This window comes from Pseudomonas violetae, assembly GCF_023072615.1.
GTDB lineage: Bacteria > Pseudomonadota > Gammaproteobacteria > Pseudomonadales > Pseudomonadaceae > Aquipseudomonas > Aquipseudomonas violetae.
In genome coordinates this window covers 227,981-283,647 of record NZ_JAKNRW010000004.1, presented here as the reverse complement: position 1 = coordinate 283,647, position 55,667 = coordinate 227,981, and the positions used below count along the sequence as shown (strand labels likewise).

Below are 55,667 nucleotides of genomic sequence, written 5' to 3'. Positions count from 1 at the left end.
ATGCACGTTGGCCGGCAGGCTGTCTTTGAGCAGGTCCGCCAGAAAATCCAGTTCCGGATAGTCGCCGAACACACGCTCGATGAACGGCTTGAGGAAGCGCCGTTGCAAGCCGTCCCCCAACACCGGTCGCCCCAGGCACAACGCGGTGTAGACGGTCAGCTGGCGTTCGGGAAGCTGCGCCACGCGGTGATACAACGCGTTGACGAACTGGTTGGGCTTGCCGAGGCCCAAGGGCAGGCCCATGTGAATGTGCACCGGCAACCGTGCCAGGACATCATCGACCGCTTGCTCAATTGAACATAGCTGAACCATCTGACCCTCCCTTACATTCCGTGAATTGGGGTTGGACCGAGCTTGCCCGCTCTTTGCTGCATTGAACAGTCACGAACGGTGGGAAATTGCCCCAACACTTGTAGGAGCGAGCTTGCTCGCGAAAAACCTGAGAACGTTGCGGGGTGTCAGGTTCGCAGCGGCATCGTTGACGATCATCGCGAGCAAGCTCGCTCCAACAGGCACAAAAAAGCCGCCCGAAAGCGGCTTTTTGCTGAAAACGAGTGCTTATTTCAAGCCGGACATTTTCTGGATGGCGCCTTTGAGCTCTTCATCAGAGCAATCAGCACAAGTGCCTTTTGGCGGCATTGCGTTGATCCCGGTGATCGCTTTGGCCAGGATGCCGTCGAGGCCGCCCTGGTGATCCGCACGTTCTTTCCAGGCGGCAGTGTCACCAATTTTTGGCGCACCCAGCAGGCCGGTACCGTGGCAAGCGTTGCAATGTTTTGCAATGATCGAGTCAGGGGTCTTGGCATCACCGCCGCCGGCAGAAGCAGCGACTTCCATACCCTTGCACTCTTGACCTGTTACACAGACCTTGCCCACAGGTTCAAGTCGTTTGGCAATATCGTCATTCGTCGCAGCTTGAGCGCTGACAGCCCAAAGGGCCAGTACGGTTGCTGGTACAGCCAGCATTTTCATAATTAGGTTCACGCGTTCACCCTCAATGGTGGCTAGTCACGCCCACGGCCACGGTTCGCAGGCGGGCGCAAGTATAACGGTAAGCCCGCCACACTGAAACAACCCCAAAGTCGAAGGGGTCTTGCTCCACGGCGTTAAAACGGTTCAGCCGCCTTGGCGGTACTGGCAGGACGCCTCTTCTCTTAGAAATTCGCCGGTGTCGCTGCGCTGATTAGTCGCGCTGGCGTATCGAACGGATTACGGAAACGGTGCGGCTTGGTACTTTCAAAGTAGTAGCTATCGCCAGCTTCGAGCACAAATGTTTCAAGCCCGACCACCAGTTCCAGTCGACCCTCAAGCAGAATCCCGGTCTCTTCCCCTTCATGGGTGAGCATCTCGTCTCCGGTGTCGGCGCCTGGCGGGTAGATTTCATTGAGGAATGCAATGGCGCGGCTCGGGTGAGCCCGGCCGACCAGCTTCATGGTCACTGCACCATCGGAAATATCAATCAGCTCGTTAGCTTTGTAGACGATCTGAGTCGGTTTTTCCTGCAGGATTTCTTCGGAAAAGAACTCGACCATGGACATGGGAATTCCGCCCAACACCTTGCGCAGCGAACTGATCGAGGGGCTGACGCTGTTCTTCTCGATCATCGAAATAGTGCTGTTAGTAACACCCGCGCGCTTGGCGAGCTCACGCTGGGAAAGCCCCTTGAGCTTACGGATGGATTGCAGTCGTTCACCGACGTCCAATGCAGGAGCCTCCAGGCATTCAGGTTGTTGGAATATTGAGCGTTATCATGGCGACAGCGTTCAGTATTTACAACACTTGACCCTGAATCCTGTTGGACGGGGCGACTTTTCGCACACCGGGCCTTGCTTCAAACCCCGGAATAGAGCTTTGGCACCCGACGCAGGTTGCAGAATATCTGGTAAGGAATCGTGTCGGCGGCGGCCGCCACGTCGCTGGCGAGCACGTTCTTGCCCCACAGCTCGACGGTTGAACCGAGGCCCGCTTGGGGCACGTCGGTCAGGTCGATGCACAACATGTCCATCGATACCCGGCCGATCAACTGGCTGCGCTGCCCGGCGACCATGACCGGCGTGCCGGTAGGTGCCTGGCGCGGATAACCATCGGCATAACCCATGGCCACCACGCCAACGCGCATCGGCCTCGGGGTAACAAAACGGGCGCCATAGCCAATCGGCTCGCCGGCCGGAAGCTCCCGCACACAAATCACTTTCGATTCGAGGGTCATCACCGGCTGCAGGCGCGAGGCCACGGTGTTGGCTTCTTCGAACGGCGTCGCTCCGTACAACATAATGCCGGGACGAACCCAGTCGCTGGGAATCTGAGGCCAGCCCATCACTGCCGGCGAGTTGCGCAGGCTGATTTCAGCCGACAAACCCTGGCGTGCCGCTTCGAACACTGCGACCTGCTCGGCACTCGATTGATCCTGCAGTTCATCGGCGCGGGCAAAGTGGCTCATCAGTACAATCTTTGCGACCTTGCCGCTGGCCAGCAGCCGCTGATAAGCCGCCTGGTAATCCGCCGGATGGAGGCCGACCCGGTGCATGCCCGAGTCAAGCTTGAGCCATACCGTAATCGGCTTACTCACTGCGGCTTTTTCGATCGCTTCGAGTTGCCACAGCGAATGCACCACACACCAGAAATCATGCTCGACGATCAGCGACAACTCATCTGCCTCGAAAAAACCCTCCAGTAACAACACCGGCGCGCGAATGCCTGCAGCGCGCAGTTCCAGGGCTTCTTCGATGCAAGCCACGGCAAAACCGTCCGCCTCGGCTTCAAGGGCCTGGGCACAAGGTACCGCGCCGTGACCGTAGGCATCGGCCTTGATCACCGCGAGGGCCTTGGCTCCCGTGATTTCACGGGCAAGTTGGTAGTTGTGGCGCAGGGCTTGAAGGTCGATCAGGGCACGGGCAGGACGCATGGCGGCAGACTTCTGGTCGGTCATTGGAAGAAAAACCAGCACTGCTGGCGGCGTGGACCGCCAGTAGCACCGGGAGAGAGATCGTGCTTAAGGCAGAGCGGCTACTACCGACAGCTCAACCAGAATTTCCGGTTCGCACAGCTTCGACTCGACCGCTGCGCGGGCTGGGGCGACGCCTTTGGGTAGCCACTTGTCCCAGACCGAATTCATGCCGGCAAAGTGCGCGTCGATGTCTTTCAGGTAAACCGTGACAGACAACAGGCGAGTCTTGTCGGTCCCGGCCAGGTCCAGCAAACGCTCGATATTGGCCAATGTTTCGCGGGTCTGCTGTTCAATCCCGGCGCTCAAATCATCGCCGACTTGCCCTGCCAGGTACACGGTATTGCTATGGACGACGATCTGGCTCATGCGCTCATTGGTGAGCTGGCGCTGGATTGACATGTTTTGCAGACTCCTGAATTTTGTGGCCGTAACGGGAAATATCGAGGCCTTCGGCACTGATCTGCGGCGTTTTCTTCGCCATCAGGTCAGCCAGCAAGCGACCGGAACCGCACGCCATGGTCCAACCCAGCGTGCCGTGACCGGTGTTCAAAAACAGATTGCTGAACGGGGTCGCGCCAACGATCGGCGTACCGTCCGGGGTCGTTGGACGCAGGCCGGTCCAGAAACTCGCCTGGGCCAGGTCGCCGCCTTGAGGATAGAGGTCGTTGACGATCATCTCCAGGGTTTCACGCCGACGCGGGTTCAGCGACAGGTCAAAACCGGCGATCTCCGCCATGCCGCCGACGCGGATGCGGTTGTCGAAACGGGTAATCGCGACCTTGTAGGTCTCGTCGAGGATGGTCGAAGTAGGCGCCATCGCCGGATTGGTGATCGGCACGGTCAGGGAGTAACCCTTGAGCGGATACACCGGGGCCTTGATGCCCAGCGGCTTGAGCAACTGCGGCGAGTAGCTGCCGAGTGCGAGTACGTAGCGGTCAGCGGTTTCCAGCTTGCCGTCGATCCACACGCCATTAACCCGGTCGCCGGCGTAGTCGAGCTTCTGGATGTCCTGGCCAAAGCGGAATTCAACACCCAGTTTCACCGCCATTTCGGCAAGACGGGTGGTGAAAATCTGGCAGTCACCGGTCTGGTCATTCGGCAGGCGCAGGGCGCCGGCGAGGATGTCGGTCACGCTGGCCAGGGCCGGTTCGACCCGGGCAATGCCGGCACGATCGAGCAGTTCGAACGGCACACCGGACTCTTTCAGGACGGCGATATCTTTCGCCGCGCCATCCAGTTGCGCCTGGGTGCGAAACAACTGGGTGGTACCGAGGCTACGGCCTTCGTAGGCAATGCCGGTTTCGGCGCGCAATTCATCGAGGCAGTCACGGCTGTACTCGGACAGGCGGACCATGCGCTCCTTGTTCACCGCATAACGGCTGGCGGTGCAGTTGCGCAGCATTTGCGCCATCCACAGGTACTGGTCGATGTCGGCCGTCGCCTTGATTGCCAGCGGGGCGTGGCGCTGCAGCAGCCACTTGATGGCCTTGAGCGGTACGCCCGGCGCTGCCCACGGCGAGGCATAGCCCGGCGACACCTGGCCGGCGTTGGCGAAACTGGTCTCCATGGCAGCGGCCGGCTGACGATCCACGACCACCACTTCAAACCCGGCTCGAGCCAGATAATAAGCACTGACGGTACCGATGACGCCGCTACCCAAGACCATGACGCGCATTTTCATATCCCTCATCGCGGCGTGCCGCTGACGTTTGTTGTGTTCGAGCAATGATGTACGCAGTGTAAAAAAGATTAGGCAGTGCTTTTCACTATATAAGTGCCTATATTTGGCGACAATTCTCGGCAAAAACCCTTTTCACGGAGGCGCATCCCCTATGCGTACCAACACTCAGACCAAACGTGAGCTGGACAAGATCGACCGCAACATCCTGCGGATCCTGCAAGCGGACGGGCGTATCTCATTTACCGAACTTGGGGAAAAGGTCGGGCTCTCGACCACGCCCTGCACCGAACGTGTGCGACGACTGGAGCGCGAAGGGATCATCATGGGCTACAACGCCCGCCTGAATCCGCAGCACCTCAAGGGTAGCCTGTTGGTCTTTGTCGAGATCAGCCTCGACTACAAATCCGGAGATACTTTCGAAGAGTTCCGACGTGCGGTGCTCAAGCTGCCTCACGTGCTGGAGTGTCACTTGGTGTCAGGGGATTTCGACTACCTGGTGAAAGCGCGGATTTCCGAGATGGCTTCGTACCGCAAATTGCTGGGCGATATCCTGCTCAAGCTGCCCCATGTGCGCGAATCCAAGAGCTATATCGTGATGGAAGAGGTGAAGGAGAGTTTGTGTTTGCCGATTCCGGATTGAAACTGGAAGATCCTTTGCTGACGGCGCTTAAACGAGTACTTGCCGGGTCGACGCCATGTACTCATGAATCTGCTTCTCCACCCGTGGATGAATCAGCTCTACCGGCCCGCGCCCATTGGGACACGGCAAGGTCTTGGTGGTGCCAAACAGCCGGCAGATCAGCGGCCTCTCGCCATACACCGTGCAACCATTGGGGCCCAGATGCACACAGTTGAGCTCATCCATTGCCGCATCCTGTTCGGCGCGGGTCTTGCGCGGCAGGCGGGACATTTCTTCCGGCGAGGTGGTCACCGGCCCACAGCAGTCATGGCAGCCCGGCACGCACTCGAAAGAGGGTATCTGCTGGCGCAGCGCGCGAATTTTCTGACTGTTGCAACTCATCGGAACACTGACCAAAGCAGCTGAATAGAGCGCAATTGTGCAGCATAAGCGCCAATCCAGACAGCGCCAGCCGACCAGTGTTGCCCGGCCTTGAAGGTCCGGCTTATGCTCGGTCAAATTTTCCAGACACCCGAATCAGGAACACGCACATGAATGCCCGTGCTCAGCAACCGCTCGCGAGCCACCAGCACACGCGCTCTTACTACGCCGCCAGCAGCCTGCCGCAACCTGATTATCCGCTGCTGCAGGGCGAAGTGGTGGCCGACATCTGCGTGGTGGGCGGAGGTTTCTCCGGACTGAACACGGCACTGGAATTGGCCGAGCGCGGCTTCAACGTGGCGTTGCTCGAAGCCCATAAGATTGGCTGGGGTGCCAGCGGCCGCAACGGCGGGCAGCTGATTCGCGGAGTTGGCCATGGGCTCGACCAGTTCGCCAATGTGATCGGCGCCGACGGCGTGCGCCAGATGAAGCTCATGGGCCTGGAAGCGGTCGAGATCGTCCGCCAGCGGGTCGAGCGTTTCCAGATCCCGTGCGACCTGACCTGGGGTTATTGCGACCTCGCTAACAAGCCGGGCGATCTGCAAGGTTTCGCCGAAGATGCCGCCGAGTTGCGCACCCTGGGTTATCGCTACCAAACCCGGCTGCTGCAGGCTAATGAAATGCATGAGGTGGTCGGGTCGGATCGGTATGTCGGCGGCCTGATCGACATGGGCTCCGGACACCTGCACCCGCTCAACCTGGCACTTGGCGAAGCCGGTGCCGCGCAGCATTTGGGTGCCCGGTTGTTTGAACAGTCGGCGGTGACCCGCATCGATTATGGCCCGCAAGTCAAAGTCCACACCGCCCATGGCTTGGTCCGCGCCAAGACGCTGGTGCTGGGATGCAACGCCTACCTCAACCAACTCAACCCTGAACTCAGCGGCAAAGTGCTGCCAGCGGGCAGCTACATCATCGCCACCGAGCCCCTGAGCGAAGCGCAGGCTCATTCGCTGCTGCCGCAGAACATGGCGGTGTGTGATCAACGGGTGGCGCTGGACTACTACCGACTCTCAGCGGACCGGCGCCTGCTGTTTGGCGGTGCCTGCCATTACTCGGGGCGAGATCCAAGCGACATCGCGGCTTACATGCGGCCGAAGATGCTCGAGGTTTTCCCGCAACTGGGGAACGTGAAGATCGACTATCAATGGGGCGGGATGATTGGAATCGGTGCCAACCGCCTGCCGCAGATCGGCCGGCTCAAGGATCAGCCGAACGTGTATTACGCCCAGGCCTATTCGGGGCATGGGGTGAACGCTACCCATCTGGCGGGCAAACTGCTCGCGGAGGCCATCAGCGGCCAACAAGGGGGTGGGTTCGATCTGTTTGCCAAGGTGCCGCACATCACTTTCCCTGGCGGCAAGCACTTGCGCTCGCCGCTGCTGGCGTTGGGGATGTTGTGGCATCGGCTGAAAGAGTTGGTCTGATCATTTTTCTGTGTTGTTAATGCCCTCATCGCGAGCAGGCTCGCGATGAGGGCAGTGAGAACACTGCACAACTCAGATCCGCCAAAACGGCTTAAGCCCCTCCTCCCGCGCCTGCTCCCGGCTCAACCCAATATCCTGCAGTTGCTCAGGCGAGAGCACCAGCAACGCCTTGCGCGTGTGCAGACGATGCCAGAACAGACCCCAGCGACCCAGGCCGGACGGCGCGTTGCGCATGTTCGCCGCGCGCGTGCCGTTGTCCTGCCCTTTCGCCAGTTCCTGACTGTGTAACGTCAGCCGCACATCGCTCAAGCCGTTCATCTTGGTGACTCCTGTTTACTTGGGTAGCAAGAGGTTTCATGATGCGCGGACGAGCAAAACCGTGACAGATTCAACCATTTGGTATTAAATCCATACAGATGCATTGTTATGGGCTCTGAATTGCCGAAATTCAGCTAATCTGTACTGGTCGCCTGCCCCCCCACCGAGACTGCGCCATGACCCTCTACGTCAACCTTGCCGAATTACTCGGCACGCGCATTGAACAGGGCTTCTATCGCCCCGGCGATCGGCTGCCGTCGGTGCGGGCGCTAAGTGTCGAACACGGGGTCAGCTTGAGTACGGTTCAGCAGGCTTATCGAGTGCTGGAAGACAACGGCCTGGCGATGCCCAAGCCCAAGTCCGGCTACTTCGTGCCCGCCAGCCGCGAGCTTCCGGATCTGCCTGCGGTAGGCCGGCCGGCGCAACGGCCGGTGGACATTTCCCAATGGGACCAAGTGCTGGAGTTGATTCGTGCAGTGCCGCGCAAGGATGTGGTGCAACTGGGACGTGGTATGCCCGACATCACCACGCCGACCATGAAACCCTTGCTGCGCAACCTCGCGCGGATCAGCCGGCGCCAGGACATGCCCGGCCTGTATTACGACAACATCCACGGCACACTCGAACTGCGCGAACAGATCGCGCGCCTGATGCTCGACTCCGGCTGTCAGTTGAGCGCCAGCGATCTGGTAGTCACCACCGGCTGCCATGAAGCGTTGTCCACCAGCATCCGGTCGATTTGCCAGCCGGGCGATATTGTGGCGGTGGATTCGCCGAGTTTTCACGGCGCCATGCAGACCCTCAAGGGCCTGGGCATGAAGGCCCTGGAAATCCCCACTGATCCGATCACTGGCATCAGCCTGGATGCACTGGAGCTGGCATTGGAGCAGTGGCCGATCAAGGTCATACAGTTGACCCCCAACTGCAATAACCCGCTGGGCTATATCATGCCGGAGTCGCGCAAACGCTCATTGTTGACACTTGCTCAGCGTTTCGACGTGGCGATCGTCGAGGACGATGTGTATGGCGAATTGTCCTACACCTACCCACGACCGCGCACGATCAAGTCTTTCGATGAAGACGGCCGTGTCCTGCTGTGCAGTTCATTTTCCAAGACCCTGGCGCCGGGTCTGCGCATTGGCTGGGTTGCGCCCGGGCGATATCTGGAAAGGGTGCTGCACATGAAATACATCAGCACCGGCTCCACGGCGCCGCAGCCGCAGATCGCAATTGCCGAATTCCTCAAGTCCGGGCACTTCGAACCGCACCTGCGACGTATGCGCACCCAATACCAACGCAACCGCGACCTGATGATCGACTGGGTTACGCGTTATTTCCCCGCAGGCACCCGCGCCAGTCGGCCCCAAGGCAGTTTCATGTTATGGGTCGAGTTACCGGACGGATTCGATACCCTAAAACTGAATCGGGCCTTGCACGATCAGGGCGTACAGATTGCCGTGGGTAGCATTTTTTCCGCCTCCGGCAAGTACCGCAATTGCCTGCGGATGAACTACGCTGCCAAACCAACACCGCTAATCGAAGAAGCGGTGCGCAAGGTGGGCGCGGCAGCTATCAAGCTGCTGGCGGAAACTGATCACATTCACGACTGACCTTTCTACGCAAAACAGCGTCCATATGTCGACCCCAGCCGCCAATCGGAACGATCCTACGTGAGAGTCAGACATCCCCTGCCCGCACTTCTGCTCTTCACGCTCCTTGGTGGCTGCGCCAACCTTGATGTGACACGCGAACCCAGCCAGGCCCTACCCGCCGGTGATTCTGCATTTGGCCGGTCGATCCAGGCCCAGGCCGCGCCTCACGAAGGCAAGTCCGGTTTTCGGCTGCTCTCCAACAGCAGTGAAGCCTTCATGGCGCGCGCCGAACTGATCCGCAATGCCCAGAGCAGCCTCGACCTGCAGTACTACATCGTCCACGACGGTATCAGCACCCGAATGCTGGTCGAAGAGCTGCTCAAGGCGGCCGACCGTGGTGTGCGGGTTAGAATCCTCCTTGATGACACCACCAGTGACGGCTTGGACTGGATCATCGCGACCCTGGCGGCGCACCCGCACATTCAGATCCGCCTGTTCAACCCGCTGCACCTGGGCCGCTCCACGGGCGTTACGCGCAACATGGGCCGCCTGTTCAACCTGTCGCAACAACACCGACGTATGCACAACAAGCTGTGGCTGGCGGACAACAGCGTGGCTATCGTCGGCGGACGCAACTTGGGCGATGAATACTTCGACGTCGAGCCCAACCTGAATTTCACCGACATCGACATGCTCAGCGTCGGCCCGGTTGCCGAACAGCTGGGGCATAGCTTCGATCAGTACTGGAACAGCGCGCTGAGCAAACCGATCGACCAGTTTCTGTCGAGCAGGCCGACACAGAAAGACCTGCAAGACACCCGGACCCAGCTTGAACGATCCCTTGAAGAAACCCGCAAGCAGAATCACGCGCTCTATCAGCAATTAATGACCTACAAAACCAACCCGCGCATGGACCTGTGGCGTCGAGAGCTGATCTGGGCCTGGAACCAGGCACTGTGGGATGCGCCTAGCAAAGTACTGGCAAAGGGCGAGCCCGATCCGCAGCTGCTGCTGACCACCCAGTTGGCGCCTGAATTGAACGGGGTGAGCAAAGAACTGATTTTAATCTCGGCTTACTTCGTGCCGGGCAAGCCGGGCTTGGTGTATCTGACCGGCCGGGCAGACGCAGGCGTCTCGGTAACCTTGCTGACCAACTCACTGGAAGCCACCGATGTGCCCGCAGTGCACGGCGGCTACGCGCCTTATCGCAGGGCATTGCTTGAACACGGCGTGAAGTTGTTCGAGTTGCGCCGGCAACCGGGCGAAGGCGGCGGCAGTGGCCCGCACATTTTCTCCAGCAAGTCCTACCGAGGCTCCGACTCCAGCCTGCACAGCAAGGCGATCATTTTCGATCAGCAGAAGTCGTTCATCGGTTCCTTCAACTTCGACCCACGCTCGGTCCTGTGGAATACCGAAGTCGGGGTGCTGGTCGACAGCCCCGAACTCGCTGCGCATGTGCGCAAATCGGCATTGGAGGGCATGGCGCCGCCCTTGAGTTACCAGGTGAAGCTGCAGGACGAGCAGATCGTCTGGGTCACCGAAGATGACGGCAAGATGCACGTGCTGACCGATGAACCTGGCAGCTGGTGGCGCCGGTTCAACGCATGGTTCAGCACGGCGGTAGGCCTGGAACGGATGTTGTAATTCACAGGTGTTGTGTGTGCTCAGGCCGGTTCGGCGACGCTGCCGAACGCCCCCTGCCGCGACAACAGGATCACCAATCCCAACGCCCCCGCTGCCATCAACAGCGGCAACGCATGGCCACTGACCCACTGGCTGCCCGCACCCGCCACCAGAGGCCCGATCAGGCAGCCGATTCCCCACAGCTGAGCAATATGCGCATTCGCGCGCACCAGCGCGTCGTCCCGATAGCGCTCGCCAATGAGGATCAGCGACAAGGTGAACAAGCCGCCCGCGCTCGCGCCAAACAGCACCCACAATGGCCAGATCAGTAGCGTGTCGATCAGCAACGGAATCGCCAGGCTCGACACCAGCAGAATCACCGCACAACCGGTAAATAGCGTGCGCCTGGATAAGCGATCAGCCAGTGCACCAATCGGCAACTGCAGTAACGCATCCCCCACCACCACCGTACTGACCATCGCCAAGGCGATTTCCGTGGTGAAGCCCTGGCGCAGGCAGTAGACCGGCAGCAACGTCAGAATCATTGCTTCGAACGCCGCGAACAGCGAAACCGCCCAGGCGATCGCCGGCAACCCCCGGCAAAAACCCCACAAATCCCTGAAGGTCACGCTGCACGCTTCGCTGCTGGGTGCTCCGCTACGGCCCAGCAACAGCAACGGTGCGATCATCAGCAGGGCGGCGCCGACCCAGAATCCGTAATCATGGTCGGTGCCTACGGCGCCCAGCAGCAACGGGCCAGCCAGTTGGCTCAATGCATAAGCGCTGCCATACAGCGCCACCAAGCGTCCGCGCCATTGTTCGATGACCAACTGATTGATCCAGCTTTCACCGAGGATAAAGACCAGGGTCAGGATCACCCCGATCATCAGCCGCAACGCCAGCCACACCGGATAGCTCGGCAACAACGCCAGCAAGCCAATGGACAGCGCCCCCGCCCACAGGCAAAGGCGCATCAGATAGGCCGTGCCCAGGCGCGCCGCCAGGTGACTGGAAATTTTCGCCCCCAGCAACACGCCGATGGCCGGCATCGCCGCCATCACACCGATTGCAAAGGAGCCGTATCCCCAGCCTTCCAGGCGAAACGACACCAGCGGCATGCTGACGCCCAGGGCCAGGCCAACACTCAACACAGACGCCAACACGGCGAAATACGTCGCCCAACGCATGCGCCACGCTCCTGTGGATATTATTTTCACCACCACACAAAACACTGTGGGAGCGGGCTTGCTCGCGAAGAGGCCAGCACATTCAACATCAATGTTGACTGTTACACCGACTTCGCGAGCAAGCCCGCTCCCACAGGACTCTTGTTGTTTCGAGCGCCTGGTTTTAGTCAGGCCCCCTTAACGGATTACAACTTGATCCAGGTCGCCTTCAGCTCGGTGTACTTGTCGAACGCATGCAGGGATTTGTCGCGACCATTACCCGACTGCTTGAAGCCGCCGAATGGCGCGGTCATGTCGCCGCCGTCATATTGGTTGACCCAGACGCTACCGGCGCGCAACGCTTTGGCGGTCAGGTGGGCCTTGGAGATGTCCGCAGTCCATACCGCTGCCGCCAGACCGTAAGGCGTGTCATTGGCGATCTGCACCGCTTCCTCGGCGCTGTCGAAGGTGATGACCGACAACACCGGGCCGAAGATCTCTTCCTGGGCGATTTTCATCGCATTGCTCACGCCGTCGAAAATCGTCGGCTCAACGTAGGTACCACCGGTTTCCTGGAGGATCCGTTTGCCGCCCGCCACCAGTTTCGCGCCGTCAGCATGACCGGATTCGATGTAGGACAGCACGGTGTTCATTTGCTGGGTATCCACCAGTGCGCCGACGTTGGTCGCAGGGTCCAGCGGGTTGCCGGGCTTCCAGGTCTTCAGCGCTTCGATCACCAGCGGCAGGAACTTGTCCTTGATCGAACGCTCGACCAGCAGGCGCGAACCCGCGGTGCAGACTTCTCCCTGGTTGAAAGCGATGGCGCCAGCAGCCGATTCGGCAGCGGCCTGCAGGTCCGGAGCATCGGCGAACACGATATTCGGGCTCTTGCCGCCAGCCTCCAGCCACACGCGCTTCATGTTCGATTCGCCGGAGTAGATCAGCAATTGCTTGGCAATTTTGGTCGAACCGGTGAACACCAGTGTGTCGACATCGTTGTGCAGGGCCAGCGCCTTGCCGACGGTATGACCGTAGCCCGGGAGGACGTTCAGCACGCCTTTGGGAATACCGGCTTCAACGGCCAGCGCCGCGATTCGGATGGCGGTCAGCGGCGATTTTTCGGACGGCTTGAGAATCACCGAGTTACCGGTGGACAACGCCGGGCCGAGTTTCCAGCAGGCCATCATCAGGGGGAAGTTCCAAGGTACGATGGCACCGACAACGCCCACCGGTTCGCGAGTCACCAGACCCAGCTGATCGTGCGGGGTGGCAGCGACTTCGTCGTAGATCTTGTCGATGGCTTCACCGCTCCAGCTCAGGGCTTGCGCCGCGCCTGGCACGTCGATGTACAGGGAATCGCTGATCGGTTTGCCCATGTCCAGGGTTTCAAGCAGGGCCAACTCTTCGGCGTGCTGTTTCAGCAGGCCGGCGAAACGAATCATGGTGGCTTTGCGTTTAGTCGGCGCCAGGCGCGACCACGCACCGGAATTGAAGGTGGCGCGGGCGTTTTCAACAGCGCGCTGGGCATCGGCGGCGTCACAGCTGGCGATCTTGCCCAGCAGGCGGCCATCTACCGGGCTGATGCACTCGAAGGTCTCGGCAGAGACAGCATCGGTGTATTCACCATTGATGTAGGCACGGCCTTCGATCTGCAGATCGCGAGCCCGTTGTTCCCAATCGGCACGAGTCAGGGTGGTCATACGAGTGTCCTCCTCTTGTTGAATACGAGCGCCCTGCGTTCTTCGCGGACGTTCTCAGGAATTCCGCCCGGCCATCCCGCATGTGTTCGGCCAAAGGCAACCGCCACCCTAAACCAGCGGCAGGTGAAGTTTCAATATATTTGACATAAGGCCGGCAAACGGCCTTGCGATGTTCATTTTAATAAACATAGACTTCGGGCTTTCCAACGCAATCACTGGGGATTACAACAATGAACATCCAGGACATCGCCGATTTCAACCAGGCCGACATCCAGCCCGATCGCTATCGGCCAGACGACGCAAAAATCCTCAAGGGCGATCCAGAGCAAGCAGTATACAACCACTACAACAGCCCTTGCGGCCAGCTGAGTGCAGGTGTCTGGGAAGGCGCTGTTGGCCAGTGGATGGTGAACTTCACCGAGCACGAATACTGCGAAATCGTTCAAGGTGTTTCAGTACTGCGCGACAATGACGGCAACAGCAAAACTGTGCGCGCGGCAGATCGTTTTGTCATTCCAGCGGGCTTCAAAGGCACCTGGGAGGTGCTGGAGCCGTGCCGCAAGATCTACGTAGCGTTCGAACAGAAGGCCTGAGGATTGTGTTTGGCTCGGCCGGCCTCTTCGCGAGCAAGCCCGCTTCCACAGTGAATCATCGTCGGACACAAATTGTGTGCTCACTGAAAATCAAATGTGGGAGCGGGCCTGCTCGCGAAGGGGTCATGGCAGGCAACACATAATCGCAGGCAACAAAAAAGGCCCGTATCTCGCGATAGGGGCCTTTTTCGTAAGAGAGAAAAAATCAATTACTTGATTTTGCCTTCTTTGTAGATCACGTGCTTGCGAACAACCGGATCAAATTTCTTGATCTCGATTTTGTCCGGAGTAGTGCGCTTGTTCTTGTCGGTAGTGTAAAAGTGACCAGTACCGGCGCTCGAAATCAAACGAATCAATTCACGCATGATTAGCTCCCTTAGATCTTGCCAGCGGCGCGGATTTCGGCCAGCACGACAGTGATGCCACGCTTGTCGATGATGCGCATGCCTTTGGCAGATACGCGCAGACGCACGAAACGTTTCTCTTCTTCAACCCAGAAGCGGTGATGCTGCAGGTTCGGCAGGAAACGACGACGGGTTTTGTTATTTGCGTGGGAAATGTTATTCCCAGTCACCGGACCCTTACCGGTAACTTGACAGACTCTCGACATGCCTCAGCCCTCTAAAACCACATGCCCAACCCGGCATGGGTTGGCCGCTTAATCTCTCAGTCATTTGGCGCCAGGCGCCGCGTTTCTTTAAGGGTCTTACCGGCTACACCTACAAGTGAAGGAACCGGGCCCCTAGAAAAGAGCGCTGCTTTATACCAGAAAGACCGCAGAGCAACAACATTCCGTGTGCGTTGAGTCGATAAAAACCGCGTTTTTCAGGCTTTGAGCGCCTTGTACAAAGGCTGTGGCCGATATTTACCGCTCGTCGCAGAGAATCAGCCGACAGACCATTTCGGGGTTCTTGAGATCACCGCACGCGAAAATCGATCGCACATAGTCCCCCTAAAATGAAAATGGGGATAGTCATTTGCAAAGGAGCCATCTAGGGTAACCCTTTTCCAGACTGCACTTGCAGATGGGCCTTCGATCTGTAAAGGAATCCGACCATGCGCCTCGCTGCCCTACCGCTGTTGCTCGCCCCTTTCCTGCTGAGCCCGCAAGCCATGGCTGCGGCCCTGAGCGTCTGCACCGAGGCCAGCCCTGAAGGGTTCGACGTGGTGCAATACAACTCGCTGACCACCACCAACGCGTCAGCCGATGTGCTGATGAATCGCCTGGTGGACTTCGATACGGCCAGCGGCAAAGTGGTCGCAGGCCTTGCCGACAGCTGGGAAGTCTCTGCGGACGGCCTGACCTATGTCTTCAAATTGCATCCACAGGTGAAATTCCATCGCACCGGCTATTTCACGCCAACCCGTGAGCTGACAGCTGAAGATGTGAAGTTCAGTTTCGACCGCATGCTGGATCCAGCAAACCCTTGGCACAAAGTGGCGCAGAGCGGCTTCCCGCACGCACAGTCGATGCAACTCCCCGCGCTGATCAAGAAAATCGATGCGCTGGACCCGCTGACCGTGCGCTTCACCCTCGATCACCCCGACTCGACCTTCCTGCCCACCTTGAGCATGGGGTTCGCTTCGATCTATTCCGCCGAATACGCGGACAAGCTGATGAAAGCCGGCACCCCGGAGAAGCTCAATAGCCAGCCTATTGGCAGCGGCCCGTTCATCTTCACGCGCTTCCAGAAAGACGCCTCGATTCGCTACAAGGCCAACCCGGATTACTTCCGCGGCAAGCCTTCGGTTGATCCTCTGATATTTGCCATCACCCCCGACGCCAACGTGCGCCTGCAGAAACTGCGCCGCAATGAGTGCCAGATCGCCCTGTCGCCCAAACCTCTGGACGTAGAGGCAGCGCTGAAAGAGCCGACCCTGAAAGTGGAAAAGACCGACGCTTTCATGACTGCGTTTGTCGCCATCAATACTCAGCATCCACCGCTGGACAAGCCGGAAGTGCGCCAGGCGATCAATCTCGCCTTCGACAAAGCCAACTACGTCAAGGCGGTATTCGAGGACACGGCCGAGCCTGCCGCCGGACCGTACCCGCCTAATACCTGGAGTTACGCCAAAGGCTTGCCGGGCTACGCCCATGACATTGCAAAGGCCAAGGCGCTGATGGCCAAGGCCGGGCTCAAGGACGGCTTCCAAACCACCATCTGGACGCGCCCGTCCGGTAGCCTGCTGAACCCCAACCCAAGTCTCGGCGCGCAGATGCTGCAGTCGGACCTGGCGGAAATTGGCATCCAGGCAGAAATTCGCGTAATCGAATGGGGCGAGGTGATCCGCCGCGCCAAGGCTGGCGAGCACGACCTGCTGTTCATGGGTTGGGCGGGTGACAACGGCGATCCGGACAATTTCCTGACGCCGCAATTTTCCTGTGCTGCGGTGAAGTCCGGCACCAATTTCGCCCGTTACTGCAACCAGGATCTGGACAAGCTGATCAGCGCCGGCAAGACCACGTCCGAGCAAGGTGTACGCACCAAGCTTTATGAGCAGGCCCAGGCGCAAATCCAGCAGCAGGCGCTGTGGCTGCCACTGGCGCACCCGACCGCCTTTGCCTTGCTACGCAAGGACGTCGAGGGATATTCGGTGAGCCCGTTTGGTCGCCAGGATTATTCGAACGTCAGCTTCAAATAACCGCGCGTGGGAAAATCTGTGGGAGCGAGCTGGCTCGCTCCCACCAGATTTCACTCATCTGCGAACCCCATCACTTACATCCACCCATACTCGGCCATCGACAACGGGTCTCCATCGCCCACGATGAAATGATCGAGTACTCGCACATCAATCAGCTGCAGAGCCTCTTTCAGCCGCCTGGTCAACATGCGGTCCGCCTGGCTGGGGGTGGCGTTGCCCGAGGGATGGTTGTGACACAGGATCAGCGCAGCGGCGTTGTTGACCAGTGCGCGCTTCACCACCTCACGGGGATGAACGCTAGTACTGTCGATGGAGCCGCGAAACATGGCTTCGAAGGTCAGCACCTGGTGCCGCGAATCCAGAAACAGGCAGCCGAACACTTCCTGCTGCTCGTGGCGCAGCATCGATTTCAGATAATCGCGAACCGCCTGGGGATTTTCCAGCGCCGATCGCACGCGCAGACGCTCCGCCAGATGGCGCCGGTTCATTTCCTGCACCGCCTGCAGTTGCGCAAATTTCGCTGGACCAAGCCCCAGCTCCGCACTGAACGTCGACTGATCGGCTTCCAGTAACGCCCGCAGGCTGCCGAATTTGCTCAACAAGTGACGCGCCAGGTCCACCGCACTTTTGCCGGCTGAGCCTGTTCGTAGAAATATTGCCAGAAGCTCTGCATCCGACAGGCTCGCAGAGCCTTGCACAAGCAGCTTTTCCCGGGGTCGCTCGGCCGTCGGCCAATTGCGAATACTCATAGCACCTCCCTGTCTGTGGGCGCCGCTGTTCCATAGCGGTCGCTGTGATATCTTAGCCCATCTTTTTTGCGGACGAATTCATCCCTGGGGAGGGGGTTTCGTCATGCAGTCACCAACGAATTGAAAGGCTGACCTATGCAGCGGCTGTATCGGAAACGCATTGTTCTGGGCGTCGGCGGCGGCATCGCTGCCTACAAGAGCGCCGAGCTGGTTCGCCGACTGATCGACCAGGGTGCCGAAGTGCGCGTGGTCATGACCCGTGGTGGCAGTGAGTTCATCACGCCGTTGACCATGCAGGCCTTGTCCGGCCATCCAGTGCACCTGGATCTACTGGACCCTGCAGCCGAAGCGGCGATGGGCCACATCGAGCTGGCCAAATGGGCCGACCTGGTACTGATCGCTCCTGCCACCGCAGACCTGATCGCGCGCCTGTCCCAGGGAATTGCTGATGACCTGTTGACCACACTGGTGCTGGCCACCGACGCCGTGGTGGCCGTTGCCCCGGCAATGAACCAGGCCATGTGGCGCGACGCAGCGACCCAGAGCAACCTGCAACTCCTTCAAAGTCGCGACCTGAAAGTCTTCGGCCCGGCTTCCGGCAGCCAGGCCTGCGGCGACGTCGGCATGGGGCGGATGCTCGAAGCCAACGACCTGGTACAGTGCGCCGCAGACTGCTTCCAGCGCCAGGCACTGACCGGCAAGCACGTGCTGATTACCGCTGGCCCAACTCAGGAAAACATCGACCCGGTGCGCTACATCACCAACCATAGCTCGGGCAAAATGGGCTTCGCACTGGCTGAAGCCGCCGTCGAAGCAGGCGCTCGAGTGACCCTGATCACCGGCCCGGTGCACCTGCCAACCCCCGATCGCGTCACCCGGATCGATGTAGTCAGCGCCCGCGACATGCTCGCTGCCTGTGAAGCGGCGATCCCCTGCGACCTGTTCATTGCCTCTGCGGCCGTTGCCGACTACCGGCCCGAGGTAGTCGCACCACAAAAACTCAAGAAAGATCCTACGAGCGGCGACGGCTTATTGCTCCAAATGGTGCGCAATCCAGACATTCTGGCCTCGATCGCCACCCGCCCCGACCGGCCTTTCAGTGTCGGTTTCGCCGCCGAGACCGAACACCTGCTTGATTACGCTGCGCGCAAGCTGAAAGACAAGAACCTCGATTTGATCGTCGCCAACGACGTTGCCAACCCGAGCATCGGCTTCAACAGCGAAGAAAACGCCTGCAGCGTGATCGATCGCGAGCTCCACGCCACACTTTTCGCCCAGACCAGCAAGAGCAAGATTGCCCGCCAGCTGATCACTTTTATCGCCGAACGTCTGAACCAGGTTTAATCTACATGCACGCTTTGCAAGCCAAGATCCTCGACCCCCGCATCGGTACCGAATTCCCGCTGCCGCAGTACGCCACGCCAGGCTCCGCCGGCCTGGACCTGCGCGCCATGCTGGAACAGGACACCGTCATCAAGCCGGGCGAAACCCTGCTGATCCCTACTGGCCTTTCCGTATACATCGGCGATCCGGGCCTTGCGGCACTGATTCTGCCGCGCTCCGGCCTGGGCCATAAGCACGGCATCGTGCTGGGCAACCTGGTCGGCCTGATAGACTCCGACTACCAGGGCCCGCTGATGGTGTCCTGCTGGAACCGCAGCCAGACCGATTTTAATATGGTGGTAGGCGAACGCCTGGCCCAGTTGGTGCTGGTACCAGTGGTGCAGGCGCACTTCGAGATGGTCCAGGAGTTCGTGGAAACCGAACGTGGCGCTGGTGGATTCGGCCATACCGGCACCCGTTGATCGAAAGACGCCCACCCTTGCAGGAGCTGCCAAGGGCTGCGATCGCTTGATCTTAAAGACCAAAATCAAAAGATCGCAGCCTGCGGCAGCTCCCGCAGCACAGCGGTCTTGCGACAAGAGTTGCGCCAGTATCGGCGCAAGAGCTAGCCCAGAAAACCAAGGCAATGGACGGCCAAATGCTCACTGAAACCGGTGGCATGGCCTTTTCGCACCACGAACTCTCTGTGGAAAACGCCGTCATACCCTTCAGTTTGAACCGGCCAACGAATATTTCGCAGGCCAGTCCAGCCACTTTCGAGATGGAGCATTCCTACAGATGAGCACCCCAGCCCAAGTCGCACCGAAATTTCCCGACAGTATTTTCCGCGCCTACGACATTCGCGGCACCGTCCCGGAATTTCTCAATGCGGAGACCGCTTATTGGCTCGGGCGCGCCATCGGCGCCCAAAGCCTGGCGCAAAACGAACCCAACGTTTCGGTAGGCCGCGACGGGCGCCTGTCGGGCCCGGAGCTGGTCGAACAGTTGATCAAGGGCCTGGCCGAAAGCGGCTGCCACGTTAGCGACGTAGGCCTGGTACCAACGCCTGCGCTGTACTACGCAGCCAACGTACTGGCCGGCAAATCGGGAGTAATGTTGACCGGTAGCCATAACCCGTCGAACTACAACGGCTTCAAGATCGTCATTGCCGGCGATACCCTGGCCAACGAGCAGATCCAGGCCCTGCATGACCGCCTCAAGACCAACAACCTGAGCAGCGGCAACGGCAGCATCACCCAGGTCGAGATTCTCGAGCGCTACAACACCGAAATCGTCCAGGACATCAAGCTGGCCAGACGCCTGAAAGTTGTAGTCGACTGCGGTAACGGTGCCGCTGGCGTGATCGCCCCGCAACTGATCGAAGCATTGAACTGCGAAGTCATCCCGCTGTTCTGCGAAGTAGACGGCCATTTCCCGAACCATCACCCGGATCCAGGCAAACCTGAAAACCTCGTCGACTTGATTGCCAAGGTCAAGGAAACCAACGCCGACCTGGGCCTGGCTTTCGATGGCGACGGTGACCGCGTTGGCGTAGTGACCAACACCGGCAGCATCGTCTATCCGGACCGCCTACTGATGCTTTTTGCCCGTGACGTGCTGGAGCGGAATCCGGACGCCGAGATCATTTTCGACGTCAAATGCACCCGCCGCCTGACGCCACTGATCAAGGAATACGGCGGTCGTCCGCTAATGTGGAAGACCGGTCACTCGCTGATCAAAAAGAAAATGAAACAAACCGGCGCCCTCTTGGCCGGCGAAATGAGCGGGCACATCTTTTTCAAGGAGCGCTGGTTCGGTTTTGACGACGGCATTTACAGCGCTGCGCGTCTGCTGGAGATCCTCAGCAAGGAAAAATCCACGGCAGAAGAGCTGTTCGCGACCTTCCCGAACGATATTTCTACGCCAGAAATCAATATCCATGTGACCGAAGAGAGCAAATTCAGCATCATTGATGCATTGCACGACGCGAAATGGGGTGAAGGTGCCGACCTGACCACCATCGATGGCGTGCGAGTCGACTACGCCAAAGGCTGGGGCCTGGTGCGCGCATCCAACACCACACCGGTGCTGGTGCTGCGTTTCGAGGCCGATGACGAGGCTGAACTGCAGCGCATCAAGGACGTGTTCAAAGTCCAGTTGAAGCGTGTTGCACCTGATCTCCAACTACCGTTTTGATCTATTGAAGCGCCATTTATCGAAGTGCCGGAGCCCTGAATGACCCTCGAACGCGAAGCCGCCGCCAACACCGCCAAGGTCCTGTCCGAAGCGCTGCCTTACATCCGCCGCTATGTCGGCAAGACGCTGGTGATCAAATACGGCGGCAACGCGATGGAAAGCGAGGAGCTGAAAACCGGCTTCGCTCGCGACATCGTGCTGATGAAAGCTGTGGGTATCAACCCGGTAGTCGTTCATGGCGGCGGCCCGCAAATCGGCGACCTGCTCAAGCGCCTGTCGATCGAGAGCCACTTTATCGACGGCATGCGCGTGACCGATGCACAAACCATGGACGTAGTGGAGATGGTCCTCGGTGGCCAGGTCAACAAGGACATCGTCAACCTGATCAACCGTCATGGCGGCAGCGCCATCGGCCTGACCGGTAAAGACGCCGAGCTGATTCGTGCGAAGAAACTCACCGTGACCCGCCAAACGCCGGAGATGACCCAACCGGAAATCATCGACATCGGCCAGGTAGGCGAAGTAGTCGGGATCAACACCGACTTGCTGAACCTGCTGGTCAAAGGCGATTTCATTCCGGTGATCGCCCCCATCGGCGTCGGTGCCAACGGCGAGTCATACAACATCAACGCCGACCTGGTGGCCGGCAAGGTTGCCGAAGCGCTGAAAGCTGAGAAGCTGATGCTGCTGACCAACATCGCTGGCCTGATGGACAAATCGGGCACGGTCCTCACCGGCCTGACCACCCAACAGGTCGACGAGCTGATCGCAGATGGAACGATCTACGGCGGCATGCTGCCGAAGATTCGGTGCGCGCTGGAAGCGGTCCAGGGCGGGGTCGGCAGCTCGCTGATCATCGACGGCCGGGTGCCAAATGCCATCCTGCTGGAAATCTTCACCGATACGGGCGTGGGTACGCTGATCAGCAATCGCAAGCGTCCGTAAGCGATAGCCCACACACAAAGACCCCGCTCGGCCTGGCTGAGCGGGGTCTTTTTTTGCTCACCCCCTGTAGGAGCGAGCTCGCTCGCGATGGTCGTTAACGATGACGCTGGATATCTGGCACCCAACGGCGCTCTCTCGTCCATCACGAGCAAGCTCGCTCCTACAGGGGTTTGGCGTTACACGCCGAATTGGGCGCGGTAGGCTTCCACGGCCGGCAAATACTGCTTGAGCTGCGGGTCGTCGGCCAAAAATTCCAGCACCTGGTTCAGCGAAACGATGCTGATTACCGCAATACCGAAGTCACGCTCTACTTCCTGAATCGCTGACAACTCGCCATTGCCACGCTCCTGACGGTTCAACGCAATCAATACACCGGCCGCCTTGGCGCCGTCCTGGGAAGCGATGATCTGCATCACTTCGCGGATCGCGGTGCCGGCGGTGATCACGTCGTCGATGATCAGCACTTCGCCGGTCAATGGCGCGCCGACCAGGCTGCCGCCTTCGCCGTGGGCCTTGGCTTCCTTGCGGTTGAAGCACCATGGCAAGTCACGATCATGGTGCTCGGCCAGGGCCACGGCAGTGGTGGCTGCCAACGGTATGCCCTTGTAGGCCGGACCGAACAGCACGTCGAACGAAATGCCGCTCTCGATAATGGCCGCCGCATAGAAACGACCCAGCTGTGCCAAGGCGGAGCCGGAATTGAAAAGGCCGGCATTAAAGAAGTAAGGGCTGGTGCGCCCGGACTTCAGGGTGAACTCGCCGAAGCGCAAAACGCCGCGATCGATGGCAAAACGAATGAAATCGCGCTGATACGCTTGCATGAAAAAACCCCAGATACCACGGATTTAGCTAATTAGGTTGACGCCGTGTATCATACACGCACGCGATTTTTGGGGCCATTTATGCGGATCATCAGTGTGAACGTCAATGGTATTCAGGCTGCAGTGGAGCGAGGGTTGCTCAGTTGGCTGCAAGCACAGAATGCCGACGTCATCTGCCTGCAGGACACCCGCGCCTCCGCCTTTGAACTGGACGATCCAGCCTTCCAACTGGATGGCTACTTCCTTTATGCCTGCGAAGCTGAAGTTCCCGCCCAGGGTGGCGTGGCTTTGTATTCGCGGTTGCAGCCGAAGGCAGTCATCAGCGGTCTCGGCTTCGAGACGGCCGACCGCTACGGGCGCTACCTGCAAGCCGATTTCGATAAGGTCAGCATCGCGACCTTGCTGCTCCCTTCGGGGCAGAACGGCGATGAAGACTTGAACCAGAAGTTCAAGCTAATGGACGATTTCGCCCGTTACCTGGATAAACAGCGGCGCAAACGTCGCGAGTACATTTACTGTGGCTCGCTGTACGTGGCGCAACAAAAGCTGGATATCAAGAACTGGCGCGACAGCCAGCAATCCCCGGGATTCCTGGCGCCTGAGCGTGCCTGGATGGACGAGATTGTCGGCAACATGGGATACGTCGACGCTCTGCGCGAAGTCAGCCGCGAAGGCGACCAGTACAGCTGGTGGCCGGACAACGAACAGGCTGAAATGCTCAACCTCGGCTGGCGCTTCGACTACCAGCTGCTGACTCCAGGGCTACGCCGCTTTGTACGAAGCGCACGCCTGCCGCGTCAGCCACGGTTCTCGCAGCATGCACCGCTGATCGTGGACTACGACTGGACGCTGACTATCTAGCCTGTAGCGCCAGACGTTAGAGCGCTCGGACAAAAAAATGCCCACATCGCAAGATATGGGCATTTTTATTGGACGCCTCAGTGACGGAAGTTCAACATCCCGTCGATCTGAATTTCAGCCTGGGACAAAAAACGGCAGTCCAAGGTACAACTTGATCACGATGACGTTAATGATGTCGATGAAGAACGCCCCCACCATTGGCACCACCAGAAAAGCTATGTGAGAAGGCCCGAAACGCTGAGTCACCGCCTGCATATTGGCAATGGCCGTTGGCGTAGCACCCAGCCCGAAACCGCAATGCCCTGCCGCCAGGACTGCCGCATCGTAGTTCTTGCCCATAACTCTGAACGTGACGAAAATCGCAAATAGCGCCATTACCAGCGTTTGCACACTCAGGATAAAGAAGAACGGCAAAGCCAATGCGGCCAGATCCCACAATTTGAGCGACATTAGGGCGATCGCCAGAAACAGTGACAAACTGACATTTCCAAGTACCGACACTTCGCGCTCAAACACCTGATACAGGCCCAACGCTGAAAGCCCGTTGCGTAAAATTACTCCCACGAACAACACACAAACGAACGTCGGCAATTCGAATGCTGTTCCATGTAAAAAGCCATTAAGAAGATTACCCGCCAGCAGACTGACGGCAATCAGGGCGAGCGTCTCGATGAATGAGAAGGGAGTAATCGATCGCTCTTTGTTCGGTTGCTCAAAACCCCTAGGCAACCTTGGCTTTTCTTGCTCGAGACCGGGTGTCTGCACCCGCTTGATGAGCAGACGTGCAACCGGGCCACCAATCAAGCCTCCCAGCACCAAGCCAAACGTCGCTGAAGCCATCGCCAGTTCTGAAGCCGAAGCCAGGCCAAATTTCTCACTGAAGGTCGCTCCCCACGCGGCGCCCGTGCCGTGACCACCGGCCAGGGTAATTGAGCCTGCCAGCAGGCCCATCAATGGATCGAGCCCCAACAGTGTGGCGAGACCAATGCCCATGGCATTCTGGACGATCAGAAGCCCGGTGACCGCCAGCAGGAAAATCCCCACTACACGCCCGCCTTTCCTCAGGCTGGCAAAGTCTGCACTCAAGCCGATGGTGGCAAAAAATGCCAACATCAGGGGAGCCTGCAGGGAAGTGTCAAAACGAACTTCAACATCAAGTGCGCGCAATGCCAAAAGCAGCAAGGCAACGACCAAGCCACCGGCTACAGGCTCGGGGATGTTGTAGGCGCGCAAGAAACCGACGCGCCCGACAAGCCCCCGTCCTAGCAACAACACTAGGGAGGCGGCGACAAGTGTTCCATAAAAATCGAGCTGAATCATTGGAAGGGAATCTTGCATGTACATTCAGAGGCGAACTTTTTACCCGGACACGCCTGTTGAACAGGTTGAAACATTTCAACACTGATTTGCTTTGATTCAGGGACCGTCAATGGTGTGAACAGATCGTAATATTTTTTGTAAATATTACTTGTCACAATTTTATCAACCGCCAAGTGCGATTACCAATAGCAGGGTGGAATTGAGCGCCCGCAGTTGTGACAAAAAGTTTAATAACTAAACTGTTTCAAATTATATAATTTGCATGTCGCCTGCCCTGTATTGCCACGAAGACTTTATTCAGATCAAAAAATACCCCGACGAGTCGGGGCATTCAGATTTAATCGGCGCGCATGTAACCGGGCGCACCCGACCATGACATGAGGCTGATCGTTATTTGATCAACCGCCAGGTAAACGGATACCGGTAAGGCACCCCCTCATTGGCTTTAACACCAGCAATGATCGTCAGCACTAGTGCACCAATTGCCACCAGCCCTAGCAGGAAGAACCCCACGATTACCACCATCAACAGGAAACAAATAGCCGAGGCAATGGCGACGGTAATCTGAAAGTTCAGCGCCTCCTTGCCTTGCGCATCGACGAAGGGGTCCATTTCACGCTTCATCTGCCAAAGAATCAGCGGGCCGATCAGCGTGCCAAACGGAATCCATATCCCCAGCAGGGCGGAAAGGTGACAAAACATCGCCCACTGCCGAACTTCCTTGCTCGGGATGGGAAGCAGCTCTTGTTCGTCGCTCATAGCGTCCTCCTTGCTGGGAACGGGGCCGATCAGTCGGCCAATGCAGCTTTCTGCAGTTCGAAGATTTCGGCCATGCCTTTCTTCGCCAGTTCCAGCATAGCGTTCAACTCTTCTGGCTGGAATGGCGCGCCTTCAGCAGTGCCCTGCACCTCGATGAAGCCACCGGTGCTGGTCATCACCACGTTCAGGTCGGTCTCGGCAGCCGAGTCTTCCAGGTAATCGAGGTCGAGCACAGGCTCGCCCTGGTACATGCCAACCGATACGGCAGCGATCATCTGCTTGAGCGGGTCGCCGCCTTTCAGGCCGCCGCGTTTCTTGATCACTTTCAGGGCATCGACCAGCGCGACCATGGCACCGGTAATGGACGCAGTGCGGGTGCCGCCGTCAGCCTGGATTACGTCGCAATCGACGTACAGGGTCACGTCGCCCAGCTTGGACATGTCCAGCGAAGCACGCAGTGAGCGACCGATCAGGCGCTGGATTTCCAGGGTGCGGCCGCCTTGTTTACCGCGGCTCGCTTCACGCTGGTTACGCTCGCCAGTAGCCCGTGGCAGCATGCCGTACTCGGCAGTCAGCCAGCCTTGACCCTGGCCCTTGAGGAAGCGCGGCACGCCGTTTTCGACGCTGACGGTGCAGATGACCTTGGTATCACCAAACTCGACCAGCACAGAACCCTCGGCGTGCTTGGTGTAGTTGCGAGTAATGCGGATCGAGCGGAGCTGATCGGCAGCGCGACCACTTGGACGTTTCATAGGGAATACCTGTACTGGGGACGGAAATCTGCCGAGCATTATAGAGCCGCGCGCCGGGAGTGGGCACTTCTAAAAAATCTGCCCGACGATTGAGGGTCTGGCTGGCGCTTGGAGCAGCGCTTTACCGACGGCCTGCAGCTCTTTGTCACGCCGTGTGTTTGGGCGCATCCGCCCCACTGCGCTACAATCCTGCGCCTTTGCTGCCTGTCGGCTTAAATTCATAGATAGCGGGTCTTGGTTAACGCTGGGATCTGCATTGCGAGGTACCTCCATGGTGCACAGCATGACCGCTTTCGCCCGCGTCGAAAAAGCCGGCACCCAGGGCACCCTGAGCTGGGAGCTGCGCTCGGTCAACAGCCGCTACCTGGAACCGCATCTGCGCCTGCCTGAGTCATTACGCGACCTCGAAGGCGCGGTCCGCGAAGCGCTGCGCCAGGGCCTGTCCCGGGGCAAGCTGGAGTGCACCCTGCGCTTCACCGAAGAGAACACCGATAAACCCCTGCAAGTGGATCGTGAGCGAGCCGCACAACTGGTTGCAGCCGCCGAGACCATCGCCGGCCTGATCAAGAATCCCGCAGCGCTCAACCCGCTGGAAGTCCTGGCCTGGCCCGGCGTGCTGGTGGGCGATGCGACCGACCCGCAAGCTTTGAATGCCGAGGCACTAGCGCTGTTCAACGAAGGCCTCAAAGAACTCAAGGCCGGGCGTGAGCGCGAAGGAGCGGAACTGGCCCGATTGATCAACGATCGCCTGAGCGCGATTGAAGGCGACGTGGTGACCTTGCACGAACTGGTCCCGCAGATGCTCGCCACCCAGCGCCAGAAAGTCCTCGATCGCTTTGCCGACATGAAAGCCGAGATGGACCCGCAGCGCCTGGAGCAGGAAATGGTCATGCTCGCCCAGAAAAGCGACGTCGCCGAAGAACTGGACCGCCTGAGCACCCACATCATCGAAGTTCGCCGGGTACTCAAATCCGGTGGCGCGGCCGGTCGGCGCCTGGACTTCCTGATGCAGGAGCTCAACCGCGAGGCCAACACACTAGGCTCCAAGGCCTTCGACCCGCGCAGCACGCAGGCTGCGGTCAACCTCAAAGTGTTGATCGAGCAGATGCGCGAACAAGTGCAGAATATTGAGTAAGGCTATCCCTGACATGACCCACAGCACCGGCACCCTGTACATCATTTCCGCCCCTTCGGGCGCGGGCAAGAGCAGCCTGGTCAAGGCTCTCACCGACGCCGACCAGGAAATCCGCGTCTCCGTCTCCCACACCACACGCGCCATGCGCCCGGGTGAAGTCGACGGCGTGAACTATCACTTTGTCTCGCGCGAAGCATTCGTGAAGATGGGCGAACATGGTGACTTTCTGGAGCGCGCGGAAGTGTTCGGCAATCTCTACGGCACCTCCCAGAGCCATCTGCAGCAAACCCTGGACGCGGGTCACGACCTGATCCTGGAGATCGACTGGCAAGGCGCCGAGCAGGTGCGCAAGCTGATGCCCCAGGCACGCTCGATATTCATCCTGCCGCCATCCCTGCAGGCCTTGCACCAGCGCCTGACCAATCGCGGCCAGGACAGTGACGAGATCATTGATGGCCGGATGCGTGAAGCCGTCAGCGAGATGAGCCACTACGTCGACTACGACTACCTGATCATTAACGACAATTTCGCCCATGCGCTGGACGATCTGAAAGCGATTTTTCGTGCCAACCAACTGCATCAGAAGCGTCAGCAGCAGCGCAATGGAAAACTTTTGGCCGAATTGCTCGGTTAAACAGCTCTTCCCAAAACCGCTGCGGGGGCTTTACATTGGCACTTGCAGCGCGTTGAAGGGCATGGTCAAAAAATCAGCGCTTCCCTAAACGCTGGTGATTTTTTAAACTGTTGAGTCCGCTCGCCCAACCGGGCAGCGCGCATATTGCATTCGCTCCGAGGAATACCATGGCCCGCGTAACCGTTGAAGACTGCCTGAACCACGTGGAAAACCGCTTTGAGCTGGTCATGCTGTCCACCAAGCGTGCCCGTCAACTGGCCACCGGCGGCAAAGAGCCACTGGTCCAGTGGGAAAACGACAAGCCTACCGTTGTAGCCCTGCGCGAAATCGCAGAAGGCCTGATGAGCTACGAGTTCATCGCCAATGCTGAAATCGTCGAAGACGAACCGCTGTTCGCAGCGTTCGAGGACGAGTCCAACGAGGCCGTCTAAGCCTATGCCTGGTCGACGTAGCACGGCGCGGGGTCACAGCGAGCGGCAGGAGTCATCATGCCGAGCATAGACGCCCTCGCCGATCGCTTATCGACCTACCTCGGCAAGGACCAGGTTAACCTGGTCCGCCGAGCGTACTTCTACGCCGAACAAGCCCACGACGGCCAGCGCCGCCGCAGTGGCGAGGCGTACGTCACGCATCCCCTCGCGGTGGCGAATATTCTTGCCGACATGCATATGGACCATCAGAGCCTGATGGCGGCCATGCTGCATGACGTGATCGAAGACACCGGTATTGCCAAAGAAGCCCTGCAAGCGCAGTTCGGCGAAACCGTGGCCGAACTGGTCGACGGGGTCAGCAAACTGACCCAGATGAACTTCGAGACCAAAGCTGAAGCCCAAGCGGAAAACTTCCAGAAAATGGCCATGGCCATGGCCCGGGACATCCGTGTGATCCTGGTCAAGCTGGCCGACCGCTTGCACAACATGCGCACGCTGGAAGTGCTGTCCGGCGAAAAACGCCGGCGCATCGCCAAGGAAACCCTGGAAATCTATGCACCCATTGCCAATCGGCTGGGCATGCACGCCATTCGCATAGAATTCGAAGACCTCGGCTTCAAGGCAATGCACCCGATGCGTTCTGCGCGGATCTACCAGGCGGTCAAGCGCGCCCGGGGCAACCGCAAGGAAATCGTCAACAAGATCGAAGAGTCGCTTAGCCATTGCCTGGCGATCGACGAGATTCAGGGCGAAGTCAGCGGCCGTCAGAAACACCTCTACGGCATCTACAAGAAAATGCGCGGCAAGCGTCGGGCCTTCAACGAGATCATGGACGTCTATGCGTTCCGGATCATCGTCGACAAGGTCGATACCTGCTACCGCGTGCTGGGCGCTGTTCACAATTTGTACAAACCGCTGCCTGGACGCTTCAAGGACTACATCGCGATCCCCAAGGCCAACGGCTATCAGTCGCTGCACACCACGCTGTTCGGCATGCACGGTGTTCCGATCGAGATCCAGATTCGCACCCGCGAAATGGAAGAGATGGCCAACAACGGCATCGCTGCCCATTGGCTGTACAAATCCAGTGGCGACGAACAGCCCAAAGGCACGCACGCTCGCGCCCGCCAGTGGGTCAAAGGCGTGCTGGAGATGCAGCAACGTGCTGGCAACTCGCTGGAATTCATCGAAAGCGTGAAGATCGACCTGTTCCCGGACGAGGTTTACGTGTTTACGCCCAAAGGCCGGATCATGGAGCTGCCCAAAGGCTCCACGGCGGTCGACTTCGCTTACGCGGTGCACACCGACGTGGGTAACAGCTGCATTGCCTGCCGGATCAATCGCCGACTCGCGCCGCTGTCTGAACCGCTGCAAAGCGGCTCCACGGTCGAGATCGTCAGCGCCCCCGGCGCACGACCGAACCCGGCGTGGCTCAACTTCGTGGTCACCGGCAAGGCGCGAACCCACATCCGCCATGCACTGAAACTGCAACGCCGCTCCGAATCCATCAGCCTCGGCGAACGCCTGCTGAACAAGGTCCTCAACGGTTTCGACAGCTCCCTGGAAAAAGTCCCGGCCGAGCGCGTCAAGGCGATGCTCGCCGAGTACCGCCTCGAACTGATCGAAGACCTGCTCGAAGACATTGGCCTGGGTAATCGCATGGCGTATGTGGTCGCCCGCCGCTTGCTGGGCGAGGGCGAACAACTGCCGAGCGCTGAAGGTCCACTGGCGATTCGCGGCACTGAAGGCCTGGTGCTCAGCTACGCCAAGTGCTGCACACCGATCCCGGGCGACCCGATTGTTGGCCACCTGTCCGCAGGCAAGGGCATGGTCGTGCACCTGGACAACTGTCGCAACATCAGCGAAATCCGCCACAACCCGGAAAAATGCATCCAGCTCTCTTGGGCCAAGGATGTCACCGGCGAATTCAACGTCGAACTTCGCGTCGAACTGGAACACCAGCGTGGCTTGATCGCCCTGCTGGCCAGCAGTGTCAACGCGGCCGACGGCAATATCGAAAAAATCAGCATGGACGAACGCGATGGTCGCATCAGCGTTGTCCAACTGGTGGTCAGCGTGCACGACCGCGTACACCTGGCCCGCGTGATCAAGAAACTGCGCGCACTGACTGGGGTGATTCGCATCACCCGCATGCGCGCCTAAGTCCACCATTACAAGGAGTCATTCATGACCAAGACTGTTATCACCAGCGACAAGGCCCCGGCCGCCATCGGTACTTACTCCCAGGCGATCAAGGCTGGCAACACCGTTTACATGTCGGGTCAAATTCCTCTGGACCCAAAAACCATGGAACTGGTTGAAGGCTTCGAAGCCCAGACCGTCCAGGTGTTCGAGAACCTCAAAGCGGTGGCCGAAGCAGCCGGTGGTTCGTTCAAGGACATCGTCAAATTGAACATCTTCCTCACCGACTTGAGCCACTTCGCCAAGGTCAACGAGATCATGGGCAAGTACTTTGACCAGCCTTACCCTGCCCGCGCCGCCATCGGCGTAGCAGCCCTGCCAAAGGGTTCGCAGGTTGAAATGGATGCCATTCTGGTCATCGAGTAATGCATCTGGCGCAGCCCCTCAAGGCTGCGCCGCTGATGTCGTAAAGATAGCGTTCTGAAAGGATTCCACCATGCGCCATGCGCTAGCCCTCTCGCTGGTCGCCCTGTTCTTGGGCGGATGTGCCAGCAACCCTGCCGATCGCGACATCAGCGGCACCTGGATCAATCAGGTGGCAATCGATGCAGCCGCCAAAGGCACCCCATTGCGTGAAGCGCTTCAGGCTTATGGCCCGAATCTGGAATGGGACGTCAATACCAAGGCCGCACAGGCTCGCTACACCAACGGTTTCGAAAACGTCGACGGCAAGTTGCTAGGGGAAGAGTCCGGCGCCTGGAAAGTCGACTTTTATGGCAGTTCCGCCAGCGAACTCAAGCGCGACGGCAAGCAACTGAGCCAAGCCGCCAGCGACAATGAACCCGAGCAGGTCTTTGATCGCGCGGTGATCCCCGTGCCGGAAGGCGCACCGCTGGGCGCCAGTTTCGAGCGTGCGTTGTATACGGCCTACATGGGTGGCAGCTGGCAAGTCGTCACTGGCCCCGGTGAAGGTAATACCGTGCAGTTCCAGGCTGATGGCCAGGTTGCCGGCCTGCCCGGCGCCGACCGCTACGCCCTTTGCCTGGCGGGCGATTGTGCGTCGATGAGTGGCGGCAACGACAATATGTGGTTGCAACAGAATGGCCAGGGCAACACCTGGATTTTTGCGCGCAAGGGCAAAGAAATGGAGATCTTCCAGGCCACCAACACCGCCCGGGAGGACGAAATGCCTCAGTTCACCCCCGGCGAGCGCAGGTGGTTGCTGGAGAAGCAGTAACCCAACGCGGTTCCTGTAGGAGACGGCTTGCTGGCGATAGCGTCCGTCCAGCCAATGAATCTATTGCCTGGTTCACCGCATTCGCCAGCAAGCCGGCTCCCACAAAGTCAGCAGTGGCCCTCAAGAATCGCTGCATACCCTTCCCGATAACTGGGGTACTTCGGCTCCCAGCCCAAGGCCTTCGCTCGCGCATTACTGCACTGCTTGCTCCCCGCCCGACGCACGCTCGCATCGTCAGCCCATTCGGTCACGCCCAGATATTCGCGCAACCAGCCCACCACCTCAGCCAGTGGCGCAGGCGCATCATCGACACCGATATAGATGTCATCGAGCACCGCCCCCTGCTGATCCTTCTCCAGCAGAAAAGCCAGCAACCCCGCCGCATCGTCCGCGTGGATGCGGTTGCCGTACAACGGTGGGTCGATCGCCACACGATAGCCGCGACGAACCTGAGTCAGCAGCCACTCACGCCCCGGCCCATAGATACCGGTCAGGCGCACGATGCTGGCGGGGATGCCGCTCTGGAGCGCCACTTGCTCGGCCTCCAGCATCAGCCGGCCGGAATAACCGCCAGCCACGGTCGGCGACGTTTCGTCGACCCACTCACCGCCCTGCTGACCATAAACGCTGCTACTGGAAACAAACAGCAGTCGATCAGGCACCTGCCCGTAGTCGCCCAACCAACTCAGTACATTCTGTAAACCCTGCACATAAGCGGCGCGGTAACCCGCTTCATCGTGATCAGTAGCTGCGGCGCAATACACCAGGTAATCCACCGCTCCGATCGGCCAGGTCGCCGGGCAGTCTTCATTAAACAAGTCGCCGGCCACGCCAATCACACCCTCCGGCAATCGCGAAATATCCCGACGCAGGCCATGAACTTCCCAGCCGCGAGCCAGTAACTGCGTGGCCAGACGGCTACCTACATCGCCGCAACCGGCAATCAAAACAGAAGGCGCGGACATCAGAAAACTCCTCTGGCAAAGGCACAGACTATCGTCGGCAGAGGACGAGCGGCTAGTCATGCCGGAAAAAAGATACTCTATTACTTCTGCTAACAAGAATTATTTGCAATAATGCATGCCACTTTTGTTCTCGGCCTTGCGAGGTCTGGAAGAACATTTACCGTCTTTTTCTCTCAGGTCCGGCCAGCATGACACGCAATCAATTCCCCGCTTCGCCAACCAAACGACCTCGCGCATGGAGCGCAATGGCCGCCCTCCTGCTCAGCATAATACTGGCACCGAATGCCGCTTTCGCCGACGCCCAAGCACCTGCAAGCCCAGCCGCCGCCGAGGCACCTGCAGCCGCGCCGGCCCCCGCTACCCCAGCCACCACGCCCGCCGCCACTGACCCGGCCCAGGCAGTAGACGCCACAGCCGCAGACGCTCCTGAAGTGCTCGAAGCCGACAATACCCTGGGCATGGCCCACGACCTGTCGCCATGGGGCATGTACCAGAACGCCGACATCATCGTGAAAATCGTGATGATCGGCCTGGCCATCGCTTCGATAATCACCTGGACCATCTGGATCGCCAAGGGTTTCGAGCTGATGGGCGCCAAGCGTCGTCTGCGCAGCGAAATCATCCACCTGAAAAAGGCCACCACCCTCAGGGAAGCCAGCGCCACGGCGACCAAGCCAGGCACCCTCGCCAATGTACTGGTGCATGACGCACTGGAAGAGATGCGCCTCTCGGTCAACAGCCGCGAAAAAGAAGGCATCAAGGAGCGCGTCGCATTTCGCCTTGAGCGCCTGGTCGCGGCCTGCGGCCGCAACATGAGCAGCGGTACCGGCGTGCTCGCTACTATCGGTTCCACCGCGCCATTCGTCGGCCTGTTCGGCACCGTATGGGGCATCATGAACAGCTTCATCGGTATCGCTAAAACCCAGACCACCAACCTTGCGGTAGTGGCACCCGGCATCGCCGAAGCCCTGCTGGCCACGGCACTGGGCCTGGTGGCAGCGATTCCGGCAGTCGTTATCTACAACGTCTTCGCCCGCTCCATCGCCGGTTACAAGGCACAAGTCTCCGATGCCTCGGCTGAAGTCCTGCTGCTGGTCAGCCGCGACCTCGATCACCTGCCGACCACCGAGCGCACCGCTCAACCCCACGTGGTCAAAGTAGGGTAATCAGCATGGGCTTGCATTTGAAAGAAGGCGCGGACGACGATCTGGCCGAGAACCACGAAATCAACGTCACGCCGTTTATCGACGTAATGCTGGTGTTGCTGATCATCTTCATGGTGGCCGCTCCATTGGCTACCGTCGACATCAAGGTCGACCTGCCTGCCTCCAGCGCCAAACCGGCGCCGCGGCCGGAAAAACCAGTGTTCCTCAGCGTGAAGGCTGATCAACGTCTGTTCCTTGGCGAAGACGAAGTGAAGGCCGAAACACTGGGCGCCACTCTGGATGCCAGGACCCTGGGTAAAAAAGACACGACAATCTTCTTCCAGGCCGACAAGGGCGTGGACTACGGCGACTTGATGAGCGTGATGGATGCCCTGCGCGCTGCCGGTTACCTGAAGGTGGGTCTGGTCGGACTTGAGACGGCAGCCAAAAAATGATCACGACGCGCCATAAGCTGACGCGTTACAGCGGGAGCCTGGCCGTAGTGCTGGGCGTGCACGCGCTGGCCATCGCGCTGGCTCTGAACTGGACCTCCCGCCCCCCGATCGAATTGCCGCCGCAGGCAATGGTGGTCGAGCTGGCGCCAGCCCCTGCCCCGCCGCCACCGGCCCCGCCGAAGGTGATAACGCCGCCACAACCACCGGCACCGGTTGAAGAACTGCCGATCCCGAAACTGGCTGAAGCGCCAAAGGCCGAGATAGCCGTACCCAAGCCGGTAAAGCCCAGGCCCAAGCCGCAACCGCCCAAGCCTGTGGAGAAAAAACCGGAGCCGCCGAAGGAGAAGCCTTCCGAGGAAAAACCGGCCGACACTCAACCGACCCAGGCACCCACGGAGAAATCCGCCCAACCAGCACCTGGCCCATCGCCGGCACAGCAAGCGGCCAAGGCCAGTTGGCAAAACACCCTGCTCGCTCACCTGGCCAAGTACAAAAAGTACCCGGCCAGCGCTCAGGCCAGGGGCAAGACCGGCGTTAACCGCCTGCGGTTCGTGGTAGATGCTGAAGGCAATGTGTTGTCGTTCGAACTGGTGGGTGCTTCAGGCAATGCCGACCTGGATCGCGCCACCCTGGAAATGATCCGCCGCGCCCAACCGCTACCCAAGCCACCCGCCGACATGGTGAAAAACGGCCCGATCGAACTCTACGCACCTTTTGTCTACTCCCTGGAAAAACGCCGCCGTTAAACACCGCCGAACCTTTGTAGGAGCGAGCTGGCTCGCGATGGAATCGAACGATAACGCTTGAAGACTGACACCCCACAGCGGTCTCAGGTTTTTCGCGAGCAAGCTCGCTCCTACATAACGTGCGTCTATCGATTGCAGCCGGTATGCTTGGCGCGCAACTTCATGGACGCCCGCTATGACCCTCACAGAATTACGCTACATCGTTACCCTCGCCCAAGAGCAGCACTTCGGCCATGCGGCCGAGCGTTGCCACGTCAGTCAACCGACCCTGTCGGTGGGCGTGAAAAAGCTTGAAGACGAACTCGGTGTGCTGATTTTCGAGCGCAGCAAAAGCGCCGTGCGCCTGACGCCCGTCGGCGAAGGCATTGTCGCCCAGGCGCAGAAAGTGCTGGAGCAGGCACAAGGCATCCGTGAACTGGCCCAGGCTGGCAAGAACCAGCTGACTGCACCACTAAAAGTTGGCGCCATCTACACCGTCGGCCCGTACCTGTTCCCACACCTGATTCCACAACTGCACCGGGTCGCCCCGCAGATGCCGTTGTATATCGAAGAAAACTTTACCCATATCCTGCGGGACAAGCTGCGCAATGGTGAGCTCGACGCGATCATCATCGCTCTGCCGTTCAACGAAGCCGACGTGCTGACCCTGCAACTCTACGACGAGCCGTTCTACGTCCTGATGCCGGCCCAGCACCCGTGGACGCAAAAAGAATCCATCGACGCCGACCTGCTTAACGACAAGAGCCTGCTACTGCTTGGCGAAGGTCACTGCTTCCGCGACCAGGTGCTGGAAGCCTGCCCGACCCTGGGCAACGGCAAGGACGGCGCCAAGCACACCACCGTGGAGTCCAGCTCCCTGGAAACCATCCGCCATATGGTCGCCTCCGGCCTGGGTATTTCAATCCTGCCGCTCTCGGCCGTGGACAGTCATCACTACGCTCCCGGCGTACTTGAAGTGCGCCCACTGACGCCACCCGTGCCTTTCCGCACGGTGGCCATCGCCTGGCGCGCCAGCTTCCCGCGCCCCAAAGCAATTGAAATCCTCGCTGACTCGATTCGCCTGTGCTCGGTAGCCAAGCCGCCAGCGCCGGTCGTTGCCGGCTAAGCCGCTGCCATGACCGAGTTGTCGCAAGTGTCGGTGACAGCACTCAAGGGTGTCGGCGAAGCCATGGCCGAGAAGCTGGCCAAGGTTGGCCTGGAGAACCTCCAGGACGTGCTGTTTCACCTGCCGCTGCGTTATCAGGACCGTACTCGCGTCGTCCCGATCGGCCACTTGCGACCGGGTCAGGACGCAGTAATCGAAGGCACCGTCAGCGGTGCCGATGTGGTCATGGGCCGCCGCCGCAGCCTGGTCGTGCGCCTGCAGGATGGAACGGGCGGGCTCAGCCTGCGCTTCTACCATTTCAGCAACGCCCAGAAAGAAGGTCTCAAGCGCGGCACGCGGATCCGCTGCTACGGCGAAGCGCGGCCCGGGGCGTCGGGGCTGGAGATCTACCACCCGGAATATCGCGCCATCACTGGTGATGAACCGCCGCCGGTGGATGAAACCCTGACCCCGGTCTACCCGCTCACCGAAGGCCTGACCCAGCAGCGCCTGCGTCAACTGTGCATGCAGACCCTGACGCTACTGGGGCCCAGCAGCCTGCCCGACTGGCTGCCGACCGAACTGGCCCGGGACTATCAACTCGCCCCGCTGGCCGACGCCATCCGCTACTTGCATCACCCGCCCGCCGATGCCGATGTCGACGAACTCGCCCTCGGTCATCACTGGGCCCAGCACCGGCTGGCCTTCGAAGAACTGCTGACCCATCAACTGTCCCAGCAACGCCTGCGCGAGAGCATGCGCTCACTGCGCGCACCGGCTATGCCCAAGGCTACAAAACTGCCAGCCAAGTACCTGGCCAATCTCGGCTTCGCACCGACCGGCGCCCAGCAACGGGTCGGCAATGAAATCGCCTACGACCTCTGCCAGCACGAGCCCATGCTGCGTCTGATCCAGGGCGATGTGGGCGCGGGTAAAACCGTGGTCGCAGCCCTGGCTGCCTTGCAAGCACTGGAAGCTGGTTATCAGGTCGCACTGATGGCGCCCACCGAGATACTCGCCGAGCAACACTTCATCACCTTCAAACGCTGGCTCGAACCGCTGGGCATCGAGGTGGCGTGGCTGGCCGGCAAGCTCAAGGGCAAAAACCGCGTGGCCGCGCTGGAGCAGATCGCCAGCGGCACCCCCATGGTCGTGGGCACGCACGCGCTGTTTCAGGAAGAAGTGCAGTTCAAGAACCTGGCACTGGTAATCATCGACGAACAGCATCGCTTCGGCGTGCAGCAACGCCTGGCGCTGCGGCAGAAAGGCGTCGGCGGGCGCATGTGCCCGCACCAGCTGATCATGACCGCCACGCCGATCCCGCGCACTTTGGCCATGAGCGCCTACGCCGACCTTGATACCTCGATCCTAGACGAACTGCCGCCCGGGCGCACTCCGGTAAACACTGTGTTGATCACTGACACCCGGCGCGTTGAAGTGATCGAGCGGGTGCGTGGTGCCTGCGCCGAAGGTCGCCAGGCCTATTGGGTCTGCACCCTGATCGAGGAATCGGAAGAGCTGACTTGCCAGGCCGCCGAAACCACTTATGAAGACCTCACCGCCGCCCTCGGCGAGCTCAAGGTCGGGCTGATCCACGGCCGCATGAAGCCTGCGGAAAAAGCGGCGGTCATGGCCGAATTCAAGGCCGGCAACTTGCAGTTGCTCGTGGCGACCACAGTGATTGAAGTGGGCGTCGACGTGCCAAACGCCAGCCTGATGATCATCGAAAACCCCGAACGTCTGGGCCTCGCACAACTCCATCAGTTGCGCGGTCGAGTAGGCCGAGGCAGCGCCGCCAGCCACTGCGTGCTGCTTTATCATCCGCCGCTGTCGCAGATCGGCCGCCAGCGCCTGGGCATCATGCGCGAAACCAACGACGGTTTTGTCATTGCCGAAAAAGATCTGGAGCTGCGCGGCCCCGGTGAAATGCTCGGCACCCGCCAGACCGGCCTGCTGCAGTTCAAGGTCGCTGATTTGATGCGCGATGCCGACCTGCTCCCAGCCGTGCGCGACGCGGCGCAGGCGTTGCTTGAGCGTTGGCCGGATCACGTCAGCCCGCTGCTCGACCGCTGGCTACGGCATGGGCAGCAATACGGCCAAGTGTGAGCACCGTCGCAGTTTCCGGACCACCGTGTTAAACATGATGGTTATACTCTTGCAACTGTTTGAGAACGGATCCAAACCATGACCGACGCTGCCCTCGCTCCCGAAACCCCGCACGCTCCGTCTGCAGTTCGGCTGCTGCTGGGCAAGCTGGACATTGCCTTTGATGAAGTCCTCGACCACCACGGCTTGAATGCTGCGCGCAAAGTGCAGGCAGTGCTGCTGGACGACGCCGTTGGCTCGCTCATGGTGCTGTTCCCGCAAAGCCAGCTGCTGGACCTCAATCGCCTCGCTGAGCTTACCGGCCGCCGCCTCGCCGCGGTTTCGCCTGATCGCCTGGAGCGCATGCTCGGCAAACACAACCTGAGCCTGTTGCCGGGCCTGCCTGCGCTGACCACTGCACCGTGCCTTTACGAAGACAGCCTGCTGCGCGAACCCAAGTTGCTGATCAACTCGGGCGTACCAGGCGTGCTACTGGAAATCGCCTGCGACGATTTCAAGATCTTGCTGAGCAAGGCCAGCGCCGCTCGCTTCGGTGAAGCGCTGACCAGCATCCGCCCGAACCTCGACCGTCCGGACGACGACCGCGAGGAAATCACCCAGGCCGTCCAGGCCTTCACAGCTAGACGCATCCAGCAACGACTGGAAGCCACCATCGAGATCCCGCCACTGGCCTCGACTGCACAAAAAATCATCAAATTGCGGGTCGACCCCAACGCCACCATCGATGACATCACCAGTGTCGTAGAGACCGACCCGGCCCTGGCCGCCCAAGTCGTCAGCTGGGCAGCGTCACCGTACTACGCCTCGCCGGGCAAAATTCGCTCAGTGGAAGACGCAATCGTGCGGGTGCTGGGGTTCGACCTGGTGATCAACCTCGCGCTTGGCCTGGCCCTGGGTAAAACCTTGAGCCTGCCCAAAGACCACCCGCAACACACAACACCCTATTGGCAACAATCTATCTACACCGCTGCCGTCATCGAAGGCCTGACCCGCGCCATGCCCCGCGCCCAGCGCCCGGAAGCCGGCCTGACCTATCTGGCCGGCCTGCTACACAACTTCGGCTATCTGCTGCTGGCGCACGTATTCCCGCCGCACTTCTCGCTGATCTGCCGCCACCTGGAAGTCAACCCGCACCTGTGCCACAGCTACATCGAGCAACACCTGCTGGGCATCAGCCGCGAGCAGATCGGCGCCTGGCTGATGCGCTACTGGGACATGCCCGACGAACTCGCCACCGCCCTGCGCTTCCAGCATGACCCAAGCTACGACGGCGTCTACGCCGAGTACCCGAACTTGGTGTGCCTGGCCGTGCGCCTGCTGCGCAGCCGCGGCATTGGCTCAGGCCCGGTCGAAGACATACCGGACGCCCTGCTGGAGCGCCTGGGTTTGAGCCGCGAGAAGGCCAATGACGTGACCAGCAAAGTGCTGGATGCGGAAGTGTTGTTGCGCGAATTGGCTTCGCAATTCGGTCAGCCCTGAAAGCGATCGCGAGCAAGCTTTGCTCCCACAGGGGATGATTTCAATCCTGTGGGGATTGACCGCGATGAAGCCAATCCACTCTTCTACTCAACGAGCCAGCAAAGACAGGGCGCATGCGCGCTGCTACGATTTGACTGTTAAGAGAGGGCTTTCCGATGACCCAAACAGCCGCTGTCAGTGTCGCAAGTCAGGTGCGCAAGCTTGCGAAGGACCACGATGTCACTGCTGCCCCTGACAACATGAGCCGTATGGCCGCGAACATCACCCGTTTGGCTGGCGATGTCGTCAGGCTCGATAGCGTCGAGCAGTTGCTCGTCAATCTCAAGAAAAAAGGCATCCTAAGCAAGTCTGAGATCTTGGCCCTTCAAGGACGCTACCTTCAGGAAAGGCGCTCAAAGAAACGCAGCGCATGACATTTGATCCATTCGGCGACTTCGAAACTGCAGGATATCTGCAAAATTCGCTGCAATTGAAAGACCCCACTGAAGTAAAAGAATCAGAGCATCTTTCGTTCGAATCGAGTATCGAGGATGCCTTGGTCTATTTGGCTGAAAAGCAGCCAATCGACTACAAGGCCGTCCTCAAAGTCCATGAAATCCTATTCTCCGGCTTTTACCACTGGGCGGGGAAAGATCGAAATGAGCTTGTACCTCATCTGGCAGTGTTCAAGGGCTCTCGCGACGATCCCCGAACCACTGTTTTCGAGCACCCGAACTCCATCAAGATGTCGGTCGACTACGCGCTTAAGTTGGCGGCAGACAAAGCATATTTTCGAGACCGTCCTGGGCGAGTGATGGGCCAGCTAGCTTTTGCACACCCTTTCCTGGACGGCAACAGACGCACGATCCTCATAGTCTTCATGGAGCTCTGCTACAGGGCCAAATTCGCCCTCGACTGGTCAAAGACTAATAAAGACGACTACCTTCGGGCACTCAGTGATGAAATCAGGGAGCCTCGCGGAGCATATCTTGATAATTACCTGAAACCGTTCGTAGTCGAAATATCCAGCCGTAACGAGTGGCCAGCAACCATCGGCGGCATCAAAGGGCTGGATGGTCTGGACAAGGAAGGCATCACGTATGAGAGCCTTGACGACCCAGAAGTCCAGCAGATCTATAATACATACAGGGGGCAGTATCCAGACCCGCCGACTCCTGAGTCAGGTGACTGAAGAGGCTAACGTGCTCGCGATCTCTGCAAACCGCCTAGAAAAACTCAAGACTTAGGCTTCGCTTTCTTCGGTTTCAAATACTTGGTCAACCCCTGGAACCAGATCACCAGCGCCGGGTTGCCCTTGATCTGGATCGACTTGTCCTGAATCCCCGTCATGAACGCCAACTGCTTGTTCTTTGCCTGCATCGTGGCGAAGCCGTACGCGGGGTCTTTAAACGCAATCGCGAATGCCGGCTCGGCGTAAACACCGGACTTGCTGGTAATCCGCTGATCCTTCACCCGAAAGTGCCGTGCCACTTTGCCGTCCAGAGTCTGTAGCTGAAAGACCAGATCCTTGTCACCCAATTGCTGTTGAAACGCAGGATTTTTCCTACTGGCCTTAGCCATCAATAAACCCAGCATCCACAGCAGAAAACGAAATTTCATGCGCACAGCCTCAAGAGAAAAATGAACGGCCGGCGCAGTGTAGCGACTCCGCACAGGAACGCCACCATCACGTAGCGTTAGCGGAAGATGCCATTGTTTTTGACGCCAATGACTACCAAGTCACCAACGACAATCTGAAGTCAGATACCCCTGTAGGAGCTGCCGAAGGCTGCGATCTTTTGATCTTAATCCCCTCAACCCTTTCGGAAATTTCCTGCAATACGCAGTGCCGTCCTTGAACTACCCACTTATTGCATTCGTCGATAACCTTTGGCCGTCACCTAAAAACCGGTGACACGGACGTGCAAGTCCGGTGGAGCGCACAATCGGTTATGGCAATTCATCGAGCATTTTCCTATGCTCGCGGATCGTTATGGCTGCTGTGTATGGGAGAACTTCGGGTCTGCCGGTTTAACTCCACCGGTCTTGCACACCTATACGCAGCCGCCACCTTTTTCGAAGTGCAAGCGAACTGGTGCAGGCTCCTTCATTACGGAGTTAGAACCATGATCAAACCAATACCAAATCCCCCCAGATCCACAATCCGCAACGGCCAACTCTTCACCGTATCCCCCGACATCCACACAGAATCCCTCTTGGCCAACGCCTTCGAAGACCTGCTATCCATCAGCGCCATCGCCGCAGACCTCGCCGATCACGTAGAAGGCCGAAGTCGCTCAGTCTCGCTGGCAATCAGCAGAATGGCCGACGGCGTGCATCTTCTGGTAGAGCGAGCGCTGGATCACATCGACTTACCAACTCCACCCCAGCAACCAGCCACTACATAAAATAGATCGGGCCATAGTAGGAGCCAAGTTGCTTCTACTATTCCAGGTAAAACATCAGCTCGTATCACGGAAGTTATAGTCAGTATTCCCGCACCATGACAAATAACAAATAAAGGAAACTTCCTACTTTACAAAGCGAAACGTCCTACATATCCCCTTTCAATAACTTGCTAGCGTACTTCGGCATTGGACACCGCAAGTAACAGGTCCACCAGCAAGCGAATTGTCAGGGAGACTCTCGAATGTTCTTATGGAACATCGTGCCCACGTGGCACGAGATAGAAGAGCGTATATCGCACCAGATGGGCTACCAAGGGGGAGCCAGCTACCGCACGCACTTCAACCAACAAGTGCCATCCCTCGCGCTCAACATCCGCCGTATCAACAGCGTCCGGACAGCGTTCATCCATGCCGAGTGGGAGGCCGGCCACTTATTGAGGCAACGCTTCTCCGACCTCGACATCTCTAGCATCCTCAATGAGCTGATCGACACTGTCAGCCAAATGGCAATGATCGTTGCCGGCAGCGTACTGACCGGAGGAACAATCGGAGCGGCCGCCGGCGCGTTTCTTGGAGGGGCTGGCGCCATCCCCATGGGAGCCGCTGGCGCCGCGATGGGTCTGCAGGTCAGTACATGGATACTGGGAATCCTCGGCCTGACGTCCATCGCCGAATTTTTCGTCGAAGGCTTGCCACGCATTGGCGAGTACTACCTGACCGGCATCGACATCGCCTGGGAAGGCCCGCGCGGCGAAGATGGCCTAAGCCCGTTCAGCCATGACGACCCGTCCGCCCAAGGCAGAGCCTCGCATCACATCGCTCAAGGGCATGTGGAGGTAGTTGTCCTGCTGCTGGGAGCCATCGTCGCTCACATCACCCGTGGCAGAGGAAACGCCAGCGTCCTCGCTCAGGAAATGCGAGCAAGTCCCAAGGGTGCGAGGCTGGGCGCGTGGATGCTGAAGCATGAGGATGCTCTGAAAAACCGAGCCGACCTGCAAACCTCAGGACCAAGTAAAGGAGCGCTAGGCCACCAAGAGCCCTCGCCACCAGGAAACCGCCCTTCAGGCAAAGAAAAAGATGGCGCACGTGACAAACCGAACGCCATGCCGCTTCATAAAGTCGAGTGTTTCAAGGCAGACAAAATGCCAGCGTCTAAAATCGGAGAGTTCAAGCGACAATTGCAGGGACAGGAAGATGGCCTCAATCTGCTCACGGTTGGGGAATACTTGGAAAATATTGCCAATCCTGTCAAACGAAGTCCTGCGGCTGCAGTTGATGCTCGCAAATTTTTAAAAGCGACTTTGGAAAACCGATTTAGCCAAGAATTTTCACGGACCATGGATATACTCGATGCTGATGCGGCCGCGATAAAAAAAGCGAAGGAAATCATGGCAAGTCTCGCAGGGCTGCATAATCCAGATTTGATCGCTGGCGGCAGAGATGCCATCGCTGATTTTGGTGACAGACAGGTTAACTCAAGTATCGGACCACAATGGAAAAACAAGATAGCCAATTTGAAAGTCGCTGCTGAGAACGTTCCAAAATCAGAACGGGACTCGACCTTCCTCAATGTAAAACTTCATAAATGCTGAGTTAAAGGAAAATTTAATGGACAGAGTTTTTGCCAGATTTATAGAAAAAGTCGGTGAGCCATTCGCCCGCATGGAAGTTCCGCCCTCAAGTATTGAGCGATATAAAGGAAAGTTACCAAGCCAATTATTGGACTACTGGTCTGAGCACGGCTGGAGCGGATATGGCGACGGGGTATTTTGGACAGTTAATCCTCAGGAATATGAGGGAGTAGTAGCATCTTGGCTTGAAGAAACAAACTTGCAACCCGCTGACACTTATCACTTAATTGGCCGTGGTGCTTTTGGCAATTTGTACTTATGGGGGGAAAGAACGGGAGCATCCTTGTATATTACAAGTCAACTTTCCCGATATGCTGTACACGAGTCAATATACACTGGCGATCAGATGAACAAGGGATTTCAATCCTTTCTACTGTCAATCGACGCAGATTTAAACGACTACGGCGACCTATTCAAACCCGCCAAGAAAAAACTCGGCACCCTGTGCCACGACGAAATGTACGGCTTCGTCCCCGCACTAATGCTCGGTGGCCCGGACACCCTCAATCACTTGGAGAAAGTAAAAGCGGTAGAACATCTGACGATATTATCGCAAATCGCCGAGCTTCAGCCTTACAGTTTCTCGGACGACTGAGGTCGTCCAACCGGTTTATCCAATACTGAATCATGTAACAATCGCATGGACAAAGTATTCGCTAGATTCATAGAAAAATTTGGCGGACCTATTGGTCGGGAGGAAGTGCCCCCATCAAGTATCGACCGCTACAGAGGTAAGCTGCCCGATCAGCTTTTGGAGTATTGGGATGAACACGGCTGGAGCGGTTACGGAGACGGCATTTTTTGGATAGTGAATCCTCAGGAGTACGAGGGTGTTGTAGCCTCTTGGCTTGAATGCACAGAATTTGAAACGCTCGACAGTTATCACTTGATTGCACGCAGCGCCTTTGGCGACTTATACCTATGGGGCGAACAGTCTGGAGCGTCTCTCAAAATCACCAGCATTCTATCCCGCTATACAACGCATAAATCCATCTTTATTGGTGAACAGATGGACAAGGGATTGCGAAATTTTATGTTGACGCGGGAAATTAGTACAAACAACTACGGTGACATGTTCAAACCCGCAAAGAAAAAACTCGGCACCCTACGCCACGACGAAATGTACGGCTTCGTCCCAGCACTAATATTCGGTGGCCCCGACACTTTAGATCATCTGGATAAAGTAAAAGCTGTAGAGCATCTGACAATATTATCGCAAATCGCTGAACTTCGGCCCTACAATTTTCCCGACCTCTAAGGAAACGACAAAATGCCTAATGCCGTTTCACAAATGCTCAAAACCTAGCCGATAAGGAAACATCGCATGGATGAAGTTTTTGCTGAATTTTCAAAAACATTTGGCGCCCCGATCGACCGAAGGGAAGTACCTCTTTCCAGTATCGAGCGCTACAAAGGAAAGGTGCCGAATTTGTTGCTGCAATACTGGGCTGAACACGGCTGGTGCGGATACGGCGAGGGGATCTTCTGGATTGTTAATCCGCAAGAGTACGAAGGGGTGGTAGCGTCTTGGTTGGAGGGGACGGAATTTGAGGAACGTGACACCTACCACCTGATTGCTCGAAGTGCCTTCGGCGACTTGTACTTATGGGGAGAAAAAACAGGTTTCTCACTTAAAATTGACACCTGCATTGCTCGTTGTGTTGTCGAAGACTATGCGATCACGGCGGACGACATGGACCAGGAACTAAAAAATTTCCTTTTATCGGCAGAAATTGAGTACAACGATTTTGACGATCTGTTTCAACCTGCCAAGAAGAAGCTCGGTGTTCTCCGCCACGACGAGATGTACGGCTTTGTCCCCGCACTGATGCTCGGCGGCCCGGAAACCCTCGATCATCTGGAAAAATTAGACGCAGTGGTGCACCTTACAATTCTGTCCCAAATCGCCGAACTTCAACCCTACAGTTTTCCCGACCTCTGAGACCGCTGCGGTTCTCGCTACTCCGCCAATTCAAATCGGCGGTTCGCGTTTCGGCCAAATCGCTTGCCCAAGCAGCACTGAAGACATTTCGAGCGGGACGTCCCTACAACTCATGCGCGACAAGAAAAACCCGAATGGGCACCCAACCAGGTTGGCGTACCCATTCTTTATTCCGCACCCCCGCTATGCGGGATCAGGAAGCGGATTACGGATTAACACTGTCCTTCAACGACTTGCCCGGCTTGAACGCAACAGTGTTACTGGCCTTGATTTTGACGGGCTCACCGGTTTGCGGGTTTTTGCCGGTGCGGGCGCCGCGGTGGCGTTGCAGGAAGGTGCCGAAGCCCACCAGCGTGACGCTGTCCTTGCGGTGCAGGGCCCCGGTGATTTCTTCGAGAACGGCGTTGAGGACGCGGTTGGCCTGCTCTTTGGTGAGATCTGCTTTTTCAGCGATTGCGGCGGCGAGGTCTGGTTTACGCATTAGTGAAGCCCCTTTGACGGTTTTTTGTTGTTATGTCCGTGCTGTTCTCGTTGGAACAGCGCCAAAAGCGCCGCAGGTGCTCTACTCTGCGGCAGACGGGAGTGAGAATGGCACGCAGCGGGGTGCCGCGCCAGTCTCGGCGCGACGTTTGTGGGGGCAAAAGCGGGGTGATTCCGACAGAACGACCAGTATTTACGCCAGCAGTGCGGGAAGCTCTTTGTTCAGTGCCAGTTTTTCCATGACTGCCGCACCGGTGAGGGCGTAACCGAGCAGTTTGCCGCTGGCATCGCGGCACAGTGCCTTGATGTCTGCGCCCTGCCCTTCCACGGTCCAGACGCCTTCCACACCACGCGGTGGCGGGGAAACGACCAGTGGGCAGACGGGTGTTTTGACGGTGATCGGCATCGCGCCGTAGTTCACCGTTGTCGGGTTGCCGGCGAGGGTCTGCGCCAGCGCCCTCGCACAGTTCATGAGGGGCATTACATACAGCAGATTCAGCCCATCGACCTCGGCACAGTCGCCCAGGGCGTAGATATTGGCGTGCGAGGTCTGCAGATGACGGTTGACCACGACGCCCCGATTGACCTGCACGCCGGCAGCGGCGGCCAGGTCGATGCGCGGGCGCAAGCCGATGGCCGAGACCACCAGGTCGCAGGGAATCACCTGGCCATCGGACAGGTGCGCTTCCAGCCCATCCGCCACGCGTTGCAAGCGGTTGAGCACAGGACCGAGGTGAAAGCGTGCGCCGAGGCTTTCCAGGCCGGCCTGAACCGCCGCGGCGGCGGCCGGATGCAGCAAGGCAGGCATGACCTGTTCACAGGGGGCGACCAGTTGCACCTCGTAGCCACCGAGCATCAAGTCGTTGGCAAATTCGCAGCCAATCAACCCGGCGCCCAGCAGCAATACCCGGCGCTTACCGGCAGCTGCCGCACGAAAGCGCGCGTATTCTTCCAGGTCGTTGATCGGGAACACACAGTCCGCCGCATCGCCTTCGATGGGCACGCGCACCGTTTCTGCGCCCCAGGCCAGCACCAAATCGCGGTAGATCACCGATTCTTCGCCGATCCACAGGCGCTTATGGCCTGGGTCGATGCCGCTGATGCGCGTATGGGTGCGTACTTCTGCCTTTAACTGCTCGGCCATGGCGCCCGGTTCGGACATGCTCAGGCCATCGGCGTCCTTGTTTTTGCCAAAGCCGGTGGAGAGCATTGGCTTGGAGTAGGAACGTCCGTCATCTGCAGTAATCAGCAGCAGCGGGGTTTCGCCATCGAGTTTGCGAAACTCCCGGGCCAGGTTGTAACCAGCCAGCCCGGTGCCTACGATCACGACAGGTGCGTTCATTCTTTACTCCTTTAATGTCTTAGTTGATTTCGATCATTTCGAAATCCATCTTGCCCACACCGCAGTCCGGGCACAGCCAGTCTTCCGGCACATCCTGCCACAGGGTGCCCGGCGCAATGCCGTCGTCCGGCCAGCCGTCGGCTTCGTTATAGATCAGGCCGCAGACCACACATTGCCACTTTTTCATTCAGGTATTTCCTCAGGTTTCAGGCTTTTGCCGGCACGAACGGTCGATAGTTGCCGCACTGCCATCCGGCTCAGGGCGTTTTGTACTGATCGAGCCCGGCAGATGCAAGCCTGTTCGACTCAGCGGCCTACCCGATCAATCAAAATCGTCGACCGACATGGTAAGCTCGCCACCTCATTTGCTGCCAATAATGACTCACTGTGCCGCACTCTATTACCCCTCTCCCGGCCCCGCTCTGGCTCCCTCAAAGCCAGCTCGCTTCCCTCCCCGATGCATTTTCCCTGGACTGGCTGTTCGACGAAGGCTCCTTGACCCGTCGCCTGACCCGCCTGTCGAATGACGGTTTCAGCGTTACGCCGCTGTTCGAAGGCTGGCAAATGCTGCGCGCCGATGAATGCGCCGCGCTGGACCTGGCCGCAGGCAGCGAAGGCTGGGTGCGCGAGGTGTATTTGCGCGGACACGGCGAGGCCTGGGTGTTTGCCCGCAGCGTGGCGTCGCGCAGTGCGTTGCAGGGCGATGGATTGCACATGGACGAACTGGGCAGCCGCTCCCTGGGTGAGTTGCTGTTTTGTGACCAGGCGTTTGAGCGCCGTGCCATCGAAGTTTGTCACTATCCTGAGCAATGGCTGCCTGTGGATTGCCGGGCAGCACATTTATGGGGCCGACGCTCGCGCTTCGACCGAGAGGCCCTGAGCGTGCTGGTGGCCGAGATTTTCCTGCCGACCCTGTGGACCGCCGCCCGCGCCAATCCGGAGAACTGCTGATGTACCAGAGCCTGCTCAAGTCCCTGAACCGCCTGAATCCGAGGGCCTGGGATTTCATTCAGCTGACCCGCATGGACAAGCCCATTGGCATATATCTGCTGCTGTGGCCGACCCTGTGGGCGTTGTGGATAGCCGGCAAGGGCTCGCCGTCGCTGGCCAACATCGTGATTTTTGTCCTCGGGGTGGTGCTGACGCGGGCGGGTGGTTGCGTGATCAACGACTGGGCGGATCGCAAGGTCGATGGCCACGTCAAACGCACCGCACAACGCCCGTTGGCCGCCGGCAGGATCAGCTCCAAAGAGGCGCTGGTGTTCTTTGCGCTGCTGATGGGCCTGAGTTTTCTACTGGTGCTGTGCACCAATGCACCGACTATCTGGCTATCGTTGGGCGGCTTGGCGCTGGCCTTTACCTATCCGTTCATGAAGCGTTACACCTATTACCCGCAAGTGGTGCTGGGTGCGGCGTTTTCCTGGGGGATGCCGATGGCGTTCACCGCCGAAACCGGCGATTTGCCGGCAGCGGCCTGGCTGCTGTGGATCGCCAATCTGCTGTGGACCGTGGGTTATGACACCTACTACGCCATGACTGATCGTGATGACGACCTGAAGATCGGCGTGAAATCCACTGCTATTCTGTTTGGCGAGGCGGACCGGGCAATCATCCTGACGCTGCAGTGCCTGGCGTTGGGCTGCCTGCTACTGGCCGGGTCGAAATTCGAGTTGGGCGGCTGGTTCCACCTGGGATTGCTGGCGGCGGCGGGCTGTTTTGCCTGGGAGTTCTGGTACACCCGAGATAAGGACCGGATGCGTTGCTTCGAGGCGTTCCTGCACAACCACTGGGCCGGTTTGGCAATTTTTGTGGGGATCGTGCTGGATTACGCGTTGCGCTGATGGCGAGTGATTGTTTGACGCTACTGAGAACTGTGGCGAGAGAGTTTACTCCCGCGGGGCTGCGAAGCAGCCCCCATTTTACGAGCGCTACGCACTCGAGCGCGAGCAAGCTCACTCGCCACAGGATCGCGGCACCAGGTTACATTTTCGGGCCTTGAAGGACGTGCCACTTGTCCATTTTCTTGTCGCCAGTCATGTCTCCTGGCTTCTTGTCTTGCACAAAGTAGTACAGCGGCTTGCCATCGAACGCCCATTGCATCGTGCCATCGTCACGCTGAATGATGGTCCATTTGCCTTCAGCCTTCTCATCGGCAGGGGCTTTCAGCGGCGGCCAGTTTTCTGCGCACTGGCCGGTACAGGCCGATTTGCCGCCCGTGTCGTTATCGAAGGTGTACAACGTCATGCCTTTGTGATCGGTCAACATGCCATCTTTAACCATGCCCGGGCCTGCGGCGAAGGCCATTGTCGGCAGCGTTAGCGCCACAGTAACTATTAGAGCCTTCCAGGATTGCGCGATGTGCTTCATGGAAACCTTCCTTTTGTGGTTGTCAGGATTCGGACCTAGAGCTTAGTTCAGTATCCCCGCAATCGCCGGGCGACTAAAATACTGTCACACGACTGCAATAATTCCGTTATCTAATGCGGCGCAAGACAGTTAAATGACAAGAGGATTTAGGCATGGTTGGCAGGAGCATTCTGATCGTCGACGACGAAGCGCCCATTCGCGAAATGATCGCCGTGGCGTTGGAAATGGCCGGCTACGACTGCCTGGAGGCTGAGAACTCCCAGCAGGCCCATGCCATCATCGTCGACCGTAAGCCGGACCTGATCCTGCTCGACTGGATGCTGCCAGGCACATCCGGCATTGAATTGGCCCGCCGCCTCAAGCGCGACGAGCTGACCGGGGACATCCCGATCATCATGCTTACCGCCAAAGGTGAAGAGGACAACAAGATCCAGGGTCTTGAGGTTGGCGCCGATGACTACATCACTAAACCTTTCTCCCCTCGCGAGCTGGTGGCGCGGCTCAAGGCCGTGCTGCGCCGCGCCGGCCCGACCGATGGCGAGACGCCGATCGAAGTCGGTGGCCTGCTGCTGGACCCGATCAGCCACCGCGTGACCATCGACGGCAAGCCAGCCGAGATGGGGCCCACCGAATATCGCCTGCTGCAATTCTTCATGACCCACCAGGAGCGCGCCTACACCCGCGGCCAGTTGCTGGATCAAGTCTGGGGCGGCAACGTCTATGTCGAAGAGCGCACCGTCGACGTGCACATCCGTCGCCTGCGCAAAGCCCTCGGCGATGCCTACGAAAATCTGGTACAAACCGTGCGTGGCACCGGGTACCGGTTCTCCACCAAGGCATAAAAGCAGCGGCAGGCATTAAGCTACAAGCGGCCAGCAGAAGCACAGCCGATCCCCTACTTGAAGCTTGCGGCTTGAAACTTGAAGCTGCGCTAAGGACGCTCCGTGAATCAAAACTGGCATGGCACCCTGATTCGCCACATGCTTCTGCTGGTCACCGCTTGCCTGGTGATCGGCCTGATTACCGGCTACTACGGCTGGAGCCTGGCCGCAGGCCTGGGCCTGTACCTGGCCTGGACCCTCAAGCAATTGCTGCGCCTGCACGAGTGGCTGCGCCTGCAAAAATCCGATGAGGCTCCACCCGACGGCTATGGCCTGTGGGGTGAAGTGTTCGACAGCATCTACCACCTGCAACGCCGCGACCAACGTGTGCGCGGGCGCCTGCAAGCGGTGATCGACCGGGTCCAGGAGTCCACAGCAGCACTCAAGGATGCGGTGATCATGCTCGACACCGACGGCAACCTGGAGTGGTGGAACCGCGCCGCCGAAACCCTGCTGGGCCTCAAGACTCCACAGGACAGCGGCCAGCCAGTCACCAACCTGGTGCGCCATCCACGCTTCAAGGAATATTTCGAGCAGGACAGTTATGCCGAGCCGCTGGAAATCCCGTCGCCAACTAATGATCGGGTGCGCATCCAGTTGTACATCACCCGCTACGGCAATAACGAACACTTGATGCTGGTGCGCGACGTCACGCGTATTCATCAGCTGGAGCAGATGCGCAAAGACTTCATCGCCAATGTCTCCCACGAACTGCGCACGCCGCTGACAGTGATCTGCGGCTATCTGGAAACGCTGCTGGATAACGTCGAAGAAGTGAACCCGCGCTGGTCCCGTGCCTTGCAGCAGATGCAACAGCAAGGGGGGCGTATGCAGACTTTGCTCAATGACCTGCTGTTGCTGGCAAAGCTGGAGGCCACGGATTACCCCTCGGACAACGCGCCGGTGGCTATCGACGGCTTGCTGCAATCGATCAAAAGTGACGCAAAGCAGCTGTCCGGCCACAAAAACCAGCACATCACGCTCGAAGCCGACCCGCAGATTCTGCTCAAGGGCAGTGAAGCGGAACTACGCAGTGCATTTTCGAACCTGGTGTTCAACGCAGTGAAATACACCCCGGCCGAAGGCAAGATCCGCATTCGCTGGTGGGGCGACGAACAGGGTGCACACTTGAGCGTGCAGGACTCTGGCATCGGTATCGACAGCAAGCACCTGCCGCGCCTGACCGAACGTTTCTATCGAGTCGACTCCAGCCGCAACTCCAATACCGGCGGTACCGGCCTCGGGCTAGCTATCGTCAAACACGTGCTGTTGCGCCACCGCGCACGGATGGAAATCAGTAGCGTGCCCGGCCACGGCAGTACGTTTACCTGCCATTTCGCCCCGGCTCAGGTCAGCAAATCCCTGCTCCTTAACGCCGCTGACTGATACCGGCCGGCACGCGCCACTAGGCAATCGCCCAGTCAGCCGCTACATTGGCTGACTTGTGCCTGCCTTTCAGGTGCACAGTTGTCCTTTCTTTCGAATACACGGAACCCGCAAAACTCCATCATGGACCCATCCCCTGGCTTGACCCTCGCGACACTCTTCGCCGATTTCGGCATGATTCTTTTTGCTCTGATCCTGGTTTTGCTCAACGGCTTTTTCGTTGCTGCGGAGTTCGCCATGGTCAAATTACGCTCGACCCGGGTCGAAGCCATTGCAGAAAAGAACGGCTGGCGCGGACATATCCTGCGCACCGTTCACAATCAGCTCGACGCGTACCTATCGGCCTGCCAATTGGGTATCACCCTGGCCTCCCTCGGCCTCGGCTGGGTCGGTGAGCCGGCGTTCGCGCATATCCTCGAGCCAGTCCTTAGCGCTGTAGGCGTGGAGTCCGCCGAAGTGGTCAAGGGCGTGTCGTTCTTCACCGCGTTCTTCATCATCTCCTACCTGCACATCGTGGTCGGTGAACTGGCGCCGAAATCCTGGGCCATCCGCAAACCCGAGTTGTTGTCGCTGTGGACCGCGGTGCCGCTGTACCTGTTCTATTGGGCCATGTACCCGGCCATCTACCTGCTGAACGCCAGCGCCAACACCATCCTGCGCATCGCCGGCCAGGGTGAGCCCGGCCCTCATCACGAGCACCATTACAGCCGTGAAGAACTGAAGCTGATCCTCCACTCCAGCCGCGGCCAGGACCCGAGCGACCAGGGCATGCGCGTGCTGGCTTCGGCGGTGGAAATGGGCGAGCTGGAAGTGGTCGACTGGGCCAACTCCCGGGAAGACCTGGTGACGCTGGAGTTCAATGCGCCACTCAAGGAAATCCTGGCGATGTTCCGTCGCCACAAGTTCAGCCGTTATCCGGTGTACGACAGTGACAGCCAGGAGTTCGTCGGCCTGCTGCACATCAAGGACCTGCTGCTGGAACTGGCGGCACTGGACCACATACCCGAGTCGTTCAACCTCGCCGAGCTGACCCGCCCGCTGGAACGCGTATCGCGCCACATGCCGCTGTCGCAGTTGCTGGAGCAGTTCCGTAAAGGCGGCTCGCACTTCGCCCTGGTTGAGGAGGCTGACGGCAACATCATCGGCTACCTGACCATGGAAGATGTGCTGGAAGTGCTGGTGGGTGATATCCAGGACGAACACCGCAAGGCTGAACGCGGCATCCTCGCGTATCAACCGGGCAAACTGCTGGTGCGCGGCGATACACCGCTGTTCAAGGTGGAACGACTGCTAGGCATCGACCTGGACCACGTTGAAGCCGAAACTCTAGCCGGGCTGGTGTATGACAGTCTGAAACGGGTGCCGGAGGAGGAAGAAGTCCTGGAAGTCGAAGGCCTGCGGATCATCATCAAGAAGATGAAAGGGCCGAAGATTGTCTTGGCCAAGGTGTTGATGCTCGATTAATTTGCATTGACCCCAAAAGATCGCAGCCTTCGGCAGCTCCTACAAAGGATCGCAATTTCCTGTAGGAGCTGCCGCAGCCTGCGATCTTTTGCTTTCAGAGCCTCACTGTTTACCCAACGCAAAGTTGGGCAACGCGCCTACCGGTTGATTGAACTGGTACGGTATCGACACCAACCCCATTCCGGTATTGCGCTGCACCACAAAGTGCAAATGCGGCCCACTGCTGTTGCCGGTATTGCCCGACAGCGCCAACGCAGTGCCCACGCCGACCCGCTGACCTTCCCGAACGCTGACCGAACCTTGCATCAGGTGCAGGTATACACCCATGGTCCCGTCGTCGTGCAGCACCCGCACGAAGTTGCCTGATGGATCAGTACCGCGGCCGGTCTGGTTATTCTCGGTATTCACCACCATCCCACCCCTGGCCGCAATGATCGGCGTGCCCTCAGGCATGGCAATGTCCATGGCATAGCGGCTTTTGGCGCCGAAGTGGCTGTATTGGCCATTCGCACCCTGGCTCAGACGAAATGGCCCGCCCCGCCAGGGCAATGGGTAACGATAAGCCATGGCAGCGCCTGCAGGGTCGCCCAAGGAGTATTTGAACGCCGGGGTATACACCAGCGGCTTTCCTGCCCGGGTGGTCGTGAGCAGCGCCAGGCGCAGGTTGCTGCGTGCAGGCAGTACACGGCGAATCGGTCGGCTCGGCGCACCGCTGACGTTCTTCAGGCCGGCGAAGCTCAATTCGATCTCCACCGGTGCGTACAAGTCATTTCGCACAAATACGCTGTCTGCACCCTGCTGCTTCTTGATGTCGAGGTACACCTGGCCTTCAAGGCGCTCGACCATGCGATCACGAAAAACAAACACCTTGGCCCCTTTTGAGGGGTGGTCGCTGTAGGAGACCACGCCATTGGCGTCCTTGGACTTGTAGATAGTCATGGCCACGACCGAGGTGGAGGCCAGGAAAAGACCACAGAAAAACAGCAGGCGCGCGAGCATGGGCAAAGGTTCTGTCGAGGGAAGGCCTGGGAGGGAGCCTAGCAGCTGCAATGGACCTGGGTAGGTCGCAGATGTTTCAAAACCGGCGGATCAATGGATGCGTGGTGAATCTGATGACGCCATCGCGAGCCTGCTCGCGATGGCGGCTTTCAGTTCATCAAGGATTTAAGCACCTGGCACAAAATGCTTCTGTACCGTACCACGTGCTATTAACCGCGATATGTAATCGAGCTTCTGAGCGTCCTGATCAACGAAACGGAAGGTCAGCTGCAACCACTCGCTATCAGGCTTGGGTTCGTAGGCGACGATGGCATGCAGGTAGCCGTTGAGACGGGCGATCTCGGCGTTGTCGCCCTGCTCCAGGTCGAGCACGGCGCTATCGAGCACCTGCGGCAACGTGTCAGTACGCTTCACCACCAACAAGGCTTCCTTGAGGCTCAAAGCCTTGATCACGCATTGCTGGTTACCGCTCGACAGGCGCAACTGCCCTTGGCCACGACCTGCAGAAGCAGAAGCAGACGCTGCCGCAACGGCCCTTGGCGGCGGATTATTGAGCAGGCCACGTGATGGCGCGGGGGCCGCAGGCGCAGTTACGACTGTCGCCTGGCCGCCGGTCAAGGCGTTGAGGGAGTCGTTGCCGAATGCTGAGGTCATTTTGGCCGGCGCGCTGTTCAACAATGCGTCGAGCTTGCCGATCTTGTTCAGGGCCTGCTTGACCTTGGTTAGTAACTGCTCGTTGTTGAAGGGCTTGCTGAC

Annotated in this window: 59 protein-coding genes and 1 pseudogene (2 of these 60 running past the window's edge); 35 read left to right on the top strand and 25 right to left on the bottom strand. The window is 58.8% G+C overall.

Features of this window, described 5'->3' with window-relative positions:
* From L9059_RS07970 to dadA, 6 genes are all read right to left on the bottom strand, one after another.
* On the bottom strand, positions 1–312 hold the start of the coding sequence (locus tag L9059_RS07970; protein ID WP_247289821.1) for an acetyl-CoA hydrolase/transferase C-terminal domain-containing protein. Its footprint begins 1,611 nt before the window's first position; the window shows 312 of its 1,923 coding nt (coding positions 1–312); it begins with the start codon at positions 310–312; the stop codon falls past the left edge of the window.
* A gap of 246 nt (positions 313–558) precedes the next feature.
* The gene (locus tag L9059_RS07960; RefSeq protein ID WP_247290033.1) at positions 559–972 is read right to left on the bottom strand and encodes a c-type cytochrome; all 414 of its coding nucleotides are present in this window, start codon (positions 970–972) and stop codon (positions 559–561) included.
* A 182-nt stretch (positions 973–1,154) separates the two neighbouring features.
* Positions 1,155–1,703: a cupin domain-containing protein gene (locus L9059_RS07955; protein WP_247289820.1), complete on the bottom strand. Its 549-nt coding sequence runs from the start codon at positions 1,701–1,703 to the stop codon at positions 1,155–1,157.
* A gap of 128 nt (positions 1,704–1,831) precedes the next feature.
* A complete protein-coding gene (alr, locus tag L9059_RS07950; protein ID WP_247290031.1) occupies positions 1,832–2,905 on the bottom strand; it encodes an alanine racemase in 1,074 nt (357 codons plus the stop codon).
* Between the two features lie 87 nt (positions 2,906–2,992).
* Positions 2,993–3,346, bottom strand: a complete 354-nt coding sequence (locus L9059_RS07945; RefSeq protein WP_247289819.1) for a RidA family protein — start codon at positions 3,344–3,346, stop codon at positions 2,993–2,995.
* The gene (dadA, locus tag L9059_RS07940) at positions 3,318–4,622 is read right to left on the bottom strand and encodes a D-amino acid dehydrogenase (protein WP_247289818.1); all 1,305 of its coding nucleotides are present in this window, start codon (positions 4,620–4,622) and stop codon (positions 3,318–3,320) included. The genes L9059_RS07945 and dadA overlap by 29 nt, the downstream gene beginning before the upstream one ends.
* Positions 4,623–4,779: 157 nt before the next feature.
* On the opposite strand from dadA, the gene L9059_RS07935 reads away from it, so the two are divergent.
* Complete coding sequence (locus L9059_RS07935; RefSeq protein WP_010465173.1) at positions 4,780–5,268, top strand: Lrp/AsnC ligand binding domain-containing protein; 489 nt, start codon at positions 4,780–4,782, stop codon at positions 5,266–5,268.
* Positions 5,269–5,295: 27 nt separating this feature from the next.
* On the opposite strand, the gene L9059_RS07930 is transcribed toward L9059_RS07935, so the two are convergent.
* Positions 5,296–5,649 carry a YkgJ family cysteine cluster protein gene (locus L9059_RS07930; protein ID WP_045059177.1) on the bottom strand — a complete coding sequence of 118 codons (354 nt, stop codon included), beginning with the start codon at positions 5,647–5,649 and terminating at the stop codon, positions 5,296–5,298.
* Between the two features lie 149 nt (positions 5,650–5,798).
* On the opposite strand from L9059_RS07930, the gene L9059_RS07925 reads away from it, so the two are divergent.
* Positions 5,799–7,112 carry an NAD(P)/FAD-dependent oxidoreductase gene (locus L9059_RS07925; RefSeq protein ID WP_247289817.1) on the top strand — a complete coding sequence of 438 codons (1,314 nt, stop codon included), beginning with the start codon at positions 5,799–5,801 and terminating at the stop codon, positions 7,110–7,112.
* Between the two features lie 72 nt (positions 7,113–7,184).
* Here the strand turns inward: L9059_RS07925 and L9059_RS07920 are convergent, their stop codons facing one another.
* Positions 7,185–7,430 (bottom strand): DUF1127 domain-containing protein, encoded by a 246-nt coding sequence (locus L9059_RS07920; RefSeq protein ID WP_247289816.1) that lies wholly within the window; start codon positions 7,428–7,430, stop codon positions 7,185–7,187.
* Positions 7,431–7,606: 176 nt separating this feature from the next.
* Here L9059_RS07920 and L9059_RS07915 point away from each other — a divergent pair, with 176 nt between their 5' ends.
* Positions 7,607–9,040 (top strand): aminotransferase-like domain-containing protein, encoded by a 1,434-nt coding sequence (locus L9059_RS07915; protein ID WP_247289815.1) that lies wholly within the window; start codon positions 7,607–7,609, stop codon positions 9,038–9,040.
* A 60-nt stretch (positions 9,041–9,100) separates the two neighbouring features.
* Positions 9,101–10,666: a phospholipase D family protein gene (locus L9059_RS07910; protein ID WP_247289814.1), complete on the top strand. Its 1,566-nt coding sequence runs from the start codon at positions 9,101–9,103 to the stop codon at positions 10,664–10,666.
* Positions 10,667–10,686: 20 nt separating this feature from the next.
* Here the strand turns inward: L9059_RS07910 and L9059_RS07905 are convergent, their stop codons facing one another.
* The gene (locus L9059_RS07905) at positions 10,687–11,832 is read right to left on the bottom strand and encodes an MFS transporter (RefSeq protein ID WP_247289813.1); all 1,146 of its coding nucleotides are present in this window, start codon (positions 11,830–11,832) and stop codon (positions 10,687–10,689) included.
* A 185-nt stretch (positions 11,833–12,017) separates the two neighbouring features.
* Positions 12,018–13,511, bottom strand: a complete 1,494-nt coding sequence (locus tag L9059_RS07900; RefSeq protein WP_247289812.1) for an aldehyde dehydrogenase — start codon at positions 13,509–13,511, stop codon at positions 12,018–12,020.
* A 230-nt stretch (positions 13,512–13,741) separates the two neighbouring features.
* Here L9059_RS07900 and L9059_RS07895 point away from each other — a divergent pair, with 230 nt between their 5' ends.
* Positions 13,742–14,104, top strand: coding sequence for a cupin domain-containing protein (locus L9059_RS07895; protein ID WP_247289811.1), 363 nt, complete (start codon positions 13,742–13,744; stop codon positions 14,102–14,104).
* Between the two features lie 209 nt (positions 14,105–14,313).
* Here L9059_RS07895 and rpmG read toward each other — a convergent pair whose 3' ends face one another.
* Both rpmG and rpmB read right to left on the bottom strand, forming a co-directional pair.
* Positions 14,314–14,469: a 50S ribosomal protein L33 gene (gene rpmG / locus L9059_RS07890; RefSeq protein ID WP_007894709.1), complete on the bottom strand. Its 156-nt coding sequence runs from the start codon at positions 14,467–14,469 to the stop codon at positions 14,314–14,316.
* 11 nt (positions 14,470–14,480) lie between these two features.
* On the bottom strand, positions 14,481–14,714 hold the full coding sequence (gene rpmB / locus L9059_RS07885; protein WP_003176907.1) for a 50S ribosomal protein L28: 234 nt from the start codon (positions 14,712–14,714) through the stop codon (positions 14,481–14,483).
* Between the two features lie 446 nt (positions 14,715–15,160).
* Between rpmB and L9059_RS07880 the strand changes: the two genes are divergently transcribed.
* Positions 15,161–16,747, top strand: coding sequence for an ABC transporter substrate-binding protein (locus tag L9059_RS07880; protein WP_247289810.1), 1,587 nt, complete (start codon positions 15,161–15,163; stop codon positions 16,745–16,747).
* 74 nt (positions 16,748–16,821) lie between these two features.
* On the opposite strand, the gene radC is transcribed toward L9059_RS07880, so the two are convergent.
* Complete coding sequence (gene radC, locus L9059_RS07875; RefSeq protein ID WP_247289809.1) at positions 16,822–17,496, bottom strand: RadC family protein; 675 nt, start codon at positions 17,494–17,496, stop codon at positions 16,822–16,824.
* 135 nt (positions 17,497–17,631) lie between these two features.
* Between radC and coaBC the strand changes: the two genes are divergently transcribed.
* The 4 genes and pseudogenes from coaBC (at position 17,632) to argB (ending at position 21,960) form a co-directional block, all read left to right on the top strand.
* Positions 17,632–18,840: a bifunctional phosphopantothenoylcysteine decarboxylase/phosphopantothenate--cysteine ligase CoaBC gene (coaBC, locus tag L9059_RS07870; protein ID WP_247289808.1), complete on the top strand. Its 1,209-nt coding sequence runs from the start codon at positions 17,632–17,634 to the stop codon at positions 18,838–18,840.
* 5 nt (positions 18,841–18,845) lie between these two features.
* Positions 18,846–19,301, top strand: a complete 456-nt coding sequence (gene dut / locus L9059_RS07865; protein WP_247289807.1) for a dUTP diphosphatase — start codon at positions 18,846–18,848, stop codon at positions 19,299–19,301.
* A gap of 337 nt (positions 19,302–19,638) precedes the next feature.
* Positions 19,639–21,015, top strand: a pseudogene (locus L9059_RS07860) (phosphomannomutase/phosphoglucomutase); the annotation flags it as partial.
* A 39-nt stretch (positions 21,016–21,054) separates the two neighbouring features.
* A complete protein-coding gene (gene argB, locus L9059_RS07855; RefSeq protein ID WP_045059191.1) occupies positions 21,055–21,960 on the top strand; it encodes an acetylglutamate kinase in 906 nt (301 codons plus the stop codon).
* Between the two features lie 176 nt (positions 21,961–22,136).
* Here the strand turns inward: argB and pyrE are convergent, their stop codons facing one another.
* Entirely contained in the window at positions 22,137–22,781 is a 645-nt protein-coding gene (gene pyrE / locus L9059_RS07850; RefSeq protein WP_247289805.1) for an orotate phosphoribosyltransferase, read from the bottom strand.
* Positions 22,782–22,862: 81 nt separating this feature from the next.
* On the opposite strand from pyrE, the gene L9059_RS07845 reads away from it, so the two are divergent.
* On the top strand, positions 22,863–23,642 hold the full coding sequence (locus L9059_RS07845) for an exodeoxyribonuclease III (RefSeq protein ID WP_007934608.1): 780 nt from the start codon (positions 22,863–22,865) through the stop codon (positions 23,640–23,642).
* Positions 23,643–23,756: 114 nt separating this feature from the next.
* Here L9059_RS07845 and gltS read toward each other — a convergent pair whose 3' ends face one another.
* The 3 genes from gltS to rph all read right to left on the bottom strand — a co-directional run bounded on the left by gltS (position 23,757) and on the right by rph (position 26,473).
* Positions 23,757–24,962: a sodium/glutamate symporter gene (gene gltS, locus L9059_RS07840; RefSeq protein WP_247289803.1), complete on the bottom strand. Its 1,206-nt coding sequence runs from the start codon at positions 24,960–24,962 to the stop codon at positions 23,757–23,759.
* Positions 24,963–25,352: 390 nt separating this feature from the next.
* Positions 25,353–25,721: a DUF4870 domain-containing protein gene (locus tag L9059_RS07835; RefSeq protein ID WP_247289801.1), complete on the bottom strand. Its 369-nt coding sequence runs from the start codon at positions 25,719–25,721 to the stop codon at positions 25,353–25,355.
* Between the two features lie 29 nt (positions 25,722–25,750).
* Entirely contained in the window at positions 25,751–26,473 is a 723-nt protein-coding gene (rph, locus tag L9059_RS07830) for a ribonuclease PH (RefSeq protein ID WP_008150147.1), read from the bottom strand.
* A gap of 271 nt (positions 26,474–26,744) precedes the next feature.
* Between rph and L9059_RS07825 the strand changes: the two genes are divergently transcribed.
* The 6 genes from L9059_RS07825 (at position 26,745) to L9059_RS07800 (ending at position 32,052) form a co-directional block, all read left to right on the top strand.
* Positions 26,745–27,608 carry a YicC/YloC family endoribonuclease gene (locus tag L9059_RS07825; protein WP_247289799.1) on the top strand — a complete coding sequence of 288 codons (864 nt, stop codon included), beginning with the start codon at positions 26,745–26,747 and terminating at the stop codon, positions 27,606–27,608.
* 13 nt (positions 27,609–27,621) lie between these two features.
* On the top strand, positions 27,622–28,242 hold the full coding sequence (gmk, locus tag L9059_RS07820; protein WP_247289798.1) for a guanylate kinase: 621 nt from the start codon (positions 27,622–27,624) through the stop codon (positions 28,240–28,242).
* Between the two features lie 167 nt (positions 28,243–28,409).
* Positions 28,410–28,673, top strand: coding sequence for a DNA-directed RNA polymerase subunit omega (rpoZ, locus tag L9059_RS07815; protein WP_007894670.1), 264 nt, complete (start codon positions 28,410–28,412; stop codon positions 28,671–28,673).
* A gap of 57 nt (positions 28,674–28,730) precedes the next feature.
* Positions 28,731–30,836 carry a bifunctional GTP diphosphokinase/guanosine-3',5'-bis pyrophosphate 3'-pyrophosphohydrolase gene (spoT, locus tag L9059_RS07810; RefSeq protein WP_247289796.1) on the top strand — a complete coding sequence of 702 codons (2,106 nt, stop codon included), beginning with the start codon at positions 28,731–28,733 and terminating at the stop codon, positions 30,834–30,836.
* Between the two features lie 24 nt (positions 30,837–30,860).
* The gene (locus L9059_RS07805) at positions 30,861–31,241 is read left to right on the top strand and encodes a RidA family protein (protein WP_003229509.1); all 381 of its coding nucleotides are present in this window, start codon (positions 30,861–30,863) and stop codon (positions 31,239–31,241) included.
* A gap of 70 nt (positions 31,242–31,311) precedes the next feature.
* Positions 31,312–32,052, top strand: coding sequence for a putative periplasmic lipoprotein (locus tag L9059_RS07800; protein WP_247289794.1), 741 nt, complete (start codon positions 31,312–31,314; stop codon positions 32,050–32,052).
* Between the two features lie 107 nt (positions 32,053–32,159).
* Here the strand turns inward: L9059_RS07800 and L9059_RS07795 are convergent, their stop codons facing one another.
* The gene (locus L9059_RS07795) at positions 32,160–33,017 is read right to left on the bottom strand and encodes an SDR family oxidoreductase (RefSeq protein ID WP_247289793.1); all 858 of its coding nucleotides are present in this window, start codon (positions 33,015–33,017) and stop codon (positions 32,160–32,162) included.
* Positions 33,018–33,205: 188 nt separating this feature from the next.
* On the opposite strand from L9059_RS07795, the gene exbB reads away from it, so the two are divergent.
* From exbB to L9059_RS07755, 8 genes are all read left to right on the top strand, one after another.
* A complete protein-coding gene (gene exbB, locus L9059_RS07790) occupies positions 33,206–34,183 on the top strand; it encodes a tonB-system energizer ExbB (protein ID WP_247289791.1) in 978 nt (325 codons plus the stop codon).
* A gap of 5 nt (positions 34,184–34,188) precedes the next feature.
* The gene (exbD, locus tag L9059_RS07785; protein ID WP_247289789.1) at positions 34,189–34,617 is read left to right on the top strand and encodes a TonB system transport protein ExbD; all 429 of its coding nucleotides are present in this window, start codon (positions 34,189–34,191) and stop codon (positions 34,615–34,617) included.
* Positions 34,614–35,363 carry an energy transducer TonB family protein gene (locus L9059_RS07780; protein WP_247289788.1) on the top strand — a complete coding sequence of 250 codons (750 nt, stop codon included), beginning with the start codon at positions 34,614–34,616 and terminating at the stop codon, positions 35,361–35,363. The genes exbD and L9059_RS07780 overlap by 4 nt, the downstream gene beginning before the upstream one ends.
* A gap of 175 nt (positions 35,364–35,538) precedes the next feature.
* On the top strand, positions 35,539–36,468 hold the full coding sequence (locus tag L9059_RS07775; RefSeq protein WP_247289787.1) for a hydrogen peroxide-inducible genes activator: 930 nt from the start codon (positions 35,539–35,541) through the stop codon (positions 36,466–36,468).
* 9 nt (positions 36,469–36,477) lie between these two features.
* On the top strand, positions 36,478–38,553 hold the full coding sequence (gene recG / locus L9059_RS07770; RefSeq protein WP_247289786.1) for an ATP-dependent DNA helicase RecG: 2,076 nt from the start codon (positions 36,478–36,480) through the stop codon (positions 38,551–38,553).
* Between the two features lie 78 nt (positions 38,554–38,631).
* On the top strand, positions 38,632–40,032 hold the full coding sequence (locus tag L9059_RS07765) for an aminoacyl-tRNA deacylase and HDOD domain-containing protein (RefSeq protein ID WP_247289785.1): 1,401 nt from the start codon (positions 38,632–38,634) through the stop codon (positions 40,030–40,032).
* Positions 40,033–40,187: 155 nt separating this feature from the next.
* Positions 40,188–40,445, top strand: a complete 258-nt coding sequence (locus L9059_RS07760) for a hypothetical protein (protein ID WP_247289784.1) — start codon at positions 40,188–40,190, stop codon at positions 40,443–40,445.
* Complete coding sequence (locus L9059_RS07755; protein ID WP_247289783.1) at positions 40,442–41,203, top strand: Fic/DOC family protein; 762 nt, start codon at positions 40,442–40,444, stop codon at positions 41,201–41,203. Before L9059_RS07760 ends, L9059_RS07755 begins: the two co-directional genes overlap by 4 nt.
* A gap of 44 nt (positions 41,204–41,247) precedes the next feature.
* Here the strand turns inward: L9059_RS07755 and L9059_RS07750 are convergent, their stop codons facing one another.
* The gene (locus L9059_RS07750; protein WP_247289782.1) at positions 41,248–41,631 is read right to left on the bottom strand and encodes a helicase; all 384 of its coding nucleotides are present in this window, start codon (positions 41,629–41,631) and stop codon (positions 41,248–41,250) included.
* A 506-nt stretch (positions 41,632–42,137) separates the two neighbouring features.
* Here L9059_RS07750 and L9059_RS07745 point away from each other — a divergent pair.
* The 5 genes from L9059_RS07745 to L9059_RS07725 all read left to right on the top strand — a co-directional run bounded on the left by L9059_RS07745 (position 42,138) and on the right by L9059_RS07725 (position 45,992).
* A complete protein-coding gene (locus L9059_RS07745; RefSeq protein WP_247289781.1) occupies positions 42,138–42,419 on the top strand; it encodes a DUF6124 family protein in 282 nt (93 codons plus the stop codon).
* Positions 42,420–42,661: 242 nt separating this feature from the next.
* Entirely contained in the window at positions 42,662–44,011 is a 1,350-nt protein-coding gene (locus L9059_RS07740) for a DUF6861 domain-containing protein (RefSeq protein WP_247289779.1), read from the top strand.
* A 16-nt stretch (positions 44,012–44,027) separates the two neighbouring features.
* Entirely contained in the window at positions 44,028–44,645 is a 618-nt protein-coding gene (locus tag L9059_RS07735) for a GAD-like domain-containing protein (protein WP_247289777.1), read from the top strand.
* Positions 44,646–44,690: 45 nt separating this feature from the next.
* The gene (locus L9059_RS07730; RefSeq protein WP_247289775.1) at positions 44,691–45,308 is read left to right on the top strand and encodes a GAD-like domain-containing protein; all 618 of its coding nucleotides are present in this window, start codon (positions 44,691–44,693) and stop codon (positions 45,306–45,308) included.
* A 66-nt stretch (positions 45,309–45,374) separates the two neighbouring features.
* A complete protein-coding gene (locus L9059_RS07725) occupies positions 45,375–45,992 on the top strand; it encodes a GAD-like domain-containing protein (protein WP_247289773.1) in 618 nt (205 codons plus the stop codon).
* A gap of 205 nt (positions 45,993–46,197) precedes the next feature.
* Here the strand turns inward: L9059_RS07725 and L9059_RS07720 are convergent, their stop codons facing one another.
* The 3 genes from L9059_RS07720 to L9059_RS07710 form a co-directional block, all read right to left on the bottom strand.
* Positions 46,198–46,473: an HU family DNA-binding protein gene (locus tag L9059_RS07720; RefSeq protein WP_003195589.1), complete on the bottom strand. Its 276-nt coding sequence runs from the start codon at positions 46,471–46,473 to the stop codon at positions 46,198–46,200.
* Positions 46,474–46,665: 192 nt separating this feature from the next.
* A complete protein-coding gene (locus L9059_RS07715) occupies positions 46,666–47,814 on the bottom strand; it encodes an NAD(P)/FAD-dependent oxidoreductase (protein ID WP_247289771.1) in 1,149 nt (382 codons plus the stop codon).
* A gap of 19 nt (positions 47,815–47,833) precedes the next feature.
* Complete coding sequence (locus tag L9059_RS07710) at positions 47,834–48,001, bottom strand: rubredoxin (protein ID WP_007954349.1); 168 nt, start codon at positions 47,999–48,001, stop codon at positions 47,834–47,836.
* 200 nt (positions 48,002–48,201) lie between these two features.
* Here L9059_RS07710 and L9059_RS07705 point away from each other — a divergent pair, with 200 nt between their 5' ends.
* Positions 48,202–48,765 carry a chorismate--pyruvate lyase family protein gene (locus L9059_RS07705; protein WP_247289769.1) on the top strand — a complete coding sequence of 188 codons (564 nt, stop codon included), beginning with the start codon at positions 48,202–48,204 and terminating at the stop codon, positions 48,763–48,765.
* The gene (gene ubiA, locus L9059_RS07700; protein WP_247289767.1) at positions 48,765–49,655 is read left to right on the top strand and encodes a 4-hydroxybenzoate octaprenyltransferase; all 891 of its coding nucleotides are present in this window, start codon (positions 48,765–48,767) and stop codon (positions 49,653–49,655) included. The genes L9059_RS07705 and ubiA overlap by 1 nt, the downstream gene beginning before the upstream one ends.
* Before the next feature lie 139 nt (positions 49,656–49,794).
* Here ubiA and L9059_RS07695 read toward each other — a convergent pair whose 3' ends face one another.
* Complete coding sequence (locus L9059_RS07695) at positions 49,795–50,181, bottom strand: COG4315 family predicted lipoprotein (RefSeq protein ID WP_247289765.1); 387 nt, start codon at positions 50,179–50,181, stop codon at positions 49,795–49,797.
* A 152-nt stretch (positions 50,182–50,333) separates the two neighbouring features.
* Here L9059_RS07695 and phoB point away from each other — a divergent pair, with 152 nt between their 5' ends.
* The 3 genes from phoB to L9059_RS07680 all read left to right on the top strand — a co-directional run bounded on the left by phoB (position 50,334) and on the right by L9059_RS07680 (position 53,912).
* Positions 50,334–51,023 (top strand): phosphate regulon transcriptional regulator PhoB, encoded by a 690-nt coding sequence (phoB, locus tag L9059_RS07690; protein ID WP_008150066.1) that lies wholly within the window; start codon positions 50,334–50,336, stop codon positions 51,021–51,023.
* A gap of 102 nt (positions 51,024–51,125) precedes the next feature.
* Positions 51,126–52,448 (top strand): phosphate regulon sensor histidine kinase PhoR, encoded by a 1,323-nt coding sequence (gene phoR / locus L9059_RS07685; RefSeq protein WP_345894277.1) that lies wholly within the window; start codon positions 51,126–51,128, stop codon positions 52,446–52,448.
* A gap of 123 nt (positions 52,449–52,571) precedes the next feature.
* Positions 52,572–53,912: a hemolysin family protein gene (locus tag L9059_RS07680; RefSeq protein WP_247289764.1), complete on the top strand. Its 1,341-nt coding sequence runs from the start codon at positions 52,572–52,574 to the stop codon at positions 53,910–53,912.
* Positions 53,913–54,014: 102 nt separating this feature from the next.
* Here the strand turns inward: L9059_RS07680 and L9059_RS07675 are convergent, their stop codons facing one another.
* Together L9059_RS07675 and L9059_RS07670 are read right to left on the bottom strand one after the other, a co-directional pair.
* Positions 54,015–54,911, bottom strand: coding sequence for a peptidoglycan DD-metalloendopeptidase family protein (locus tag L9059_RS07675; RefSeq protein WP_247289762.1), 897 nt, complete (start codon positions 54,909–54,911; stop codon positions 54,015–54,017).
* Between the two features lie 165 nt (positions 54,912–55,076).
* A protein-coding gene (locus L9059_RS07670) for a response regulator (RefSeq protein WP_247289760.1) crosses the window boundary here: on the bottom strand, positions 55,077–55,667 show its 3' portion. The gene runs 315 nt beyond the window's last position; the window shows 591 of its 906 coding nt (coding positions 316–906); its start codon lies off the right edge, out of view; it ends in the stop codon at positions 55,077–55,079.

Bases quoted from the DNA above. Each gene is read 5' to 3' on its own strand.
- L9059_RS07750 (WP_247289782.1), bottom strand. From the start codon at position 41,631: ATGAAATTTCGTTTTCTGCTGTGGATGCTGGGTTTATTGATGGCTAAG.
- L9059_RS07900 (WP_247289812.1), bottom strand. From the start codon at position 13,511: ATGACCACCCTGACTCGTGCCGATTGGGAACAACGGGCTCGCGATCTG.
- L9059_RS07835 (WP_247289801.1), bottom strand. From the start codon at position 25,721: ATGAGCGACGAACAAGAGCTGCTTCCCATCCCGAGCAAGGAAGTTCGG.
- L9059_RS07755 (WP_247289783.1), top strand. From the start codon at position 40,442: ATGACATTTGATCCATTCGGCGACTTCGAAACTGCAGGATATCTGCAA.
- L9059_RS07745 (WP_247289781.1), top strand. From the start codon at position 42,138: ATGATCAAACCAATACCAAATCCCCCCAGATCCACAATCCGCAACGGC.
- recG (WP_247289786.1), top strand. From the start codon at position 36,478: ATGACCGAGTTGTCGCAAGTGTCGGTGACAGCACTCAAGGGTGTCGGC.
- phoB (WP_008150066.1), top strand. From the start codon at position 50,334: ATGGTTGGCAGGAGCATTCTGATCGTCGACGACGAAGCGCCCATTCGC.
- argB (WP_045059191.1), top strand. From the start codon at position 21,055: ATGACCCTCGAACGCGAAGCCGCCGCCAACACCGCCAAGGTCCTGTCC.
- L9059_RS07905 (WP_247289813.1), bottom strand. From the start codon at position 11,832: ATGCGTTGGGCGACGTATTTCGCCGTGTTGGCGTCTGTGTTGAGTGTT.
- L9059_RS07935 (WP_010465173.1), top strand. From the start codon at position 4,780: ATGCGTACCAACACTCAGACCAAACGTGAGCTGGACAAGATCGACCGC.
- L9059_RS07760 (WP_247289784.1), top strand. From the start codon at position 40,188: ATGACCCAAACAGCCGCTGTCAGTGTCGCAAGTCAGGTGCGCAAGCTT.
- L9059_RS07720 (WP_003195589.1), bottom strand. From the start codon at position 46,473: ATGCGTAAACCAGACCTCGCCGCCGCAATCGCTGAAAAAGCAGATCTC.
- L9059_RS07800 (WP_247289794.1), top strand. From the start codon at position 31,312: ATGCGCCATGCGCTAGCCCTCTCGCTGGTCGCCCTGTTCTTGGGCGGA.
- radC (WP_247289809.1), bottom strand. From the start codon at position 17,496: ATGAGTATTCGCAATTGGCCGACGGCCGAGCGACCCCGGGAAAAGCTG.
- L9059_RS07730 (WP_247289775.1), top strand. From the start codon at position 44,691: ATGGACAAAGTATTCGCTAGATTCATAGAAAAATTTGGCGGACCTATT.
- L9059_RS07795 (WP_247289793.1), bottom strand. From the start codon at position 33,017: ATGTCCGCGCCTTCTGTTTTGATTGCCGGTTGCGGCGATGTAGGTAGC.
- coaBC (WP_247289808.1), top strand. From the start codon at position 17,632: ATGCAGCGGCTGTATCGGAAACGCATTGTTCTGGGCGTCGGCGGCGGC.
- L9059_RS07925 (WP_247289817.1), top strand. From the start codon at position 5,799: ATGAATGCCCGTGCTCAGCAACCGCTCGCGAGCCACCAGCACACGCGC.
- L9059_RS07680 (WP_247289764.1), top strand. From the start codon at position 52,572: ATGGACCCATCCCCTGGCTTGACCCTCGCGACACTCTTCGCCGATTTC.
- L9059_RS07825 (WP_247289799.1), top strand. From the start codon at position 26,745: ATGGTGCACAGCATGACCGCTTTCGCCCGCGTCGAAAAAGCCGGCACC.
- L9059_RS07845 (WP_007934608.1), top strand. From the start codon at position 22,863: ATGCGGATCATCAGTGTGAACGTCAATGGTATTCAGGCTGCAGTGGAG.
- dadA (WP_247289818.1), bottom strand. From the start codon at position 4,622: ATGCGCGTCATGGTCTTGGGTAGCGGCGTCATCGGTACCGTCAGTGCT.
- L9059_RS07710 (WP_007954349.1), bottom strand. From the start codon at position 48,001: ATGAAAAAGTGGCAATGTGTGGTCTGCGGCCTGATCTATAACGAAGCC.
- L9059_RS07765 (WP_247289785.1), top strand. From the start codon at position 38,632: ATGACCGACGCTGCCCTCGCTCCCGAAACCCCGCACGCTCCGTCTGCA.
- rpmB (WP_003176907.1), bottom strand. From the start codon at position 14,714: ATGTCGAGAGTCTGTCAAGTTACCGGTAAGGGTCCGGTGACTGGGAAT.
- L9059_RS07895 (WP_247289811.1), top strand. From the start codon at position 13,742: ATGAACATCCAGGACATCGCCGATTTCAACCAGGCCGACATCCAGCCC.
- L9059_RS07775 (WP_247289787.1), top strand. From the start codon at position 35,539: ATGACCCTCACAGAATTACGCTACATCGTTACCCTCGCCCAAGAGCAG.
- L9059_RS07805 (WP_003229509.1), top strand. From the start codon at position 30,861: ATGACCAAGACTGTTATCACCAGCGACAAGGCCCCGGCCGCCATCGGT.
- exbD (WP_247289789.1), top strand. From the start codon at position 34,189: ATGGGCTTGCATTTGAAAGAAGGCGCGGACGACGATCTGGCCGAGAAC.
- gmk (WP_247289798.1), top strand. From the start codon at position 27,622: ATGACCCACAGCACCGGCACCCTGTACATCATTTCCGCCCCTTCGGGC.
- L9059_RS07930 (WP_045059177.1), bottom strand. From the start codon at position 5,649: ATGAGTTGCAACAGTCAGAAAATTCGCGCGCTGCGCCAGCAGATACCC.
- L9059_RS07780 (WP_247289788.1), top strand. From the start codon at position 34,614: ATGATCACGACGCGCCATAAGCTGACGCGTTACAGCGGGAGCCTGGCC.
- rph (WP_008150147.1), bottom strand. From the start codon at position 26,473: ATGAAACGTCCAAGTGGTCGCGCTGCCGATCAGCTCCGCTCGATCCGC.
- dut (WP_247289807.1), top strand. From the start codon at position 18,846: ATGCACGCTTTGCAAGCCAAGATCCTCGACCCCCGCATCGGTACCGAA.
- ubiA (WP_247289767.1), top strand. From the start codon at position 48,765: ATGTACCAGAGCCTGCTCAAGTCCCTGAACCGCCTGAATCCGAGGGCC.
- L9059_RS07945 (WP_247289819.1), bottom strand. From the start codon at position 3,346: ATGTCAATCCAGCGCCAGCTCACCAATGAGCGCATGAGCCAGATCGTC.
- L9059_RS07920 (WP_247289816.1), bottom strand. From the start codon at position 7,430: ATGAACGGCTTGAGCGATGTGCGGCTGACGTTACACAGTCAGGAACTG.
- L9059_RS07915 (WP_247289815.1), top strand. From the start codon at position 7,607: ATGACCCTCTACGTCAACCTTGCCGAATTACTCGGCACGCGCATTGAA.
- L9059_RS07715 (WP_247289771.1), bottom strand. From the start codon at position 47,814: ATGAACGCACCTGTCGTGATCGTAGGCACCGGGCTGGCTGGTTACAAC.
- L9059_RS07675 (WP_247289762.1), bottom strand. From the start codon at position 54,911: ATGCTCGCGCGCCTGCTGTTTTTCTGTGGTCTTTTCCTGGCCTCCACC.
- gltS (WP_247289803.1), bottom strand. From the start codon at position 24,962: ATGATTCAGCTCGATTTTTATGGAACACTTGTCGCCGCCTCCCTAGTG.
- L9059_RS07695 (WP_247289765.1), bottom strand. From the start codon at position 50,181: ATGAAGCACATCGCGCAATCCTGGAAGGCTCTAATAGTTACTGTGGCG.
- rpoZ (WP_007894670.1), top strand. From the start codon at position 28,410: ATGGCCCGCGTAACCGTTGAAGACTGCCTGAACCACGTGGAAAACCGC.
- pyrE (WP_247289805.1), bottom strand. From the start codon at position 22,781: ATGCAAGCGTATCAGCGCGATTTCATTCGTTTTGCCATCGATCGCGGC.
- alr (WP_247290031.1), bottom strand. From the start codon at position 2,905: ATGCGTCCTGCCCGTGCCCTGATCGACCTTCAAGCCCTGCGCCACAAC.
- rpmG (WP_007894709.1), bottom strand. From the start codon at position 14,469: ATGCGTGAATTGATTCGTTTGATTTCGAGCGCCGGTACTGGTCACTTT.
- L9059_RS07960 (WP_247290033.1), bottom strand. From the start codon at position 972: ATGAAAATGCTGGCTGTACCAGCAACCGTACTGGCCCTTTGGGCTGTC.
- exbB (WP_247289791.1), top strand. From the start codon at position 33,206: ATGACACGCAATCAATTCCCCGCTTCGCCAACCAAACGACCTCGCGCA.
- L9059_RS07725 (WP_247289773.1), top strand. From the start codon at position 45,375: ATGGATGAAGTTTTTGCTGAATTTTCAAAAACATTTGGCGCCCCGATC.
- L9059_RS07740 (WP_247289779.1), top strand. From the start codon at position 42,662: ATGTTCTTATGGAACATCGTGCCCACGTGGCACGAGATAGAAGAGCGT.
- L9059_RS07880 (WP_247289810.1), top strand. From the start codon at position 15,161: ATGCGCCTCGCTGCCCTACCGCTGTTGCTCGCCCCTTTCCTGCTGAGC.
- spoT (WP_247289796.1), top strand. From the start codon at position 28,731: ATGCCGAGCATAGACGCCCTCGCCGATCGCTTATCGACCTACCTCGGC.
- L9059_RS07735 (WP_247289777.1), top strand. From the start codon at position 44,028: ATGGACAGAGTTTTTGCCAGATTTATAGAAAAAGTCGGTGAGCCATTC.